The sequence below is a fragment of the Trujillonella humicola genome, assembly GCF_046233715.1.
Classification (GTDB): Bacteria; Actinomycetota; Actinomycetes; order Mycobacteriales; family Geodermatophilaceae; genus Trujillonella; species Trujillonella humicola.
The window spans coordinates 1-56,643 of the sequence record NZ_JBJNRJ010000026.1 but is presented as its reverse complement, the minus strand read 5'-3'; the positions used below and the strand labels follow the sequence as shown (position 1 = coordinate 56,643).

At 74.2% G+C, this 56,643-nt stretch carries 53 protein-coding genes, 3 tRNA genes and 1 pseudogene (1 of these 57 only partly in view); 18 read left to right on the top strand and 39 right to left on the bottom strand.

The features are described from left to right. The 6 genes from ACK586_RS14460 to ACK586_RS14435 all read right to left on the bottom strand — a co-directional run. Positions 1-345: the 5' portion of a glycosyltransferase gene (locus ACK586_RS14460; protein WP_409331189.1), read on the bottom strand. Its footprint begins 879 nt before the window's first position; only the first 345 of its 1,224 coding nucleotides appear in the window; it begins with the start codon at positions 343-345; the stop codon falls past the left edge of the window. Positions 346-397: 52 nt separating this feature from the next. Beyond that, on the bottom strand, positions 398-1,390 hold the full coding sequence (locus ACK586_RS14455) for a glycosyltransferase (RefSeq protein WP_409331188.1): 993 nt from the start codon (positions 1,388-1,390) through the stop codon (positions 398-400). Next, positions 1,387-2,430, bottom strand: coding sequence for a glycosyltransferase family 9 protein (locus ACK586_RS14450; RefSeq protein WP_409331187.1), 1,044 nt, complete (start codon positions 2,428-2,430; stop codon positions 1,387-1,389). The genes ACK586_RS14455 and ACK586_RS14450 overlap by 4 nt, the downstream gene beginning before the upstream one ends. After that, positions 2,427-3,899 carry an HAD-IIIA family hydrolase gene (locus ACK586_RS14445; protein ID WP_409331186.1) on the bottom strand — a complete coding sequence of 491 codons (1,473 nt, stop codon included), beginning with the start codon at positions 3,897-3,899 and terminating at the stop codon, positions 2,427-2,429. Before ACK586_RS14445 ends, ACK586_RS14450 begins: the two co-directional genes overlap by 4 nt. A 249-nt stretch (positions 3,900-4,148) precedes the next feature. Further along, positions 4,149-4,643 carry a MarR family winged helix-turn-helix transcriptional regulator gene (locus tag ACK586_RS14440; protein ID WP_409331185.1) on the bottom strand — a complete coding sequence of 165 codons (495 nt, stop codon included), beginning with the start codon at positions 4,641-4,643 and terminating at the stop codon, positions 4,149-4,151. 25 nt (positions 4,644-4,668) lie between these two features. Beyond that, positions 4,669-5,580: a hypothetical protein gene (locus ACK586_RS14435; RefSeq protein ID WP_409331184.1), complete on the bottom strand. Its 912-nt coding sequence runs from the start codon at positions 5,578-5,580 to the stop codon at positions 4,669-4,671. A 194-nt stretch (positions 5,581-5,774) separates the two neighbouring features. Here ACK586_RS14435 and ACK586_RS14430 point away from each other — a divergent pair, with 194 nt between their 5' ends. Beyond that, positions 5,775-7,085 carry an alpha-hydroxy-acid oxidizing protein gene (locus ACK586_RS14430; protein WP_409331183.1) on the top strand — a complete coding sequence of 437 codons (1,311 nt, stop codon included), beginning with the start codon at positions 5,775-5,777 and terminating at the stop codon, positions 7,083-7,085. Between the two features lie 194 nt (positions 7,086-7,279). Here the strand turns inward: ACK586_RS14430 and ACK586_RS14425 are convergent, their stop codons facing one another. Continuing rightward, positions 7,280-9,853, bottom strand: a complete 2,574-nt coding sequence (locus tag ACK586_RS14425) for a penicillin-binding protein (RefSeq protein WP_409331182.1) — start codon at positions 9,851-9,853, stop codon at positions 7,280-7,282. A gap of 166 nt (positions 9,854-10,019) precedes the next feature. Here ACK586_RS14425 and ACK586_RS14420 point away from each other — a divergent pair, with 166 nt between their 5' ends. From ACK586_RS14420 to ACK586_RS14405, 4 genes are all read left to right on the top strand, one after another. Beyond that, the gene (locus ACK586_RS14420) at positions 10,020-11,489 is read left to right on the top strand and encodes an NAD-dependent succinate-semialdehyde dehydrogenase (RefSeq protein WP_409331181.1); all 1,470 of its coding nucleotides are present in this window, start codon (positions 10,020-10,022) and stop codon (positions 11,487-11,489) included. Positions 11,490-11,635: 146 nt separating this feature from the next. Further along, positions 11,636-12,154 carry a hypothetical protein gene (locus tag ACK586_RS14415; protein ID WP_409331180.1) on the top strand — a complete coding sequence of 173 codons (519 nt, stop codon included), beginning with the start codon at positions 11,636-11,638 and terminating at the stop codon, positions 12,152-12,154. A 125-nt stretch (positions 12,155-12,279) separates the two neighbouring features. Next, positions 12,280-12,750, top strand: coding sequence for a hypothetical protein (locus ACK586_RS14410; protein ID WP_409331179.1), 471 nt, complete (start codon positions 12,280-12,282; stop codon positions 12,748-12,750). 270 nt (positions 12,751-13,020) lie between these two features. Then, positions 13,021-13,890 (top strand): DUF559 domain-containing protein, encoded by an 870-nt coding sequence (locus tag ACK586_RS14405; protein WP_409331178.1) that lies wholly within the window; start codon positions 13,021-13,023, stop codon positions 13,888-13,890. A gap of 163 nt (positions 13,891-14,053) precedes the next feature. Here the strand turns inward: ACK586_RS14405 and ACK586_RS14400 are convergent, their stop codons facing one another. Both ACK586_RS14400 and ACK586_RS14395 read right to left on the bottom strand, forming a co-directional pair. Next, positions 14,054-15,238: a glycosyltransferase gene (locus tag ACK586_RS14400; protein WP_409331177.1), complete on the bottom strand. Its 1,185-nt coding sequence runs from the start codon at positions 15,236-15,238 to the stop codon at positions 14,054-14,056. A 143-nt stretch (positions 15,239-15,381) separates the two neighbouring features. After that, positions 15,382-16,617 carry a benzoate/H(+) symporter BenE family transporter gene (locus ACK586_RS14395; RefSeq protein WP_409331176.1) on the bottom strand — a complete coding sequence of 412 codons (1,236 nt, stop codon included), beginning with the start codon at positions 16,615-16,617 and terminating at the stop codon, positions 15,382-15,384. A 173-nt stretch (positions 16,618-16,790) separates the two neighbouring features. On the opposite strand from ACK586_RS14395, the gene ACK586_RS14390 reads away from it, so the two are divergent. Continuing rightward, a complete protein-coding gene (locus tag ACK586_RS14390; RefSeq protein ID WP_409331175.1) occupies positions 16,791-17,357 on the top strand; it encodes a MarR family winged helix-turn-helix transcriptional regulator in 567 nt (188 codons plus the stop codon). A 94-nt stretch (positions 17,358-17,451) separates the two neighbouring features. Here the strand turns inward: ACK586_RS14390 and ACK586_RS14385 are convergent, their stop codons facing one another. The 21 genes from ACK586_RS14385 to ACK586_RS14285 form a co-directional block, all read right to left on the bottom strand. Further along, entirely contained in the window at positions 17,452-17,847 is a 396-nt protein-coding gene (locus tag ACK586_RS14385; protein WP_409331174.1) for a RidA family protein, read from the bottom strand. Then, positions 17,844-18,155 carry a hypothetical protein gene (locus ACK586_RS14380; protein ID WP_409331173.1) on the bottom strand — a complete coding sequence of 104 codons (312 nt, stop codon included), beginning with the start codon at positions 18,153-18,155 and terminating at the stop codon, positions 17,844-17,846. Before ACK586_RS14380 ends, ACK586_RS14385 begins: the two co-directional genes overlap by 4 nt. Positions 18,156-18,216: 61 nt before the next feature. Further along, complete coding sequence (locus ACK586_RS14375; protein WP_409331172.1) at positions 18,217-19,326, bottom strand: Rieske 2Fe-2S domain-containing protein; 1,110 nt, start codon at positions 19,324-19,326, stop codon at positions 18,217-18,219. A 1-nt stretch (position 19,327) separates the two neighbouring features. After that, a complete protein-coding gene (locus ACK586_RS14370; RefSeq protein WP_409331171.1) occupies positions 19,328-19,546 on the bottom strand; it encodes a recombinase-like helix-turn-helix domain-containing protein in 219 nt (72 codons plus the stop codon). Then, on the bottom strand, positions 19,539-20,099 hold the full coding sequence (locus ACK586_RS14365) for an alpha/beta fold hydrolase (RefSeq protein ID WP_409331170.1): 561 nt from the start codon (positions 20,097-20,099) through the stop codon (positions 19,539-19,541). Before ACK586_RS14365 ends, ACK586_RS14370 begins: the two co-directional genes overlap by 8 nt. A gap of 1 nt (position 20,100) precedes the next feature. Continuing rightward, positions 20,101-21,774, bottom strand: coding sequence for a thiamine pyrophosphate-binding protein (locus ACK586_RS14360; RefSeq protein WP_409331169.1), 1,674 nt, complete (start codon positions 21,772-21,774; stop codon positions 20,101-20,103). Positions 21,775-21,782: 8 nt separating this feature from the next. Next, the gene (locus ACK586_RS14355; RefSeq protein WP_409331168.1) at positions 21,783-22,565 is read right to left on the bottom strand and encodes an SDR family oxidoreductase; all 783 of its coding nucleotides are present in this window, start codon (positions 22,563-22,565) and stop codon (positions 21,783-21,785) included. 75 nt (positions 22,566-22,640) lie between these two features. Then, positions 22,641-23,384, bottom strand: coding sequence for an SDR family oxidoreductase (locus ACK586_RS14350; protein WP_409331167.1), 744 nt, complete (start codon positions 23,382-23,384; stop codon positions 22,641-22,643). After that, entirely contained in the window at positions 23,381-24,169 is a 789-nt protein-coding gene (locus ACK586_RS14345; protein WP_409331166.1) for an alpha/beta fold hydrolase, read from the bottom strand. The genes ACK586_RS14350 and ACK586_RS14345 overlap by 4 nt, the downstream gene beginning before the upstream one ends. 1 nt (position 24,170) lies before the next feature. Continuing rightward, a complete protein-coding gene (locus ACK586_RS14340) occupies positions 24,171-25,190 on the bottom strand; it encodes a VOC family protein (protein WP_409331165.1) in 1,020 nt (339 codons plus the stop codon). Positions 25,191-25,314: 124 nt separating this feature from the next. Next, a complete protein-coding gene (locus tag ACK586_RS14335; protein ID WP_409331164.1) occupies positions 25,315-26,286 on the bottom strand; it encodes a PDR/VanB family oxidoreductase in 972 nt (323 codons plus the stop codon). A gap of 37 nt (positions 26,287-26,323) precedes the next feature. After that, positions 26,324-26,869, bottom strand: a complete 546-nt coding sequence (locus ACK586_RS14330) for a cupin domain-containing protein (RefSeq protein ID WP_409331163.1) — start codon at positions 26,867-26,869, stop codon at positions 26,324-26,326. 38 nt (positions 26,870-26,907) lie between these two features. Then, positions 26,908-27,279, bottom strand: a complete 372-nt coding sequence (locus ACK586_RS14325; RefSeq protein WP_409331162.1) for a RidA family protein — start codon at positions 27,277-27,279, stop codon at positions 26,908-26,910. Continuing rightward, on the bottom strand, positions 27,276-28,838 hold the full coding sequence (locus ACK586_RS14320) for an aldehyde dehydrogenase (RefSeq protein WP_409331161.1): 1,563 nt from the start codon (positions 28,836-28,838) through the stop codon (positions 27,276-27,278). Before ACK586_RS14320 ends, ACK586_RS14325 begins: the two co-directional genes overlap by 4 nt. 193 nt (positions 28,839-29,031) lie before the next feature. Continuing rightward, positions 29,032-29,880, bottom strand: coding sequence for an aspartate dehydrogenase domain-containing protein (locus ACK586_RS14315; RefSeq protein ID WP_409331160.1), 849 nt, complete (start codon positions 29,878-29,880; stop codon positions 29,032-29,034). Positions 29,881-29,887: 7 nt separating this feature from the next. Beyond that, the gene (locus ACK586_RS14310; RefSeq protein ID WP_409331159.1) at positions 29,888-30,889 is read right to left on the bottom strand and encodes an ABC transporter substrate-binding protein; all 1,002 of its coding nucleotides are present in this window, start codon (positions 30,887-30,889) and stop codon (positions 29,888-29,890) included. A 114-nt stretch (positions 30,890-31,003) separates the two neighbouring features. Then, entirely contained in the window at positions 31,004-31,807 is an 804-nt protein-coding gene (locus ACK586_RS14305; RefSeq protein WP_409331158.1) for an ABC transporter ATP-binding protein, read from the bottom strand. Then, complete coding sequence (locus ACK586_RS14300) at positions 31,800-32,711, bottom strand: ABC transporter permease (RefSeq protein ID WP_409331157.1); 912 nt, start codon at positions 32,709-32,711, stop codon at positions 31,800-31,802. Before ACK586_RS14300 ends, ACK586_RS14305 begins: the two co-directional genes overlap by 8 nt. Continuing rightward, positions 32,708-33,499 carry an ABC transporter permease gene (locus ACK586_RS14295; protein WP_409331156.1) on the bottom strand — a complete coding sequence of 264 codons (792 nt, stop codon included), beginning with the start codon at positions 33,497-33,499 and terminating at the stop codon, positions 32,708-32,710. The genes ACK586_RS14300 and ACK586_RS14295 overlap by 4 nt, the downstream gene beginning before the upstream one ends. A 152-nt stretch (positions 33,500-33,651) precedes the next feature. Continuing rightward, positions 33,652-34,878, bottom strand: coding sequence for a purine-cytosine permease family protein (locus ACK586_RS14290; RefSeq protein WP_409331155.1), 1,227 nt, complete (start codon positions 34,876-34,878; stop codon positions 33,652-33,654). A 238-nt stretch (positions 34,879-35,116) separates the two neighbouring features. Continuing rightward, positions 35,117-36,256, bottom strand: a complete 1,140-nt coding sequence (locus ACK586_RS14285) for an FAD-dependent monooxygenase (protein WP_409331154.1) — start codon at positions 36,254-36,256, stop codon at positions 35,117-35,119. Positions 36,257-36,361: 105 nt separating this feature from the next. On the opposite strand from ACK586_RS14285, the gene ACK586_RS14280 reads away from it, so the two are divergent. After that, positions 36,362-36,868: a MarR family winged helix-turn-helix transcriptional regulator gene (locus ACK586_RS14280; RefSeq protein ID WP_409331153.1), complete on the top strand. Its 507-nt coding sequence runs from the start codon at positions 36,362-36,364 to the stop codon at positions 36,866-36,868. Positions 36,869-36,990: 122 nt separating this feature from the next. Further along, positions 36,991-37,407, top strand: a complete 417-nt coding sequence (locus ACK586_RS14275) for a PaaI family thioesterase (protein ID WP_409331152.1) — start codon at positions 36,991-36,993, stop codon at positions 37,405-37,407. A 77-nt stretch (positions 37,408-37,484) separates the two neighbouring features. On the opposite strand, the gene ACK586_RS14270 is transcribed toward ACK586_RS14275, so the two are convergent. Further along, positions 37,485-39,725 carry an MMPL family transporter gene (locus ACK586_RS14270; protein WP_409331151.1) on the bottom strand — a complete coding sequence of 747 codons (2,241 nt, stop codon included), beginning with the start codon at positions 39,723-39,725 and terminating at the stop codon, positions 37,485-37,487. A 271-nt stretch (positions 39,726-39,996) separates the two neighbouring features. On the opposite strand from ACK586_RS14270, the gene ACK586_RS14265 reads away from it, so the two are divergent. After that, positions 39,997-40,440 (top strand): MarR family winged helix-turn-helix transcriptional regulator, encoded by a 444-nt coding sequence (locus ACK586_RS14265; RefSeq protein ID WP_409331150.1) that lies wholly within the window; start codon positions 39,997-39,999, stop codon positions 40,438-40,440. Between the two features lie 68 nt (positions 40,441-40,508). Here the strand turns inward: ACK586_RS14265 and ACK586_RS14260 are convergent. Together ACK586_RS14260 and ACK586_RS14255 are read right to left on the bottom strand one after the other, a co-directional pair. Then, positions 40,509-40,577, bottom strand: a tRNA-Arg gene (locus ACK586_RS14260). A gap of 215 nt (positions 40,578-40,792) precedes the next feature. Continuing rightward, complete coding sequence (locus tag ACK586_RS14255) at positions 40,793-42,313, bottom strand: AAA family ATPase (RefSeq protein ID WP_409331149.1); 1,521 nt, start codon at positions 42,311-42,313, stop codon at positions 40,793-40,795. 458 nt (positions 42,314-42,771) lie between these two features. Between ACK586_RS14255 and ACK586_RS14250 the strand changes: the two genes are divergently transcribed. The 5 genes from ACK586_RS14250 to ACK586_RS14230 all read left to right on the top strand — a co-directional run bounded on the left by ACK586_RS14250 (position 42,772) and on the right by ACK586_RS14230 (position 47,403). Beyond that, positions 42,772-43,737: an HNH endonuclease gene (locus tag ACK586_RS14250; RefSeq protein ID WP_409331148.1), complete on the top strand. Its 966-nt coding sequence runs from the start codon at positions 42,772-42,774 to the stop codon at positions 43,735-43,737. 139 nt (positions 43,738-43,876) lie between these two features. Next, positions 43,877-44,233: a hypothetical protein gene (locus tag ACK586_RS14245; protein WP_409331147.1), complete on the top strand. Its 357-nt coding sequence runs from the start codon at positions 43,877-43,879 to the stop codon at positions 44,231-44,233. Positions 44,234-44,451: 218 nt separating this feature from the next. Then, entirely contained in the window at positions 44,452-45,768 is a 1,317-nt protein-coding gene (locus ACK586_RS14240) for a DNA cytosine methyltransferase (RefSeq protein ID WP_409331146.1), read from the top strand. Positions 45,769-45,778: 10 nt separating this feature from the next. Then, positions 45,779-46,930, top strand: coding sequence for a hypothetical protein (locus ACK586_RS14235; protein WP_409331145.1), 1,152 nt, complete (start codon positions 45,779-45,781; stop codon positions 46,928-46,930). Next, positions 46,903-47,403 carry a very short patch repair endonuclease gene (locus ACK586_RS14230; RefSeq protein ID WP_409331144.1) on the top strand — a complete coding sequence of 167 codons (501 nt, stop codon included), beginning with the start codon at positions 46,903-46,905 and terminating at the stop codon, positions 47,401-47,403. Before ACK586_RS14235 ends, ACK586_RS14230 begins: the two co-directional genes overlap by 28 nt. A gap of 124 nt (positions 47,404-47,527) precedes the next feature. On the opposite strand, the gene ACK586_RS14225 is transcribed toward ACK586_RS14230, so the two are convergent. The 3 genes from ACK586_RS14225 to ACK586_RS14215 form a co-directional block, all read right to left on the bottom strand. Next, positions 47,528-48,121 (bottom strand): endonuclease VII domain-containing protein, encoded by a 594-nt coding sequence (locus ACK586_RS14225; RefSeq protein ID WP_409331143.1) that lies wholly within the window; start codon positions 48,119-48,121, stop codon positions 47,528-47,530. A 516-nt stretch (positions 48,122-48,637) separates the two neighbouring features. Beyond that, entirely contained in the window at positions 48,638-49,876 is a 1,239-nt protein-coding gene (locus ACK586_RS14220) for a hypothetical protein (RefSeq protein ID WP_409331142.1), read from the bottom strand. A gap of 440 nt (positions 49,877-50,316) precedes the next feature. After that, positions 50,317-50,586: a helix-turn-helix domain-containing protein gene (locus tag ACK586_RS14215; RefSeq protein WP_409331141.1), complete on the bottom strand. Its 270-nt coding sequence runs from the start codon at positions 50,584-50,586 to the stop codon at positions 50,317-50,319. Positions 50,587-50,768: 182 nt separating this feature from the next. Here ACK586_RS14215 and ACK586_RS14210 point away from each other — a divergent pair, with 182 nt between their 5' ends. Continuing rightward, positions 50,769-51,479 carry a hypothetical protein gene (locus ACK586_RS14210; protein WP_409331140.1) on the top strand — a complete coding sequence of 237 codons (711 nt, stop codon included), beginning with the start codon at positions 50,769-50,771 and terminating at the stop codon, positions 51,477-51,479. Beyond that, positions 51,476-52,549: pseudogene (locus ACK586_RS14205) on the top strand (tyrosine-type recombinase/integrase); the annotation flags it as partial. The gene ACK586_RS14210 and the pseudogene ACK586_RS14205, both read left to right, overlap by 4 nt. Before the next feature lie 224 nt (positions 52,550-52,773). On the opposite strand, the gene ACK586_RS14200 reads toward ACK586_RS14205, so the two are convergent. Together ACK586_RS14200 and ACK586_RS14195 are read right to left on the bottom strand one after the other, a co-directional pair. After that, positions 52,774-52,846 (bottom strand) — tRNA-Arg (locus tag ACK586_RS14200). A 20-nt stretch (positions 52,847-52,866) separates the two neighbouring features. Next, positions 52,867-52,955, bottom strand: a tRNA-Ser gene (locus ACK586_RS14195). Between the two features lie 178 nt (positions 52,956-53,133). Between ACK586_RS14195 and ACK586_RS14190 the strand changes: the two genes are divergently transcribed. Further along, complete coding sequence (locus ACK586_RS14190) at positions 53,134-54,414, top strand: outer membrane protein assembly factor BamB family protein (RefSeq protein ID WP_409331139.1); 1,281 nt, start codon at positions 53,134-53,136, stop codon at positions 54,412-54,414. Here ACK586_RS14190 and ACK586_RS14185 read toward each other — a convergent pair. Further along, positions 54,393-55,592: an MFS transporter gene (locus ACK586_RS14185; RefSeq protein WP_409331138.1), complete on the bottom strand. Its 1,200-nt coding sequence runs from the start codon at positions 55,590-55,592 to the stop codon at positions 54,393-54,395. The two genes, ACK586_RS14190 and ACK586_RS14185, sit on opposite strands and share 22 nt — an antisense overlap. A gap of 96 nt (positions 55,593-55,688) precedes the next feature. Between ACK586_RS14185 and ACK586_RS14180 the strand changes: the two genes are divergently transcribed. Beyond that, on the top strand, positions 55,689-56,219 hold the full coding sequence (locus ACK586_RS14180) for a CGNR zinc finger domain-containing protein (protein ID WP_409331137.1): 531 nt from the start codon (positions 55,689-55,691) through the stop codon (positions 56,217-56,219). The last annotated feature ends 424 nt before the right edge of the window (positions 56,220-56,643 follow it).

The window sequence follows — 56,643 nt, the reverse complement described above, 5'->3', positions numbered from 1 at the left end:
CGACGCCAGCCCGCTCATCCAGAAGTGCGCGTGCACCAGGTCGGGGCGCTCGGCGGCCCACTCGCGGCGCAGCTCCCGGGCGAACTCGGGCATGTGCCGCAGCAGGTCGTCCTTGGGCAGGTTCCCCGGCGGGCCGGCGGTGACGTGCCGGACCCGGTAGCCGTCCTGCACGACGACCTCGTCGGGCAGGGCGACGTCGTCGCGGCGGGTGTGCACGGTGACGTCGTGGCCGCGCGCGGCCAGACCGGCCGCCAGCGCGGCGACGTGCACGTTCTGTCCGCCGGCGTCCACGCCGCCGATGGCGGCCAGGGGCGAGGCGTGCTCGCTGACCAGCGCGATCCTCATCGATCCACCTCCGGTGCCGGAGCCGAGCGGCTCGGCCGTGCTGATCCGCACCTCACCTGGTGACCTCCTCCAGGAGCGCATCCCAGTCCGCGAGGAAGCGGGCCAGGCCGTACCGCTCGAGTGCCGCCGCGCGGGCGGCCTCGCCCGCGAGCCGGGCGGCGTCCGGGTCGTCGAGGAACCGGCGCGCCCCCTCCCAGAGACGCTCCGGCCGGGTCGAGATGACGCCCGCCGCGGCCGGCACCGCCTCGACCACCTCGGTCGTCGCCAGCGCGACCACGGGCATGCCCAGGTGCATCGCCTCCAGCAGCGACAGGCCCAGCGAGGTCCACCGCACCGGGTGCACGTACACCCGGCGCCGCGCCAGCTCGGCGTGCATGGCCGCCTGCGGCGGGTCGTCGAACAGCGCGACGCGGTCGGGGTCGAGGCCGTAGCGCTCGTGCAACCCGGCCAGGCGTATGCCGAAGACGTCGACCGGGGCGACGGCGGCCAGCCCCGGCAGCAGGTCGGCGCCGACCGTGCGGCCGCGGCGGACCGGCTCGTTGCTCACCACCGCGGCGCGGGCCAGCTCGCCGGTCCACCGCTCCCCCGGGTCGACGATGCCGTGCTCGATCACCGTGGTGGGGGCGCGGCCGTTGTCGTAGACGAGCCGGTTGAAGTGGGTGACGTGCGCGATCGGGATGTCGTCGCGGTCGGCCAGGGGATGGCGGGTGTGCGGTACCGGACCGTCACCCGGCTCCAGCCCGGGGGCGTTGTGCTCGAGAAAGACGGCGGGCAGGTCGCGGCCGGGCTCGCGACCCAGCCACTCCCGGCACAGCTCGAGGTCGCGGGTGCGCTGGAGCACCACCACGTCGACGTCGGCGTCGCGCAGCTCCTGCGGCGTCACCTCGCGCGCCGACGCCGGCCAGTCCCAGGTCCGTGCCCGGCCGAGCCCGTCGGGACTCCGGCTCCCCCCGGGACCGTCCACGACGGGGATCAGGTACTCGTGGTCGCCCGCCACGAACGCCGTCGTCCACGAGCCGTGCACGTGCCAGAGCAGGACCTTCACGAGCTCACCAGCTTCTCCACCGCGGCGACGACGTCGAGAGGGCTCACCGACGTCAGGCAGGGGTGGCCGGGCACCGGGCACACGCGGGCCCGGGTGTCGCGGCAGGGGGCGTCCTGGTCGCCGAGCAGCAGGGACGGCACCCCGTAGGGCGCCCAGCGCGCGGCCGGCACGACCGGGGCGAAGAGCGAGACGACGGGGGTGCCGACGGCGGCGGCGAGGTGCGCCGGGCCGGTGTTGCCGACGACGACGGCCGCGGCGCCGTCGAGCAGCGCGGCCATCCCGGCGAGCGTCGTGGCGCCGCCGAGGTCCTCGCCGCGGGTGCCGGCGACCGCGGCGGTCAGCGCCCGCTCCCCCGGCCCCCCGGTGACCAGCACGCGGTGCCCGGCGTCGGCCAGGGCCTCGACCGCCTCGGCGCACCGGTCGGCCGGCCAGGCGCGGGCGGGCACCGAGGCGCCCGGGTGCAGGACCACGTACCCGGGCTCGCGGCCGGTCGGCGGCAGCGGGCGGCGGACGGCGAGGCGGCCGTCGTCGCCGTCGGGCAGGTCGAAGCCCGCCGCACGGGCCAGCGACAGCGCGCGCTCGGGCTCGGGCAGGTCGTCGTCGCACCGGTGCCGCACGTCGAGCAGCGAACCGGGGTAGTCGACGCTGATCGCCGAGATGCGCGGCACGCCGGCGGCGCGCAGCAGCAGCGCCAGCGGCAGCGGCGACTGGTGGAACGACGTCGGGACCACCGCCTCGGCCGGCGCGAGCGCGGCGACCCGCTGGGTGAGCGCGGCGAGGTCGGCGGCGTCGGCCGGCGGCGGGTCGCCGAGGATCCACGGGCAGGCCCAGGTCCACACCTCGTCCACGCCCGGGAGCAGCTCGGCGGCCGCGGCCCCGGCGGGCCCGGCCAGGAACACCACCCGGTCGGCGCCGTGCGCCACCGCCCGGACCAGCGGCCCCTGCAGGAGGACGTCGCCGGCGTTGTCGAGCCGGGCCACGAGGACGGTGCCCCGCCGGCCGCCAGGAGCGGGCGCGGGAGCAGGGGCGGGCGCGCTCACCACAGCCCCGCCAGGACGTCGTCGACCGCCTCGCCCAGCGTTGCGGTGACGTGCCGGGCGGCCGCGACCTCCGAGCGCCGGGTGACCGGCGTGGGGACCATGATCCCCACCGCGCCGGCGGCCTCGGCGGCGTCGACGTCGGCGGCGATGTCCCCGATCACGACGCAACGGGCCGGGTCCACGCCGAGCTCGGCGCAGGCGGCCTTCACCATGCCCGGCGCCGGCTTGCGGCAGGAACAGCCGTCGTCCGGGCCGTGCGGGCAGTACTGGAGGCTGTCGAAGGGCCCGAGCAGCTCCCCGAGCCGGGCCATGCACGCGTCGACCTGCCCTCGGGTGATCAGCCCCCGGGCCACGCCGGACTGGTTGCTCACCACGCCCACCCGCACGCCGCGGGCGCGCAGCGCGTCGAGCGCGTCGCGGGCTCCCGGCACGGGCGTCACCAGGGCCGGGTCGCCGTTGTAGGGGTAGTCGCGGACCAGGGTGCCGTCGCGGTCGAACAGCACCAGGTCGGGCAGGCCCCGCCAGCGGGTCACCCGCCGGTGCCGCACGATCCCGCGGAGCACGTGCCAGGCGGCCAGCGGCGGGATGACCGCGCTGGTGGCGAGCATGGTGGTCACCTCGGCGCGGTCCCGCGGGCCGGGTGCGATCCGCGCCCACGCGAACTCGGCGGTGCCGGCGAGCCAGGCCGCTGCCGCCAGGGCGGCGGCGCGCGGACGGCGGGCGGCGGCCAGCCCCGCCGCGGTGAGGGCGGCAGCGGTGACGGCGAGGTGCCGCGGGCGGCGGCCCAGCGGGGCGTCCGCGCGGTGCGGGGCCCGCCAGCCGGGCCCGTGCAGCCGGCGCATGAGGACGTCGTCGGCGTTGCCGGCCTGCACCCGGACGCTGACCCACCGGTCGGTGGGGCGCACCGGGTGGGTGATCCACCGCTGCCCGCGGACCAGCCGGGCCCCGGTGTCCATCACGCGCAGGGCGAGGTCGGAGTCCTCCCGGAACGCGCGGGGGAAGCGTTCGTCGAAACCGCCGACGGCGGCCAGCGCGCTGCGCCGGTAGGCGAGGTCGGCGGTGATCCAGGCGCTGCTGGCCAGGCCGGCGGTGCCGCGCTCCCAGTCGGTGGGCCGGCGGTCCTCCGGCAGCGGCACCCGGACCCGGCCCTGGCTGCCGGCCACGTCGGCCGGCAGGTCCTCGAGGTCGGCGGCCAGCCGCTCGTACCAGTCGGGGTCGGGGACGACGTCGTCGTCGAGGAAGGCGATCCACTCGGTGCGGGCCACCCGCCAGCCGAGGTTGCGCGCCCGGGCGGGGCCGCCGCCTCCGGTGCGGACGACGCGGACCGGGGGCAGGCCGGGACGGTCGGGGCGCAGCGGCGGGCCCGCCGGCCGGTCGTCGACCAGCACGATCTCCGCCGGGCGGTTCCCGGGGGCCTGCGCCAGGGCGTCGAGCAGCGCGTCGAGCGACGGCCGGCCGATGGTCGGCACGACGACCGTGACGCGCCCGAGTACCCCATGCACGATCGCGTCGTGCCCGGCCGATCCGGTTCGGAAACACTACGGGCTTGAAGCTTTCCCGGGCGCGCACACCCGCGCAGAAGTGCAGTTCTGCCCCCGTGCAGAAGTGCAGTTCTGCCCCCGCGCAGAAGTGCAGTTCTGCCCCCGCGCAGAAGTGCAGTTCTGCCCCCGCGCAGAAGTGCAGTTCTGCCCCCGTGCAGAAGTGCGGTTCTGCCCGGGTCAGCGGCGGGCGCGGGCGGCAGCGGAGACCCGCGCCAGCGCGTCGGTCACCACGGCGGCGTCGTCCCCCAGCCGGGCGAGCAGGTGCGCCACCAGGTCGTCGTGCGTGGGCGCGGCCTCGCGCAGCCGGGTCCGGCCGGCGTCGGTCAGCCGGGCGTGGAGCAGGCGGCGGTCGTCGGCCGCGCGCTCCCGGACGACCAGACCCTCGCTCACCAGCCGGGTGACGGTGCTGGTGACCCCGGCCCGCGACAGGCCGAGCGCCTCGGCGACCTCGCCCATGCTGGCCCGCTCCCCCGGTGCCTCGGCGATCCGCCGCAGCGCCTCGAAGCCGGTCAGCGAGAGCCCGTGCCGGCGGTGCAGGGCGGAGTCGACCCGGCGGGTGATCCGGTCGTGCACCTGGACGATGCGCAGCCAGGTCTCCTCCGGCCGCGGCCCGGCGCCGGGGACGTGCGCCACGTCGGGGACGGCGGACGCCAGCGCGTTCTCCGGGGGCACGCCTCCATGGTCGCCGACATCGGCCTCACGCGCCCCCGGACGCGGCGCGCCGGGCCCGGCGGCGCAGCTGGGTCACGGCCAGGGCACCGGCGGCGAGGGCGAGCGTGGTCGCGCCGAGGACGAGCGGCCACGCCGTCCCGCCGTCGTCGACCGGGGTGCGGCTCGAGGCGATCTGCAGGTCCACCGCGACGGTCGTGCGGGTGACCGCACCGACCACCTCGAGGGTGGTCGCGCCGGCGGGCACCCCGGCCGGGATGCGCACCTCGACGGCGACCATCCCGTGGATGTCGGCCGACGCCGTGCCGAGGTCGGTGCCGTCGGCCATGCGCACGCAGACCTCCTCGCCGGCGGCGAAGCCCGTCGCCGTCAGGGTCACGACCTCCCCCGCGGCCACCGGGGAGCCGGCCCCCTCGGCGGCGTCCACCGAGCCGGCGGGGCTCGGCGGCCCGGCGTCCTCCCCGGCGACGGGCGGGCCGTCCATCGGCGGCACGGTGGCCTCGCCGGGCTGCGGGGCGATGGCGGCGCAGTCCTCCTCGGCCGGCCGGGTGAACTCGAAGCCCGGCAGCTCGTCGACGTAGCCGACGCCGGAGCCGTCGAGGGCGGTGAGCAGCAGCCGCGGGTCGATCCGCTCGCCCCAGTCGACGTCGCCGGTGGCCAGCCGCACGACCTGGCCGGGGTCGACCCGCGCGCGGTCCTCCCCGGCGGGCTGCCGGGTGGTCGCCAGGACGACGTCGTAGGGCACCGTCCCACCCGTCACCTCGACCGCGACGCCGCCGGGGCGGCAGCTGGGGCCGTGCGTGACCCGGGCGTCGGGTCGGGAGGGGTCGTCGATGGCGAGAGCCGGACCCGCCGCGACACCCAGAGCGATCAGGCCGGCCGCGAGGCCGCCGAGGACGGCGGAGCTGCGGACGACCCTCGGCGACGCACCGGACGGCACGCAGTTCCCCCTCGAGCAGTCGTACTGCCGGCGGCGGTCGCAGCACGACCGGCCGGCCCCCACATGATGGACGCCGTGACGGCCCCTGGACGGTCCGTCACCGACGCTTCTGGCGTGTCGGTGCGGCGTGTCGCCAGAAAGTGGGCCGGGGCCTCGGTCGGCCGGTCCGGCGGCGGCGTCCTAGCGTGACGTGCGTGACCTCCGCAGCCGGGACCGGACGCCAGCGCCAGAACGACATCTACCGGGCCGGGGTGTACGGCCGCACCCCGCGGGTGCCCACCGTGGCCCGGGCGCTGCAGCGGGCCGCGCGCCGCCGGCTGGGCGCCCGCGCGTACGCCTACGTGGCCGGGGGCGCCGGGGACGAGGCCACCCAGCGGGCCAACCGCGACGCCTTCGACCGGTGGGCCGTGGTGCCCCGGGTGCTGCGGGACGTCAGCGTCCGCGACACCTCGGTGGAGCTGCTCGGCCGCCGGCTGCCCGCGCCGCTGCTGCTCGGCCCGGTCGGCGCCCTGGAGCTCGTGCACGCCGACGCCGACCTGGCGGTGGCCCGTGCCGCAGCCGACCTCGGCGTGCCGATGGTGTTCTCCAACCAGGCGTCGGTGCCGATGGAGACCTGCGCCGCGGCCATGGCCGACGCGCCGCGGTGGTTCCAGATGTACTGGTCGACGTCCGACGAGCTGGTCGAGAGCCTGGTCGCCCGCGCGGAGGCCTGCGGCTGCGAGGCGCTGGTGGTCACCCTGGACACCACGATGCTCGGCTGGCGGCCGCGCGACCTGGACCTCGGGCACCTGCCGTTCGCGCTCGGCAAGGGCATCGCGCAGTACACCTCCGACCCGGTGTTCCGGCGGCTGGTCGCCGAGCACGCCGCGGCGACACCGGCCCCGGCGCAGCCGGGCGCCTCCGCCGAGCGGGACCGGCAGCCGCGCCCGACGCCGGCCGCCGTCCGCGCCCTGGTCGGCATGGCGCGGGCCTGGCCGGGCCCGCTGCTGGAGAACCTGCGCTCGCCCCTGCCGCGCGCCGCCGTCGAGACCTTCCTGGCCATCTACTCGCGGCCCTCCATCACCTGGGCCGACCTGGCGTGGCTGCGGGAGCGGACCCGGCTGCCGATCGTGCTCAAGGGGGTGCTGCACCCCGACGACGCCCGCCGCGCGCTCGACGAGGGCGTCGACGGCCTCGTCGTGAGCACCCACGGCGGGCGGCAGGTGGACCGCTCGATCGCCGCTCTCGACGCGCTGCCCGACGTCGTGGCGGCCGTCGGCGACCGGGCGCCGGTGCTGCTCGACAGCGGGGTCCGCAGCGGCGCCGACGCGCTCGTGGCCCTGGCGCTCGGCGCGCGGGCGGTGCTGCTGGGCCGGCCCTACGCGTGGGGGCTCGGGCTGGCCGGGGAGGAGGGCGTGCGGCAGGTGGTCGCCGACGTCCTCGGCGAGTTCGACCTGACCCTCGGCCTGGCCGGGCTGACCTCCGTCGACCAGCTCGGCCCGGACGTGCTGCGGCGCGTCGGCTGAGACCACCGGGCCGCTCACCTGCGCGGACCGGACGACACGCCGTCGGGGGTTGACCCCTGCATGTGGCGCGGGTCACAGTTGTGTCGGGCGGGGGAAGCCGGGAAACCACTGGCCATCCACTGCTGGATGGACCGACCAACGCGGCCAGACCGCCAGAGCCGGCCCCCCGCCCCACATCCCCTCCCCGGAACGGCTCAGCCCGTCGCCGCGTCCGTGGGCTCCGGCTCCGGCGCGGGCTCCGGCGTGGGGGTCGGGGACGGCGCGGGCGGCGTCGTGGGCTCGGGCTCCGGCGCGGCCGTCGGCTCCGGTGCGGGGGTCGGGGACGGCGCGGGCTCGGGCTCCGGCGCGGGCGACGTCTCCGGCGCAGGATCGGGCTCGGGCTCGGGCGCAGGGGCGGGCTCGGGCGACGTCTCCGGCGCGGGTGGCGGCTCGGGGGTCGGCGTGGGCGTCGGCGTGGGCGTGGGGGTCGGCGAGGGCGCCGGCGGCGGGGTCCACCGGGAGCCGTTGCTGACCAGCACGGTCACCGGGTCGTCGACCTGCACGACCGTCCCGGGCGCCGGATCGAGGCCCACCACGACCCCGGACCGGCGAGCGCTGTCCACCGCCACCGTGGTGACCTGCAGACCGGCCTGGTCGAGCAGGACCCGGCACCGGTCCGCGGTCGCCCCCACGCACCCCGCGGGCAGGGTCTGCAGCGACCCCTGCACGTGGCGCGGGTCGGCCGGCGGGAAGGGCACCGGCTCCCGGCCGGACAGCACCGGCGCCAGCGCGTCGTGCCAGATCGTCGCGGCCGTGCCGCCGCCGAAGCCGCCGACGTCCCGGTTGGCCACCGGGTCGTAGACCATCACCGAGGCGGAGATCTGCGGCGTGTAGCCGACGAAGGCGATCGAGAAGTTGTCCTGGGTGGTCCCGGTCTTGCCGGCGATCTGGTGCCCGGGCACGTACGCCCGGGCACCGGTCTGGCCGGGGTGACCTGGCTCGACGTCCTTGCGCAGGGCCTCGGTCACCGTGTGCGCGATGCCGGGCGCGACCGCCTCGGGGGTGCAGCGGTCGGCGGGCAGCAGCGGGCCGCCGTCGGCCGCCGTCAACGGCTGCCCGTCCCGGTCGAGCACCTCGTCCACCGGCGTGGGGGTGCACCGGGTGCCGCTCGCGGCGAGCGTCGAGTAGGCGGCGGCCAGCGCCAGGGGACTGGTCGGCTCCGGACCGAAGGTGAACGAGCCGCGGTCCTCCGCCACCACCCGCTCCGCGATCGGCTCGAGCGAGGACAGGCCCATCCGCAGCGCGGCGTCCACCGGCCCCGCGACGCTGCCCAGCTGGTCCTGCAGGGCCAGGAAGTAGGTGTTCGAGGACAGGTAGAGCGCGCGCTCCATGTCCAGCCGGGCCGGATAACTGCCGGCGTTGCCGACGGCGTAGGGCTCACCGCCGTCCAGGTACACGTCGGAGACGTGGCGGTCCGCCGTCGTGATCTCGTGCTCCAGACCGAACCCCTGCTCCAGGGCGGCCACGGCGGTGAAGACCTTGTACGTCGACCCGGCCCCCTGCCCGGCGGCGGTGGCCAGGTTCACCGTGGTCTGCGCGGGGTCGCCCTCGTCGAGCCCGTACTCCCGGTTGACCGACGTCGCCAGGATCCGGCCGGTGCCCGGCTCGACCGCCACGAAGACGCCGGCGCGCGGGTCGGTCGCGTCGAGGGCCTGCAGCACCGCGGCGTCGCCGGCCGACTGGAGCGCGGGGTCCAGCGTCGTCCGGATGGTCAGCCCGCCGGTCTCCAGCTGGGCGCTGCTCAGCCCGAGCGTGCCGGTCAGGTACGCCAGCAGGTGGTCGCAGAAGAAGGCGCCGATCTGCGCCTCGGTGCATCCCCGCGGGGGCGCCCCGCCGGGTTGCACGGCGACCGGCTCGGCGCGGGCGGCGTCGGCCGCCGGCCGGTCCACCATGCCCAGCTCGAGCATCCGGCCGATCACGACGTCCCGGCGCGCCGTCGCCGCCTCCGGGTCGACGAGCGGGTCGAAGCGGGCCGGGCTCTGCACCAGACCGGCCAGGGTCGCCGCCTGCGCCAGGGTCAGCGCCTCCGGCCCGACGTCGAAGTAGGTCCGCGCGGCGGCGGCGACGCCGTAGGCACCGGCGCCGAAGTACACCCGGTTGAGGTAGCGGGTGATGATCTCGTCCTTGGTGTAGCGCTCCTCCATCGCCAGCGCGAGCTGCGCCTCGCTGAGCTTGCGGCCCAGGTCCTGGGCGGTGGCGGCGGCGCGCTGGTCGGCGTCCCCGGCGGACTGCAGGCGGATCTGCTTGACCAGCTGCTGGGTGAGCGTCGAACCGCCCTGCACCACCCCGCCGGCCGCCAGGTTGCTGACGGCGGCGCGCAGCAGGCCCTCGGCGTCCACTCCGCCGTGCTCGTAGAAGCGGGAGTCCTCGATGGCGACGAGGGCCTCCTTCATCACCGGCGCGATCGCCTCGCTCGGCACCACGGTGCGGTTGCGCCGGTACAGCTCGGTGATCAGGGAGCCGTCGGCCGCCAGCACCCGGGTGTTCCCCGCCGGGGTGCGGTCCAGCAGGTCCTCGGCGCCGGTCGCCGGGGTCACGACCGACCCGACCGCGTCCGTGGCCAGCACCGCCCCGCCGACCACCGGCAGGGTGAACCCCGCCGCCAGCGCACCGGCGAGCACCAGGGCCAGCGGGAGCCGGGCGAGAGCCCTGAGCCGGCGCCGGCGCGCGGCCCGCGGCACCTCCTCCACGCCGGGGAGGGGCAGGCCGGTCGGGTCGGGACGGGGCACGCGGGGGATCTCCTCGGGGCAGACGGCGGCAGCGGCCGCGCAGCAACGGCCGTCGTCTGCCTTGCCCGCCCGCGCCGGTCCCCTGCGCTGGACGGCCCACATGTCACGCAACCGCAAAGGGCGGGCGCGACGCGCGGCACCGGCCCGGCGGGCGCACGATGGGCTCGTGACCAGCACCGTGACCATCTCCGGGCTCAGCCGCCCCGTACCCACGCAGCTCTTCGTCGGCGGCCGGTGGCAGGGCGCCGCCGGCGGCGCCGAGTTCGACGTCCACGACCCCGCCGACGGCTCCGTGCTCGCCCGCGTCGCCGACGCCACCGCCGACGACGCCCGCGCGGCCATGGACGCCGCGCAGGCCGCCGCCGCGGGCTGGGCGGCCACGCCGCCACGGCAGCGGGGCGAGATCCTGCGCCGCGCGTTCGAGGCCATGACCGGCCCGCGGGCCGACGACCTCGCGCTGCTCATGGTCCGCGAGAACGGCAAGACGCTCACCGACGCCCGCGGCGAGCTGACCTACGCCGCCGAGTTCTTCCGCTGGTTCAGCGAGGAGGCGGTGCGCATCGACGGCGACTACCGGGTCGCCCCGGCCGGCGGCACCCGCACCGTCGTCCTCCGGCAGCCGGTCGGCATCTGCCTGGCCATCACCCCGTGGAACTTCCCGGCGGCCATGCTCACCCGCAAGCTCGGCCCGGCCTTCGCCGCGGGCTGCCCCGTGGTGGTCAAGCCGGCCGCGGAGACGCCGCTGACCGCCCTGGTCCTGGCCGAGGTGCTCGCCGAGGCGGGGCTGCCCGACGGCGTCCTCAGCGTGCTGCCGACCACCAGCGCCCGGGACGTCGCCGGCGCCGCGATGGCCGATCCGCGGCTGCGCAAGATCAGCTTCACCGGCTCCACCGAGGTCGGTCGCGGGCTGCTCAAGCAGGCCGCCGACCAGGTGCTGGTCAGCTCGATGGAGCTGGGCGGGAACGCCCCGTTCGTCGTCTGCGCCGACGCCGACCTCGACGCCGCGGTCGAGGGTGCGATGGTGGCCAAGCTGCGCAACGGCGGCGAGGCCTGCACCGCGGCCAACCGCTTCTACGTCGAGGACGCCGTCGCCGACGAGTTCGGCCGTCGGCTCGCCGAACGGATGGGCGCGCTCACCCTGGGCCGGGGCGACGACGACGGCGTGGGCATCGGCCCGCTGGTCAACGAGGAGACCGTCGGCAAGGTGGAGCGGATCGTGCGGGAGACCGTCGACGCCGGCGCGCGCGTGGTCGTCGGCGGCGAGCGGCCCGAGGGGCCCGGCTACTTCTACCCGCCCACCGTCCTGCTCGACGTCCCGGCCGGGTCACCGGCCACCGAGGAGGAGATCTTCGGGCCGGTCGCCCCGATCGTCCGGTTCACCTCCGACGAGGAGGTGCTCGCGCTGGCCAACGGCACCGAGTACGGGCTGGTGTCCTACGTCTTCACCGGCGATCTGGCCCGCGGGCTGCGGCTGGCCGAGGCGATGGAGTCGGGGATGGTCGGGCTCAACCGCGGGGTGGTCAGCGACCCGGCGGCCCCGTTCGGCGGGGTGAAGCAGAGCGGCATCGGCCGCGAGGGCGGCCACGAGGGCCTGGCCGAGTACCTGCAGACGAAGTACATCTCCTTCCCCCTCTGAGCCCGCCGGGGTCTCCGAGCTCCTCCCCCGGTGCCCGGCCGGACGTCGGTCACCGGCAAGCGGGTGGCAAGTCGCCCGGGCGACCGTCCGGATGCCCACCGAGCGGTGGGCATCCGGACAGGCCGACCGGCCGGGGAGCAGGGGACATGACCAGGAACGCCGCACACCGCGCCCTCGCGGCGCCACTTCCCGTGGCCGCCGCCGCACTGCTGGCCATGACCGGCTGCGGGGCCGACCCGGCGCCGCATGGGGCGGCGGCCGGCACGTCGGGCACCGCCGTCGAGTCGCCGGTGCAGCAGTCCACCGCGCCCGGCCCCGAGGACGAGGACGGCTCCGCGCTCCCGCCGGGCACCGGCGGTGACGAGGCGACCTGCCGGGGCGTGCTCTCCCTCGGCGCCGTCCTCCCCCTCTACGCGCTGGGCGAGCAGGAGGCCGATCCGGACGAGCTCGTCGAGCTCCTCGACCTGATCGCGGCCGAGGGCTCGTGGTACGACGCGGAGACGCCGGAGGTGCACAACGCCGCGGTCGACGTGCAGACCGCCGCGGAGGAGGCCTCCGACGCCATCGCCGGCGGGGGCGACGTGGTCGAGGCCCTCGGTCCCGTGGTGGACGCCCTGGCGCCGCTGGGCGAGGCCTGCACGGCGGCCGGCGTCCCGCTCGGATGACCTCCGATCCGGCCGGAAGCCGGTCGCAAGAGGCACGCAAGCAGGCGGTCCGAAGCTGCTCGCCGACACCGGTGCACGGCCGTCCGGCCGTCCCGCCGACACCCGATCGAGGAGCTCGAACCGCCATGCGCAGCACCGCCCGTACCGGCACCGCCCTGCTCGCCCTGGGCGCCGCCGCGCTCGTCCTGACCGCCTGCGGCGGCGACGACGAGCCCTCCGCAGCCGACGTCGCTGCCGCCGCCGGAGCGGCCGGCACCGTGGAGGAGGGCTCGGCAGCCCCCGGGGACGCCGACGTGTGCGCGCTCTACGCGAGCGACGGGCAGGCCTTCCTCGACGCCTACGACCACGTCGGCAGCGGCGCCACCGACGACGTCTCGGAGATCGTGGCCGCCGCCGAGGCCCTGGCCGCCGACCTCGACGCCGTCCCCGCCGATGCCGTCTCCGACGCGGTCCTCGGGACCGCCGAGGAGATCAGCGCCGCCGCCGCGGAGGTCGGGCCCGCCCTCGCGGCCGGTGGAGGGGTCGAGGAGATCGACGCGACCCTCGGTGGCCTGGACACCCTCGCCGACACCTGCGCCGAGCTGGGCCTCGCCTGACTGCTCTCCCCGCCGGAACGGCCATTCCGGCGGGGAGCCGGTCTCGGGGGGGGGGGGTGCGCGCGTCGGGCCGCGGCCGCCCCGCGCGCCCCCCCCCCCCGCCCCCCCCCCCCCCCCCCGCGCGCCCCCCCCCCCCCCCCCCCCCCCCCCCCCGCCCCCCCGGGCTCCCCGCCGAAGTGGCCACTTCGGCGGTTTTCCCCAGCCGGCGTGTCCGTCCACCGTCGTCCGTCTCCCCTCCGGCCGGAGCAGCCGAGTGGTCACGCTCGCCCGGTGCCGAGCCACCGCCGCCTCCTCCCGGGCGTCTTCATCGGGAGCCACGCCGTCTCCGACGGTCTCCTGACGCGCAACCAGCTGCGCACCCGCAGCTACCGACGACTCGTCCAGGGCGTCTACGCCGACCCCGGGCTCCCCGCCGACCACCGGTTGCGCTGCCGTGGCGCTGCCCTCGTGTTCCCTCCGGGCGTGGTCCTGGGCGGACTGTCCGCCGCGGCGTGGTACGGCGCCGATCACGCCCGGTTCACCGACCCCGTCACGGCTCTGCGACCCGAGGGCGTGGCGTGGAGGGGGCCGCGGGGCATCCGGGTCCACCGGACGACGGTGCTGCCGGAGGAGGTGGTGGTCCGCGACGACGTCCCGATGACGACGTCGCTGCGCACCGCCTGGGACCTGGCTGCGCTCGAGTCGCTGTTCACCGCCGTCGCCGCACTCGATGCCATGGTGCGCACCAGGCACCTCGACGTCGCACTGCTCGCGGCCATGACCGAACGGCACCGAGGGGAGTTCGGTGTCGCCCGCGTGCGCACCGCGCTCCCCCTGGTCGACGGGCGGGCGGCCTCGGTACCGGAGTCCACGCTCAGGGTGGCCCTGGTGCTCGCGGGCCTGGCTCCCGAGCCCCAGCACGAGGTCGTGATCGACGGTTCCACCTACTACCTCGACCTGGCCTGGCCGGCCCTGGGGGTGGCGGTGGAGTACGACGGCGAGTACCACTTCGCGACGCAGGAGCAGATCGACGACGACGACGAACGGCACGCCCGGCTCGCGGCCGCCGGGTGGCTCGTCCTCCGCCTCACCGCCGCCGACCTGCGTGACCTCGCGGCCGTCGTGGCGCGGATCCGCGACCTCCTGGCCCAGCGGGCCTGACGCACCGGAGTGTCCACTTCGGCGGGGGAGCTCCCGACCCCACCCCCACCGAAGTGGCCACTTCGGTGGAACGGTGCCGCGCCACCGGTCCGCCGTAAGAGCGACTTCGGCGGGAAGCGGGGCCGGGGCGAGGCCGGGGGGCGGGGCCGGGGCGAGGCCGGGGTCAGGGCCGGGGCGGGCGCTCGTCGTCGGCCGCGGAGACCCCCTGCAGCGGGGCGATCGACATGACGTGGACCTCGCGCTGCACCTCGCCGAGGACCTCGGCCGGGGTCCGCCGCGGCCGGTACACGACGGTGGAGACGAACAGGAACCGGGCCAGGAAGGCCACGGCCAGGGTGATCCCCTGCGCGAGGACCGACGGGAACGCCAGCACCTCCACGAGGAAGGCGAGCGCGGGCAGCCGGGCCAGGGTGTCGACGTTGTTGTAGAGCACCGAGTGCAGCAGCCGGGTCCACCAGGGGTGCCGGTTGTCCCGGAGGTCGTTGAAGACGAAGCGCTCCTGCAGCACGAAGTTGTGCAGGATCGCGACCTCGGTGGCGATGACGGCGGCCGGCAGGTAGTGCAGGCCGGTCTCCCGCAGCAGCAGCCACATGAGCAGCAGGTTGAGGACCGTGCCCAGCGCACCGACGGCGGCGAACCGCGACATCCGCCCCATCCGCAGAGCGGCCATCTGCCACAGGAACTGGGCACCGTTGCGCCACGAGGCCTTGCTCTCGCCGTCGTGGCGCTCGCCGAAGGCGAACGGCACCTCGGCGACGGAGAGGTCGTGCCGGGCCAGGATCTCCAGCAGGATCTTGAAACCGCGCGGGCGCAGCCGGTCCAGCTGCACGGCCTCGCGCCGGACGCAGAAGAACCCGGTCATCGGGTCGGTGCAGACCCGCCCCACCCGGCGCGGGAAGCAGGAGCGCGCGAGCAGCGTGGAGCCGCTGGACACCGCGCGGCGCCAGGACGACGACAGCCCCGAGGAGTCCCCGGCGCCGACGTAGCGGCTGGCCACGACCATGTCGACGTCGTCACCGACGGTGTCGCGCAGCAGCGGCACCAGCTCGGGCGGGTGCTGCAGGTCGCCGTCCATGACGACCACGTGGTCGCCGCGCGCGGCGGCGAGCCCGGCCGCCACCGCACCGGCCAGGCCGCCGTCGCGGGCGCCGCGCTCGCGGTGCAGCAGCCGCACCGGCAGGGTGCTGCTGCCGGCGACGCGGTGGACCACGTCGGCGGTGTCGTCGTCGGAGTCGTCGACGAAGAGGATTTCCGCGTCGCGCCCCTGCAGCGCCTCGTCCAGCCGGCGGACGAGCTCCGCGACGTTGCCGCGCTCGTTGAACGTCGGCACCACGACGGTCGTGTCCACGCTCGGCGTCTCCAGGGTCAGGTCTGCTCGCCGACACCCGGGCCGACGTCCTTGCGAGGGTGCCATGCCCCGCGGGCCCGGCGGGCACCCGCCGTCGCGGCCGCGCGTCCCTCCCGCCCCGTGCGCGCCACCCGCCGCCGCCGTCACCCGGCCCGGGCCGGGCGCTCGAGCAGCCAGGACACGGCGAGCCCGGCGACCAGGCCCCAGAACGCCGATCCGACGTTGAGCACGGTCACGTCGGCGACGGTCACCACGAAGGTGACCAGCGCGCCGAACGGCCGGGCACCTCCGAAGGCCGTGACGAACGACGTCTGCAGCACCCGCAGCATCGCCAGCCCGCCGAGGGCGGCCACGAACGCCGTCGGGGTACCCAGCATCAGGCCGGTGAACAGCGGCGCGAACAGGCCGAAGACGATCGCGAGCAGCCCGCACAGGACGCCGGCCGTGTACTGCCGCGAGCGCTCCCCGGAGGCGGCGAGCAGCGCGTTGGTCGGGCCGGTCAGGCAGGTGGAGACGGTCCCCACGGCCGCGGTCAGGACCGACCACGCCCCGCAGGCGACCGTGACCGCGGTGACCGGCGGCGTGTGCCCCGCCGCCCGCAGGACCGCGACGCCCTGCCCGTTCTGGACGACGATCACGGTGATCGCCAGCGGGACGACGAGCTCCAGCAGCGCCTGCGGCGACCAGGCCGGGGCGGTGAACACCGGCGCGGCGAGCACGCCGTCGGCCGTGCCTGGGTCGAACCGCCCGGACAGCGCGACGGCGACCGCCCCCACGACCAGCGCACCGAGGACCGGCGGCACCCGGGCGCCGAGCGCCGGCAGCGCGCTGAGCGCCAGGAAGGCGACGACCATCGGCGCGGCGATCGCGGCGTCGTCCTGCAGCGCGCGGACCAGGTCGATCCCGAAGCGCAGGAACACCCCGGCGACCATCGCCATGACGATGGGCATCGGGACGACGTCCATGACCCGGCGGACCAGCCCGGACAGGCCCAGGGCGGCCACGAGCAGCCCGGTGACGACGAAGGCGCCGATGACCTCCGGCCAGCTCAGGTGCCCCAGCGCCGGGCCGACGAGCACCGTGCCCGGGATGGTCCAGAAGAAGGCCAGCGGCTGCCGGTACAGCCAGCAGGCGAGCACCGTGAGGACGCCGTTGAGGAAGAAGGCGCCGAAGACCCAGCTGGCGATCTGCGCCTGCGAGAGCCCGCCCTGGTCGCCGACGGCGAGGATCACCGCGACCGGACCGGTGGCGGCGAAGACGAACCCGACGAGCGCGTTGCCCGCGTACAGCGGCCCGGCGTCGCGGACGAGCCGGCCGGCCCCGGGCAGCGGGCGCACCGGCCGCTCGACCAGCCGGCCCCCGACGACGTCCTCGCTCATGGTCCTCCCCCGCCCAGCGGCACCCGCGCATCCTCACCCGAGGCGGCGCCGGCGCCAACGGCAGGGGCACGGACCATCCGGACCGAATGAGGCCCGGATCACAGAACAAGGAAAGATTCTCAGTGCCAAGATGTTACTGCGCACACACCAGCCGGCCCGGCCCGAGGAGGACCATGACCGCGACCGACGCCGTCGGCACCCGCGCGCGGGACGCCGTCGAGGAGATCATCGGCCAGTGGGGTCGGGTCCGCCCGGGCCTGGACGTCTCGGCGATGCAGGTGTTCGGGCGCCTGCACCGCAGCTTCCTGCTGTACCGCTCGGCCATCGGCGACCGCTTCGCCGAGGCCGGCGCGACCGAGCCCGGCTTCGACGTCCTCGCCGCGCTGCGCCGGTCCGGTCCCGAGCAGCGGCTGTCGGCCGGTGAGCTGGCCCGGCAGACCCTCGTCACCACCGGCGGGCTCACCCTGCGGGTGAAGCGGCTGGAGAAGGACGGCCTCGTGCGCCGCGAGCGCGACCCCGAGGACCACCGCATGGTCTACGTCTCGCTGACCGACGCCGGCCGGGAGCTGGTCGACCGCACCGCCGACCTGCACTTCCAGAACATGTCCCGGATGCTCGAGGGGCTGACCACCGAGGAGCGCGAGGACCTGGCGCGGCTGCTGGGCCGGCTGTTCGACTGCCTGCAGGAGGCCACGCCGGGCCTGGACCTGACCGAGGCCGCGGCCGCCGCCGAGCGCTGACCCGGACCCCCGACCGCCGGCGAGATCTGCACAGTCGTCACCATCAGGCGCCGATGGCGACGAGTGTGCAGATCTCGTCGAGGGGGGACGGCGGTCAGGAGGACGAGGCGCTGCCCCTGATGCCCTGCGCCTCGACCTCGACCTTGAGGCCCGGGTCGACCAGCGCGGCGACGCCGATCAGCGTCGAGCACGGGAAGTCGCCGGAGAACACCTCCGACCGGGCCCGCCCGACGGCGACCTTGTCGTCGACGTCGGTGAGGTAGACCCGCAGCACGAGGATGTCGTCGACCGACGCGCCGCAGGCCTCGGTCAGCGCGCGCACCCGGCGGAAGGTCTCCACCGCCTGCAGGTAGGCGTCGTCGCCGCCGACCGGCCCGTCCGGCCCGCCGGCGTGCATGCCGGAGAGGAAGAAGTGGTCGCCGTGCACCCGGGCGTTGCTGAACATGCCCGGCCGCGGCGGCTCCGGCACGCCGTCGGCGCCGACCCTCATGGCCGTCCCGTCCTCTCGTTGGCCTCGCGGACGAGGCGCTCGCGCGTCTGCAGGAAGTCGTAGGTGGGGTAGAAGTCGGTCCGGAAGACACCCCACGCGCGGCGCTCCAGCTCGACGTTCACCACCTGCAGCAGCCTCGGCGGGAGCCGCAGGGTGACGATCTGCCCCACGCCCATGGCGACCACCCAGGAGACGACCTCGCAGCCCTCGGGCGGGAAGCCGTTCCACCAGTCGACGGCGTCGAGCTTGTCCCGCTGCTGCACCAGGTCCTGCGACTGGTCGTGCCGCAGGAAGACCGTCAGCAGCATGGTCTCCTCGGCGGGGGCCCCGTCCGTCGACGGGGCCCCCGCCGGGGCAGGGGGTCCTCCGTCAGCCATTCGCCGCGGCGACCAGCTGCGCGGCCTGCGCCTGGGCGTCGGCGCGGTACATCCGGCGGATCCGGGAGACGCCGAGGTCGTGCTGGTAGAGGTGCTCGTCGACGTCGGCGTCGGAGGCGAGGGCCTCGAGCACGATCCGGTCCTGCTCGAGCACCTGCCAGTGCTTGGCCTCCAGCCGGGTCCGGTACAGGAAGCGCCACACCTCCCGCTCCCAGCCCTCCACCCGGCGGGTGCGCCAGTGGAAGATCGCCGAGTTGTGCTCGTCGATCGGGGTGGCCATGCCGACGATGCCGAAGGTCCCGCCCGGGCCGGCGTTCTGCGCGTAGGGGATCTCCAGGTCGACGTAGTCCATCGCCCCCCGGGCGAACTCGACCCAGTCGAAGTTCACGCCGCGCTGGTCGGTCTTCTCGAAGAAGAAGCCGCGGTCGGTCTCCCGGATGCGGAACCGGGCGGAGGTGTCGCCCCCGAACATCGAGTGCGAGTCGCGGTGCAGGAAGGCGCCGTGCATCGGGTCGAGCACGTTGTCCATGTAGAACCGCCACGGCCCGGCCCACTCGGCGTAGTTGGGGAACCAGGAGACGGCGTCGTCGGCCAGCCGGTCGGGCAGGGCGAACTCGGTCGGCTGCGAGTCCTCGGTCAGCGGCACGAAGGCGAAGATCGTGTCCGCGGCCTCGACCACGGCCAGCGAGACGGTGGCCTTCTTGCCCTCCAGGGCGCAGCCGGGCATGCCCGGCACGCTGACCACGGTGCCGGAGCCGTCGACCTGGACGCCGTGGTAGCGGCAGGCCACCCGGTCCCCGAGGTGCTGGCCGACCGACAGCGGGGCGCTGCGGTGCGGGCAGCGGTCCTCGAGCATCGAGATCCGGCCATGGGCGTTGCGGAACAGCAGCCAGTCGACCCCGAGGCGGGTCACCTTCTTCATCTCGCCGGCGCCGATGAAGCGCGACGGGAGGATGGGGTACCAGCGGTCGCGCAGGCCGGTGGCCGCGAGCTCCTCCGCCGACAGGGTGCGGCGGGTGCCGACGACCTTCGGGGTCTTCGCCACCCGCGGGCGGGCGGGAGCGGCGGTCCCGGCGGTGGGCGGGGTCGTGACGTCGGTCATCTCAGTCTCCCAGTCGGCGCATCTCGGCGCGGAGCGAGTCCGCGGTCCAGGGACCCCCGTCGGGGGCGTTGAGGCCGAGGCCGTTCAGGCCGTCGACCAGGCCGGGCAGGTCGTGCACGCCGCGCCCGAAGACCTCCATGATCGCGCCGGAGAGCTTGAGCTCGTACGGGCTGATCGGGTGCGGGTGCGTCTGGTGCTCTTCCAGGTACTGCTCAGGCATGCGCTTCCTCCCTGGCCTGGGGCTCGAGGGACGACAGCCCCTCGGCGATGGACATGAACGCGGTGACCCACTCGGCGAAGGAGCGGGGGTTGCTGCGGTGCACCGGGGCCGCGGTGCCGTCGACGATCACCATCACGCCGTTGGACACGCCGCCGGCCACGGTCTGCGCCTGCGAGGTGTCGGTGTCGGGCTCGGGCGCCGCGACCACCACCAGGGTGGGGGTCTGCACCTGGCGGAGCAGCTCCCAGTAGGCCGGGTCGGCCTCGTCCACCTCCGGGTCGGCGGCCAGCACGCTCACCACCAGGTCGGGACGGCGGGCGGCCAGCAGCAGCGCCCGGGGCACCGCCGTCCCGGCGGCGAGCAGGTGCACCGGTCCGCCGCCGGCGTCGCGCGCCACCGCCTCGCCGGCCTGGGCCACCCAGGCGACGTCGTCGGGGTCGCCCTCGGGCGACCACTCCACGGCGCCGAGGGCGTGCACCTGGTCGAGGAACCAGTCGGCGGGCTCACCGCCCGAGCGCAGGCACAGGACTGCGGCGGCCAGCTCGTCGGTCACGTCAGTGGCTCCCTTCCGGGGACGGGATGTGCACCGGCGGGGTGAAGGCGCCGGGCACCGGGTCGAGCGCGGTCACGTCGACCTCCACGACCACCGGCCCGCGGGCGGCGACCGCCTCGCGGAGCACGGCCTCGAACCGGCCGGGCCCCTGCACCAGCCAGTACGGCATCGACATGGCGTGGGCCAGCTTCTCGAAGTCGGGGGTGAACAGGTCCACGCCGGTGACGTCGAAGCCGTTCGCCTTCTGCATGTTGCGCAGGACGCCGTACCCGCCGTCGTTGAAGACCAGGACGACGACCCACGCGCCCGTGCCGGCCAGCGAGGCGAGCTCGCCCAGGTGGACGGCGAGGCCGCCGTCGCCGGCCATGACGACCGTGGGCGCCTCCGGCCGGCCCAGCGCCGCGCCGATGCCCATCGCCAGGCCCTGGCCGATGCCGCCGCCGAGCGGGAAGACGTTCGAGCGCCGGTCGTAGAACTCCAGCAGCCGGTTGCCCCACTGGCTCGACGGGATGGTCACGTCGCGGGCGACGACGGACTCCCGCGGCAGCACCGCGCGCAGCCCGGCGCAGATCTCGGCGTAGCCGCCGATGTAGCCGAACAGGTCGGCGCGCACCTGCTCGCGCACCGCCGTCACCCGCCCGGTCCAGCCAGGCTCGGTGGCGACCGCGGGCAGCCGCTCCAGCAGGGCGGCCAGCACCGCGCGGGCGTCGCCGACCAGGCCGACCTCGGCGGGGTACACCCGGCCGACGGCGGCGGGGTCGACGTCGATCTGCACGTGCCGCTTGGGCAGCTCGAGCGCGTAGCTCCTCGTCTCGTTGGAGCGGAAGTGGCTGCCGACGGTGAGCAGCAGGTCGGCCTCGGCGATGAGCGGGGCGACGGCCGGGGTGCTGGCGAAGTTGCCGATGACCAGCGGGTCGTCCTCGGGCACGATCGCCCGGCCGGAGTTGCTGGTCAGCACGCCGGCGCCGAGCCGGTGCACGAGCTCGGCGAGCTCCTGCGGCGCCCCGGCCGCGCCGCCGCCGACCCACAGCAGCGGGCGGTGCGCGGCGGCCAGCAGCGCGGCCGCGGCGTCGAGGGCCTCGGCGTCGGGCTCCGGGGCGGGCACCGGCGCGGCGGTGACCGGCTGCTGGGTGGCCGGGTCGGCGAGGTACTGCAGGTCCGAGGGCCACTCCACGCTGGCCGGGCCGCCGGGCGTGCCCAGGATCGCCGCGATCGCCTCCTCCAGCGTGGCCTCGGCGCGGTCGGCCGAGGGCACGGTGGCGGCGAAGGCGGAGATCGCCTCGAGCATCTGCCGCTGGCCGGGGAACTCGTGGATGACCCCGCGCGCGGACCCCGGCGCCGCCGGGTCGTAGTGCGGGCTGTCGATCTGCCCCGTTACGTGCAGGACGCGGCTGCCGGCGGTGAGCGCCTCGATCATCGAGCCCGCCGCGTTGCCGGCACCCGTGCCGGTGCTGGTGATCGCGACGCCGATGCCGCCGGTGGCGCGGGCGTAGCCGTCGGCGGCGTTGACCACCGCGGCCTCGTGGCGCATCTCGACGAAGCGCAGCTCGCGGGCCACCGCCTCGACCAGCGGCAGGTTGTGCACGCTGATGACGCCGAACGCGGTGTCGATGCCGTGCCGCTTCATCACGGCGACGAGGACGTCGCCGCCGGTCGGGTGTCGTTCGCTGGTCATGAGGCCTCTCACAGGTAGCGGGCGACGCCGCCGCCGACGTCGACGGTGGTGCCGGTGCAGTACGACGACAGCGGGGAGAGCAGGGTGACGATCGGGAAGGCGACCTCCTCGGCGCGGCCGAAGCGGCCCAGCGCGATGCCGCGGTCGGCGGCGATCTCCGCGCTCCACTCCTCGTAGCTCTGCGCCGTCCCGGCGGCCTCGTAGCGCCGCCGCCACTGGCCGGTGTCGACCAGCCCGAGCGCGACCGAGTTGACCCGGATGCCCTCCGGGCCGAGCTCCGCCGACAGCGTCCGGGTCAGGTTGAGCAGCGCCGCGCGGGCCGCCGAGGTGATCGCCAGCCGCGACTCCGGCTGCTTGGCCAGGATCGCGTTGACGTTGACCACCGAGGCGGCGTCGGAGGCGGCCAGGTGCGGCCGGGCGGCGCGGATCACGTTCCAGGCGCCGAAGACCTTGAGGTCGAGCTCCTCGCGGATCTGCTCGTCGCTGGTGTCGGAGATCGGCGCCATCAGCGAGCGGCCGGCGTTGCAGACCACGCCGTCCACCCCGCCGAACACCTCGGCGCCCTCGGCGACCATCGCCTCCACCGCGGCGCGGTCGACGACGTCGCAGGCGACCGCGTGCACCTTGCCGGGGCCGGGCAGCGCACCGACGGCGGCCTGCAGGCGGTCGAGGTCGCGGGCGGAGGCCACGACCGCGGCGCCCTCGGCGACGAGCATGCGGGTGGTGGCCAGGCCGACGCCGGAGCTCGCCCCGGTCACGACGACCGTGCGCCCGCTCAGCTGGAGGTCCATCTCAGCCTCTCCCCTCGTGGGCAGAAGTGCACTTCTGCCCGGTGCAGAAGTGCACTTCTGCCCGGATGACGGCGGTCACTGCGGCATCACGAAGCCACCGTCGACCGCCACGACCTGGCCGGTGACGTACCCGGCCCGGTCGGACAGCAGGTAGGCGACGAGGTCGGCGACGTCCTGCGGGGTCTGCTCGCGCGGGAGCACCCGGTTCTCGGCGTAGAGCCGGAACCGGTGGTCGGGCACGGTCTCGGTCGCCTCCACGCGGATCAGCCCGGGGGCGACGGCGTTCACCCGGACGCCGTGCGGGCCGGCGTCGCGGGCCATGGTGCGGGTCATCGCCATGACCGCGCCCTTGGAGCCGACGTAGTGCACCAGCTTCGGCGAGCCGTAGATGGCGGTGTCGGAGGCGACGTGGACGATCGCGCCGGCGCCCTTGTCCAGCATCTGCGGGACCAGCCGCGCCGAGACCTGCCAGGTGCCCAGGGCGTTGACGGTCATGATGCGGCGGAAGGCCTCGACGTCGAGCTCCCAGAACGCGTCGCCGCCGACGCCGTCGGCCAGCGCGGCGTTGTTCACCAGCGCGTCGACGCCGCCGAGTGACTCGGTGCACGCGGCGAGCGCGGCCACCGAGTGGGGGTCGGCGATGTCGACGGTCAGCGCGGTCACCTCGGCGCCGCCGGACCGCAGCTCGGCGGCGGTCTGCTCCAGCAGCTCGCCGCGGATGTCGCAGAGCACGAGCCGGTCGCCCTCGGCGGCGAGGGTCTCGGCGATGACCCGGCCCAGCCCGCGGGCGGCGCCGGTGACGACGCTCAGGCGGCTCACGCCGTCTCCCACAGGTCGAGCACCGCGCGGGCCACCTCGGCGGGCCGCTCGGTGAGCGCGGCGTGGCCGGCCCCGGGGACGACGACCAGGCGGGCGCCGGGGATGCGCTGCGCCAGCAGCCGGGACTCCTCGACGCCGGTGACCACGTCGTGCTCGCCCACCAGCACCAGCGTCGGGACGGCGATGGACGGCAGCAGCGCGGCGGTGTCGGTGGCGGCCATGAACTCCGCGGCGCCGGCGTACCCCGGCAGCCGCACCCGCGCCATCTCGGCGCGCACGGCCTCGGCCACCTCCGGGTCGCAGCCGGGGGCCACCAGCCGCGGCGCACGCTGGGCGGCGAAGGCCTCGGCGCCGGCGTCGGCGAGGTCGGCGACCCGCAGCCGCATGGCCACCGCCCGCTCGGGGCTGGTGCCCGACCCGCGGGTGGAGTCGGCCAGCACCAGGGTGCGCACCCGCTCGGGGTGCCGGGCGGCCACGACGGTGGCGATGACGCCGCCCCAGGAGGTGCCGAAGAGGTCGACGCGGTCCAGGCCCAGCTCGTCGAGCAGCGCCACGACGCGGGCGGGCAGGTCGGCGTCGTCCGGTCCGGCCGGGTCGGCGGACTCCCCGTAGCCCGGGGCGTCCCAGGCGATGGCCCGGGCGCCGGCGGCGGCCAGCTCGGCGGACAGCCCGGCGCACGAGGCCGCGCTGCCGCCGATGCCGTGCAGGAGGAGGACCGGCCGGCCGCTCCCCTGGTCGGTGACGGCGATGCCCCCGGCCAGGCGGGTGCGGGCGGGTGCGGTCACGTCAGGCCTCGACCCCGACGCCCAGCCCGGCGCCGTTGTCGGCCGACACGGGCAGGAAGTACTCCGGCTTGGTGTCGACCAGCCCGCGCGCGCCGGCGTCGGGGACGCCGGCCATCGCCGAGCGCACCGAGGTGGTGGGCGGGCCGGCGGTGCGCCACTGGTCGGACAGCTCCGGGGTGCGCCGCCAGGTGCGGCACAGCCAGGAGTCCTCGTCGACCTGGATGACCTCGGAGGTGTACTCGCAGACCAGCTGCGCGGGGTCGGTGTAGTAGGAGAACGTGTTGTCGCCGGGACCGTGCCGGCCCGGGCCCCACTGCGGCGTCACGCCGGCGACCTTGAGGCTGCCGATGCCGCGCATGAAGTGGTCGACCGACGCCATCTCGTAGGCGACGTGGTTGATCGACGTCCACGGCGCCTGGTTGAAGGCGATGACGTGGTGCTCGGGGTTGCACCGCAGGAACGACATCTGGTGCTCCGACCAGTCGGAGATCCGCATGCCCAGCACCTGGCAGTAGAAGGCGGTGGCGCGGTCGATGTCGACGGTGTTGAGGACGACGTGGGCGAGCTTCTTCGGCAGTGCCGCGTAGCCGCCCTGGTCCCGGCGGACGACGGCGTGCACGTCGGCGGCCAGCTCGACGATCCGCCCCTCGGGGTCGACCAGCGCCAGGCCGTAGCCGCCGGCGGCGTCGTCGTAGGGGCCGGGCTCGCGCAGCAGCGGGATGCCCAGGTCGGTGAGCCGGCGGGCGGCGTCGTCGATCTCGCGGCGGGTGCCGACGGCGAAGCTGACCCCGCCGAGCGAGTTCTGCTCGGTCTTCTGCAGCTCGAGGACGTGGTGCTCCTCGCCGGTGCCGCGCAGCCAGAACCGGCCGGCGTCGTCGTCGGCGTCGCTGACCCCCAGGCCCCAGGCCTCGCTGTAGAAGTCCCGCGACGTCGCCGGGTCGGGCACCCCGAGGGTGACCGAGCGCAGGGCCATCAGCCGGACGACCGGCTCGTCGGCGTAGTGCACGCGGTGGTCGCTCATGACGTCGTCTCCTGGGGTGTGAGGTGCTGGCGGTGGTCCCTCTTCGCCGAAGTGGTCACTTCGGCGGGAGACCGGGGGCGGCCCCCTCGCCGAAGTGGCCAATTCGGCGGGAGGGGGCGGGGCGCTAGAGGTCGAGGACGAGCTCGCGGGAGCGGCAGCGGGAGACGCAGACCATCATCGTCCCGGCCGCCTCGTGCTCCTCGGCGCTCATGAGGAAGTCCCGGTGGTCGACGTCGCCGCTGACCACCGTCGTCTCGCAGGTGCCGCAGATGCCCTCGGTGCAGGAGGACTCGACCGGCACGCCGGCGTCCTCCAGCGCCTGCAGCACCGACACGTCCGCGCCGACCGGGATCCGCTCCCCGCTGGAGGCGAGGACGACGTCGAAGGCCTCGTCGGTCTCGTCCTCGGCGACGACCCGCTCGGGCGCCTTGAACCGCTCGAGCCGCAGCAGGGACGGGTCCTCCATCGCCTCGGCCACGGCGTCCATCAGCGGGGTCGGCCCGCAGCAGTAGACGAGGGTGCGCGGGTCCTGGCTGTGCAGGATCGCCTTGAGGTCGGGGTAGCGCCCGTTCTCCTCGTCGACGTGCACGTGCACCCGCTCGCGCGGCAGCGCCGAGACGGCGTCGAGGAACGCCATCGTCTGCCGGCTGCGGCCGGTGTAGAGCATCGCCCAGTCGGCGCCGCGGGACTGCAGCTCGCGGGCCATGGTGATGATCGGCGTGATCCCGATGCCACCGGCGATGAGGAAGTGCTTGGGCGCCTCCTCGAGGTGGAAGGCGTTGCGCGGGCCGTCGACCTGCACGTGCGCACCGACCGAGAGCGCGTCGTGCACGCAGGTGCTGCCGCCGCGCGAGTCCGGCGTCCGCAGCACCGCGACGGTCCAGCGCGAGGAGTCCGAGGGGTCCGAGCACAGCGAGTACTCGCGCAGCAGCCCGTTGGGCAGGTGCAGCGCCAGGTGGGCACCCGGCTTCCAGGTCGGCAGGGCGCCGCCCGCGGGGTCGACCAGCGTGACGCTCGTGATGCCGTCGGCCTCGTAGGTCTTCTGCTGGACGCGCAGGGTGTGCCGCCCGTCCTCGCCGGCGAGGTTCCTCTCCATGCCCGGACTCCTCAGCTCTGGTGGTTCGCGGTGGGGGTCAGCGCGTGACGCCGTACATCTCCGAGGACGGCGGGTAGGTCGGCAGCTGCGGCTTGGGGGTGCCGATGATCACGCAGATCAGGGCGTCCTCCTCGCTGACCGTCCGCAGCGAGCGGGGGACGCCGGCCGGCACCCGCAGGAGGTCGCGGTAGCCCAGGACGCGGGTGGCCTTCTTGGTGCCGTCCTCGACGTCGTGGACGGCGAACTCGACCTTCCCCTGGAGGACGTAGAAGACCTCCTCCACGTCGTGGTGGGTGTGCTCGGGGCCCACGCAGCCGGACGGCAGCAGCATGTTCGAGAAGGTGAAGTGCTCGGCCTGCAGGATGCGGTTGTCGGTCGTGTGGTCGCCGGTGGCGCCGGAGCCGATGTAGCGGATCTGGGCGCGCTTGAACTTGTCGCCGCCCTTGGCCGCCTGGAAGCCCAGGGTGTCCCAGTCCTCGTAGCGGCTCTCCGCGGTGGCCAGGCACGAGTCGATGAGCTGCTCGAGGTCCGCGCCCGCTGCCGGCGTGCCCTGCTCGGGGGTGGTGGTCTGCTCGGTGGTCACTGCGGTTCTCCTCCGGTTGAGTCGGGACGGATCTCGGGTCAGTGGGCGCGACCGCGGTGCGCGATCGCCTCGATCTCGACGGTCGCCCCGTAGGGCAGGCCCGCCACCTCGACGAAGCTGCGCGCCGGGCGGGGCTCGGCGAACACCTGCTGGTAGTGGGCGTTGGCCTCGGCGCGCAGGCTGAGGTCGGTCACGAAGTACGTCGTCTTCACGACGTCGGCCAGGCGCATGCCGACAGTCTCCAGCCGCTCGGTGAGCCGGGCGGTGGCGGCCTCGATGGCCTCCGTGCGGCCGGGGACGGCGACCCCGTCGGGGTCCACCGACAGCGCGCCGGACACGAAGGCCAGGTCGCCGACGGCGAACGCCGGGCTGTAGGGGTGCGCGCCGCTGATCTGCGTGCTCGTGCTCATCGCTCGAACCCTCCCGGGGCGCCCCACGGGAGCGGGCGTCCGCTGACGTCGACGTAGATGGACTTCTGGTGCATGTACGAGCGGATCCCGTCGCGGCCCTTCTCCAGGCCGATCCCGCTCTCCTTGAGCCCGGTGAACGGGGTGGAGATGCTGAACTGCTTGTACGTGTTCACCCAGACCGTGCCGGCCTTGACCGCGCGGGCCACCCGCCAGGCTCGGGGGAAGTCCCGGGTCCAGATGCCGGCCGCCAGGCCGAAGACGGTGTCGTTGGCCTGGGCGACCAGGTCGTCCTCGTCGTCGAAGGTCAGCAGCACCGCGACCGGGCCGAAGACCTCCTCCTGGCAGATCCGCGCGTCGTTGGCGACGCCGGTGAGGATCGTCGGGGGGTAGTAGGCGCCGGCGGCGAGCTCGTCGGTGTCGGGCACCCGCCCGCCGGTGAGCACGGTCGCGCCGGCGGCCACGGCGTCGTCGACCATGCGGGCCACGCCGTCCCGGTGCGAGTGGGTGATCATCGGCGCCACGTGGGTGCGCGGGTCGTCACCGGGGCCGACGACGAGCCCCTCGGTGGCCGCGACCAGGCGGGCGGTGAACTCGTCGGCGATCTCGCGGTGCAAGAAGACGCGCGAGCCGGCGATGCAGCTCTGGCCGGTGGAGCTGAAGATCCCGTAGACCACCCCGGCCACCGCCTGGTCGAGGTCGGCGTCGGGGAAGACCATCGTCGGGGACTTGCCGCCCAGCTCCAGGGTCACCGGCATGACCTTGCGGGCGGCGACCTCGCCGAGGTGCTTGCCGGTGGTGGTGCCCCCGGTGAAGGTGATCTTGGAGATCTGCGGGTGGGCGACCAGCGCCTCGCCCACGGTCCGGCCGGCGCCGGGGAGCACCGAGAGCAGGCCGGCGGGCAGCCCCGCCTCCTCGGCCAGCCGGGCGAGGTGGAGGGTGACCCACGGCGCCCACACCGGCGGCTTGGAGACGACGGCGTTGCCGGCGGCCAGCGCGGGGGCGATCTTCTGCGCGTCGCTGGCGATCGGGGAGTTCCACGGGGTGATGGCACCGACGACGCCCATGGGCTCCCACGTGGCGAAGGTGAGGTACTCGCCGCGGGAGGGGGTGATGTCCCCGACCATGGTCTCCAGCGTCGCGGCCATGTAGCGGAAGGTGTTGGCCGCGCTCAGGCACAGCGCCCGGGTCTCGCCGCGGGTCTTGCCGGTGTCGAGCGTCTGCAGCGCCGAGACGGTGTCGGCGTCGCGCTCGAGGGCCTCGCCGATGCGGTACAGGACGCGGGCGCGCTCGTGCGGCAGCATCGCCGTCCAGCCGGACTCCTCGGCCGCCCGCAGGCCGCCGCGGACCGCGCGGTCGACGTCGTCGACGGTGGCTGCGTGCAGCGTGGCGAAGACCTTGCCGGTGGCCGGGTCGACCGACTCGATGAGCTCACCGCTCCCCCGCTGCCAGCGGCCGGCGACCGGGATCTCGTCGCGCAGCGACGCCTGGAGGGCGTCGACGGCCGGCGACCGCTCCGCGGGGACGCGCGGCACGGCCCGCTCGAGGTCGAGGTCGGTCATGGTGCTCCTCCGGGATGTGGCCCCTCTGAGGGCTCATCTTCTTAGCGCTCAGAGATCTATGGACGAGAGTAGGAGTGGCCCCGGCCACGGTCAAGAGGGGCGGGGCGGGGACCTGTCCGGAGTCCGGCGACGTCCGGCCTCCCCGAGGGAGCCCGCCGGGGGACGGCGGGCTGCCGGGCGGGGAGGTCCTCCATCAGGCGATCAGCGGGGGTCGGGCGGTGAGCCCGCTGAGGGTGCGCAGGATCGAGTACGGCACGACCGCGCTCGTGCGCGGGTTGTCCGGGCTCGGGCGGTTCTGCACCTCGAACGCGTAGGAACCCTGCGGCCCCGACGCCTCGATGCGGTGCGTGGTGAGGTCGGCCGCCGGATCGGCGTGCAGCTCGACGGTCACGACCCCGGGGTCGCCGACCGCCAGCGCCAGGGCCGCGGCCACGTTGAGCGACTGCGGGAACAGCCGCGCGGCCTCGGCCGGGGTGCCGGCGAAGACGAGCACGTCGGCCGTGGCATCGGCCACGCGGCGGGCCTCGGCCTCGTCCATCCAGGGCTGCACGAGGGCGTGCGGCTTCTTGGTGGTGCGCAGCACGGCACGTTCCAGCCCGCCCACGGCGGCGGCCGAGGCCAGCAGGTCCAGCCCGCCCAGCGCGCCGTGGGTGCACCGCAGCCGGCCGGGACCGAGCTCGCCCAGCCGGCCGGCGAGGCGGGGGTCGAGCAGGCCGGCCACCGAGCTGACGACGAGGTCGCGGCCGGCGGCCAGCACCGGCTCGACCACCTCGACCAGGGCGGCCGGGCCGGCGCACTCCACCACGACGTCGGCGACGGCGACCGCCTCGGTCAGCGACAGCTGCGGGACCGGGAGCTCCCCGGCCGGCGAGCGGGTGACGACGCACGCCAGGGTGGCGCCGTCCACCGCGCCGGCGAGGAGCTCCCGGGCGACCACCCGGCCGATGGCGCCGTGGCCCAGCAGGGCCACCCGGAGCCCGGGGTCGCCGGACGGGCCGGCGGCCCCGCGAGCCGGGGAGGCGTCAGCGGCACGGGTGGTCATCGGCGGCTCAGCCCTCGGCGACGAAGGTGTCGTCGGCCGGGTCGTAGCCGTCCTCGAGCAGCCCCTGCTCGACCAGGATGTCGGTGACCTCGCGGATGCGCTCGACGTCGGTCTCGGTCAGGAACTCCGGCATCGCGATCCCCGCCGCGACCTCCGGGGAGACCTGGGCGATCGTCGGCAGCCACTCCCGCCACGCGGCCTCGTTGGCCATGATGTCCTCGCCGGCGGCGTACATCGCGCGGGCGAAGGCGGCGACCGTGTTCGGGTTGGACTCGATGAACTGGTCGCTGGCGATGAAGTTCGACACCGCCAGGCCGTCGTTCGGACCGTCGGGGGCGGTCAGGTCGACGATCTCGCGCATGCCCGCCTCGAGGGCGGCCGAGGAGAACGGCTCGGGCGAGTAGCCGACGTCGATCGACCCGGCCTGGACACCGGAGAGCATCTCGGGGAAGGGCACCTCGACGAACGTCGGCTCGACGTCGTCCAGGCCCTCCTCGCTGAGCAGGTTGCGCAGCGTCACGTCACCGATGTTGTTGGTGGCGTTGATGCCGATCGTGGCGCCGTCGAGGTCCTCGAGCGACTGGATGTCGGAGTCGGGGGTGACGTAGACCGACAGGCCGCCGGCGCCCAGGGCGCTGGTGAGGACGACGGTCTGGATCGGCAGCCCGCTCTGCGCGGCGATCGAGGTCGAGATCGTGTTGGAGAAGCTCATGTCGAGCTCGCCGGTGGCCACGTTCTGCGCGGCCTGCGGGCCGCCCTGGACCGGCTCGAGGGTGACCGTCAGGCCCTCCTCCTCGAAGAAGCCGTTCTCCTGCGCCCAGTAGAGGGCGGAGTAGTCGGCCAGCGGGAGCGCGCCCACGGTGACCTCGGTGGTCTCCAGCTCGCCGTCGGCCGAGCCGCCGCCACCGGCGGCGCCGTTGCCGTTGCCGCCGTCGTCGTCCCCACCGCACGCGGCGAGGCCCAGCATGGCGAAGGCGGTCGCGCCTGCGATCGCACCACGGAACTTCATGTCGATACCTCCGGACTCAGAATCTGAGCGCTAAATGGTCTTTACGAGCCTGGTCGGGGCGACCGGGGCGTGTCAATCAGGTGGCCGGAACGTGACCGAGCCGCGACCTGGCGGTCAGGCGGCGCCGTGCGCCGCCGCCTCCTTGCCGCGCAGCAGCCGGGTCACGTGCCCGCGGATCTCGACGAACCGCGGGTCGGTCTTGGTGGTGATGTGGTCGCGCGGCCGGGGCAGGTCGACGTCGATCACCTCGGCGACGACGCTCGGCGGCGCGGACAGCACGATGATCCGGTCGGCGAGGTAGACGCTCTCGTCGATGTCGTGGGTGACCACGAGCACCGTGATGCCGAGTTCCGCCTGGATCCGCATGAGCAGGTCCTCGAGGTCGGCGCGGGTCTGCGCGTCGACCGAGGCGTAGGGCTCGTCCATCAGCAGCAGCTTCGGGTGGCTGGCCAGGGCGCGGGCGATGGCCACGCGCTGCTGCATGCCGCCCGACATCTGCCAGGGGTAGAGCTTCTCCTTGCCCGACAGTCCGACCTCCTCGATGGCGAAGCGCACGCGCTCGGCCCGCTCCTTGGCCGGCAGGTGCTTGATCGGGAAGGCGACGTTCTTGTCCACCCGCATCCAGGGGAACAGCGAGCGCGAGTAGTCCTGGAAGACCATCGCCAGGCCCTCGGGGACGCCCTTCACGGGCGTGCCCTCGAACTCGACGCGGCCGGCGGTGGGCTCGTCGAGGCCGGAGATGATGCGCAGCAGCGTCGACTTGCCGCAGCCCGACGGGCCGACGATCACGCTGATCTTCGAGGCGGGGACCTCGGCGCTGATGCTGCGGACGGCGAGGTTGTCGCCGTAGCTGCGGGAGACGCCGTCGAGCAGGAGCTCGGCGCTGGAGGCGGTGGGGGTCACGCTGGTCTCAGTCATTCTGCTGGGTCGCTCCTCGGTGCCAGGCGAGCACGCGTCGCTCGATTGCCAGGAAGATGAAGTTGAAGACCACGCCGAGGATCACCAGGACGATGAGGACCGACCAGAAGCCGGCGTAGTCGAAGGTCCGCTGGGACTGGATGAGCTGGTAGCCCAGCCCGTTCTCGGACCGCATCAGCTCCGAGATGATCATCAGGATCAGGGAGAACGACAGCGAGGTCCGGATACCCGCGAAGATCTTGGGAGCGGCCCCGGGCAGGACGATGTGCAGCAGCACGTCGCGGCCGGGGATGCGGAAGATCTGCGCCGCCTGAGCCCGGGTCTGCCCGATCGAGCTGACCCCGTCGATGGTGTTGAGCAGGATCGGCCAGACGACGCTGAAGGCGATCAGGAAGATCTTCGGCGAGTCGCCGGTGCCGAACAGGAAGAAGAAGACCCCGATCAGGGCCGGGCTCGGCAGGGAGCGGCCGAGGTGCACCAGCGGCTGGAACAGCGCGGTGAGCACCGGCGAGAGGCCCAGCACGACGCCGATGGTCACGCCGACGACGATGGCGAGCGCCAGACCCGTCAGCGCCCGCCCCACGCTCGGGAACAGGTGGTCGAAGGTGGCGTCACCCAGGAAGAACCGGGAGGCGTCACCGGAGAGGAAGTCGTCGGCGAACCGCTGGAAGGAGGTCAGCGGGTCCCTGACGAACAGGCCGGACCGCTCCCCCTGCGAGATCAGGTACCAGACGCCGAGGATGGCCGCCGGGACGACCAGCCGCAGCAGCACCTTGACCGCCCACGGGATGCCGCCGCGGCTCCTGGCGCGCGGGGGTGCGGGGACGGCGGCGCGCACCTCGACGGCCTCCGACTCCGGCGCGCCGAGCGGAGCGTGGATCTTGTCGCCCTGCTGAACGGTCACTGCGCCAGCCCCTTCTTCCAGCCGAAGACGACGTCGTCGAGCTTGGCCATGACCAGGTTGACCACGACGCCGAGGAGACCGGCGACGAGCGTCGCGGCGTAGACGAGGTCCAGGTTGGTGGCGTTGGCCGTGTTGGCGAGGATGTACCCGCCGATGCCCACCCCGCTGCCGATGAGCAGCTCGGCGCTCACGGCCACGATCAGGCCGATGGAGGCGGCGATGCGGACGCCGGTGAAGGCGAACGGCAGGGTGCTGGGGATCTTCACCGTGCGCAGGACGGCGAGGTCGCTGCTGCCGAAGCTCTTCGCCGTCATCACCGCGGTGGTGTCGGTGCTCCGGACGCCGTACATGGTGTTGAGCAGGATCGGCCAGACGCAGGAGAGCGCCACGGTCAGCGCCAGCGGCAGCATCCCCTGGCCGATGAGCAGCACGAGGATGGGCCCGACGGCCACCGAGGGCAGCACGCGGAATGCCTCGACCGGCCACTCGAAGGCGATGAAGACGCTGCGGAAGGCGCCCATCAGCCCGCCGACGAGGACCCCGGCCACGGTGGCGATCGCCAGGCCGAGCATCCACTCGCCGAGGGTGAACAGGACGGCGTCCCAGAAGGTCTCGTCCGGCAGCAGGTCGCCCACGCCGCCGATGACGCCGCTGGGTAGCGGCAGCCCGGCCACGTCGAGCAGGCCCGAGCGGATCAGGACCTCCCACACCACGCCGACGCCGATGACACCCACGACGCCGAGGACGACCTGCGACCGGCCGCTGAGCGGCTCGTGCAGCAGCTTCACCCGGATCTCCCCTCCTGCGGCCGCGGACCCCGAGTGGGCCGGACCACATCCGTCGACAGATGGTCGCCGGGATTTCCGCGAGCCGTCAATAGCTGAGCGCAAAGAGTCTTGGTAATTAACCGACATGCAACGCGCCGCGCCGGAGGAGTGACTCAGCGCACCGCCGGAGGCGCCCACTGCCCTTCCGGGGCGGACGCCGGCGCGCGGCCGGTGAGCCCCCAGCCGCCGGCGAGGAGCAGGGCCGCGGCCAGGGCGACCACCGGGGCGCCGGGCACCCCGGCGGCCATGAGCAGGCCGCCGGCGAGCGCCGGCGGCAGCCAGACGAGCACGGGGATCCGGCGGGGGGCGCGGCCACGCCGGCGGCGCGCCGCCTCGACCCAGAAGGGGACGGCGATCGGCGGCGCGACGCCGGCCAGCAGCGACAGCCAGTCCACCAGCCCGCGGTGGAAGCCCAGGACGCCGAGCACCAGGCCCAGCACGGTGATGACCGCGGTCGCCACCCGGGGCCGGGCGCCGGTGAAGGTCTTGAGCGCCAGCCCGCCGGAGTACGCCGCGGCGATGGCCGGCGCCACGACGGCGGTGACCACGAGCAGGTCGCCGATCGGCACCCCGCCCAGCCGCATGGCGGCGACCGCGGCGAGGGTGGCGTCGCCGGTGCCGTCCCCGGACAGGTGCAGCGCCGCGCCGACGAGCACCAGGCCCACGGCGGGCAGCACCAGCGCGGCGACGCAGGCGAGCAGGCCGGCGCGGTGCGCCAGCCCGGCGGTGAAGTCCGGGGAGCGCAGCATGAAGACGGCGACGTAGCCGACGAACGCGCCGAGCAGCACGACGGCCGACGAGCCCGGCCCCGCGGCGGAGGTGACCGGCGCCGGCACGCGGTCGACGCCGAGCAGCAGCAGCGGGGCCGCGACGAGGGTCAGCAGCGTCGTCCCCACGGCGACCCGGTTCCAGTACCGGACGTCGCTGAGGGCCAGCGCCCCGACCGCGACGCCGAGCCCGAGCACGCACGCCGCGGCGGGGACGTCGAGCACCCGGCCCAGCGACTCCCCGCCGATGCCGAGACCGAAGCCGACCCACCCCACCATGCCGGCCGCGACGAGCAGGCCCACCGCCGCCCGCGCCGGCGGGGCCAGGTAGCCCCGGCTGAGCTCGGCGAACGTCTGCCCCGAGCCGATCGGCGGCCGCAGGCCGAGCCGGCCGTGCAGCACCAGCAGCACGGCCATGAGGACGACGCCGGGCACCACCCACGGCAGCGGCAGCGGCCCGCCCCCGCCGGCCAGCTGGGCGCCGAGCACGAGCGCGCCGGGCGAGCTGCCGATGGCCAGCCACGCGCCGACGTAGCGCGTCCAGCGGACCGGCGCGGCGCTCTCGGTGACCACGCACACAACTTAGCGCTCAAGGGCTTTGCGGCAAGAAGATCTGCGACTCATCCGCAGCGTCGAAGATCCGTACTTCTCCGCTCGTTGCGGCCCGGGCCGGGGCGGCGGGCGGACGATCGGCGGAGCATTGACCTTCCGCCGGCCACTCTCCCGGGCGGGATGGCCGCCCGAGGGCCGATGCCTGGAGCGCCTACCGGCGCCACCGCCCCCAGCGCCCGCCCCGGCTCCGGGAGCGGGGTCAGCCCAGCGGGACGGTCCAGGCGTCGTAGCCGTAGACCCAGTCGGCGTTGCCGGCCACCCGCAGCCAGTCGTTGCCGCGCGAGCCGATCTGCACGTCGGCGGTGCGGGGACGGCGGGCGGCCTCGTAGACCAGCAGCGCCGCGGCGGCGTCGGCCGGCTCGTGCCCGGCCAGCGCCCGGGAGAGGACGACGGCGTCCTCGATCGCCATGCCGGCACCCTGGGCCATGAACGGCATCATCGGGTGGCAGGCGTCGCCGAGCAGGGTGCGCGTCCCGGCCGACCAGCGCGGCAGCGGGTCGCGGACGTAGAGCGCGGACTTCAGCACCGAGTCGCAGGCGTCGAGCAGCGCCCGGGCCTCGGGGTGGAAGGCGGCATAGGCGCGGCGGAGCTCCTCGACGTCACCGGGCGCGGTCCAGGACTCCTCCCGCCAGGAGTCCTGCGGGCGGGTGGCGAAGACGAACACGTCCCGGCCGCGGTTGAGCGGGAAGGTGACGATCTGGGTCGCCGGGTCCGCACCCCACCACTTCGTGAAGGCGCCAAGGTTGGGGACGCCGGCGAGCCGATCGGCGGGGACGACGGCGCGGTAGGCGACCACCCCGGTGAACTCCGGCTGCTCCGGGCCGAGCAGCGCCGTGCGGACGACGGAGTGGATCCCGTCGGCGCCGACCAGGACGTCGACCTCCGCGGAGCCGCCGCCGGCGAACTCGAGCACCGTCCGGTCGCCGTCCTGCCGGATCGCCGACAGCGTGCAGCCCAGTCGCAGCACGCCGTCGGGCAGGGCGGGCACGAGCGCGTCGAGCAGGTCGGCGCGGTGGATGGTCAGCTGCGGTGAGCCGTAGCGCTGCTCGGCGACGGCGCCCATCTCCAGCCGGGAGGTCTCCTCGCCGGTGTCCCAGGTGCGGCTGATCCGGTGCGAGGGCCGGGCGGCGGTCTCGCGCAGCCGCTCCCCCACACCCTCGCCGAGGCCGTCGAGCGCCGCCACGGCGTTGGGGGTCAGGTTGATGTCGGCGCCGACCCGGCCCAGGCGGGCGGCCTGCTCGAAGACGACGACCTCGCGGCCGAGCCGCCGCAGCGCGATGGCCGCGACTATGCCGCCCACGCCGCCGCCGACGATCCCGACCAGCTGCTGCCCGCTCATGGCCTCTCCCCTGGTTTCCTCGCGCACCGACCCGCGACAAGATGTGTAAGTACCTACATTGTTAGCGCTTAGATGTCTTTGCGGCAAGGGACCGGAGGAGGCGGCGTGACGGAGCCGGACGAGGTCGACGCAGTGGTGGCGAGCTGGGCGGCGGCCCGGCCGGACGTCGACGCGTCCGGCATCGGCGTCTTCGGCCGGATCGCCCGGCTGGACCTGATGCGCCGCGCGGCCGTCCGACGCCTGCACGAGCGGCACGGGCTCACCTCGGCCGCCTTCGACCTGCTCTCCCAGCTCCGCCGTGCCGATCCGCCGCACCGGCGCACCACCGGGGAGCTGGCCGGCGCCACGCTGCTCACCTCGGCGGCCACCACGCTGCGGATCGACCGGCTGGAGGCCGAGGGCCTCGTGCGCCGGGTGCGGTCGGCCGAGGACCGCCGGGTCGTCTACGCCGAGCTCACCCCGGCCGGCCTGGCCCGGATCGACGCCGTCTTCGAGGAGCACATCGCCCTGGAGGACCGGCTGCTCGCCGGCCTGGACGCGACCGAGCGGGCGCGGCTGGCCGACCTCCTGCGCGCGCTCACCCACTCGGTCACCGGCGCCACCACCCCCTGACGGGACCCACCACCCCATGCCGAGATCTGCACAGTCGTCGCCATCAGGCCCTGATTGGGCCGCCTGTGCAGATGTCTCCGGGCTGTCAGGTCGGCTCGGGAGGCGGGTGGCAGGGTGGGGGGGTGCCCGACGACGACGTCCTCGCCGCGCGGGTCCGCGGGGTGCTCGAGGTTCCGCTGCACCGCTGGCTGGGCCTGGCGCTCACCGATCCGGCCGATCCCCGCGCGGGCGTCGTCCTCCCCGTGGGGCCGCAGGCGCTGAACAACGCGGCCGTCCTGCACGCCGGGCTGGTCTCGGCGCTGCTCGACGTCACCGCCTACCTGCGGCTGCTGCCCGACCTGGGCCCCGGGGAGAACGCGGTGACCCACGACGCGACGTCGTCCCTGCTGCGGCCGGTGGCCGAGGGCGCCCGGGTGCACCTGCACGCCGAGGTGGTGCGCCGCGGGCGCACGCTGGTCTTCCTGCGGTCGCAGGCCGAGGTCGACGGCCGCACCGTCGCCTTCGGTCAGGTCACCAAGTCCGTCGTCCCCGCTCCCTGACGCCCGCGAGATCTGCACAGTCGTCGCCATCAGCGCGCGATGGCGACGACTGTGCAGATCTCGTCGAGGGGTCGGGGTCAGTCGCGGGCCACCAGCACCGGCACCTCCTCGACCGCGGCCGGCCGCGGGGCCGGGACGGCGACCGGGGCCGCGACCGGGGCGGCCTCGGAGTGCCGCAGCTCCGGCAGCCAGCGCAGCCACCGCGGCAGGTACCAGTTGCGGTCGCCGAGCAGCTGCATGACCGCCGGGACCAGCACGGCCCGGACGACGGTGGCGTCCAGCAGCACCGCCAGCGCCAGCCCCAGCCCGATCTGCTTCATCGAGGTCATCGACAGCGTCACGAAGGTCAGGAAGACGAAGACCATGATCACCGCGGCGCTGGTGACCGTCCCGGCCGAGGACGTGATGCCCCGCGCGACCGCCGCCCGGGTGGGCAGGCCGCGGTCGTGGCCCTCGCGGATCCGCCCGAGGATGAACACGTGGTAGTCCATCGACAGGCCGAACAGGATCACGAACAGGAACAGCGGGATCCAGTTCACGATGCCGCCGGTGCGGTCCAGGCCGATGAGGCCGGCGCCCCAGCCCTCCTGGAAGACCAGCACCATCGCGCCGTACGCGGCGGCGACGCTGAGCAGGTTGAGCGCGATCGCGGTCAGCGCGACGGTCACCGAGCGGAACGAGACCAGCAGCAGCACGAAGGCCAGCACGAGGACGAAGGCGAACACCCACGGCGTGCGCTCGGCCATCAGCGCGTCGAACGCGACGGAGTCGGCGGTGGCGCCGCTGACCACGGCCGTGACGCCGTCGGCCGCGCCGAGCGTGGGGGCCACCAGGTCCTCGAGGGTGGCCAGCGCGTCGCGTGAGGCCTGCTCCTCGCCGTCCCCGACGAGCGGGACGCTGACCACGGCGACCGTGCCGGCCTCGTTGGCCGCGACGTCGATCGGGTCGTTCATCTGCCCGCTGGCCAGCGCCCGCTCGCGGAGGTCGGCGATGGCCGCCTGCACCTCGGGCGCCTCGACGTCCGGCGCCTCGATCACCACGTGGGCCGGCGACGGTCCGCCCGGGAACGCCTCGCTGATGCGGTTGTAGGTCTGGATGATCGGCATGTCCTGCGGCAGGTCGGTGACGCTCTCGTTGCGCAGGTCCATCGACAGCGCCGGGACGGCGAGGGCGACCAGGGCTCCCCCGGCGAGCAGCCCGGCCACGAGCGGACGGCGAAGCACCACGCCGAGGATCGCAGGCCAGAACCGGCCGGGCCGGGCCTCGCGGCGGCGGGCGAACGGCAGCCGGCCCTTCTCCACCCGGTCGCCGAGCCACGCCATCGTCGCCGGCAGCACGGTGAGCGAGCCGATGACCGAGACGGCGACGACGAGGATGGTCGCCGAGGCCACGCCGGTGAACACCGAGAACCCGGTGAGGAACATGCCCGCCATCGCCACGACCACGGTGATGCCGGAGATCAGCACCGACCGGCCGGAGGTGGCGGCGGCGATGTCGAGCGCGTCGACCGGGCCGGCGCCCTTGGCCCGCTCCTCCCGCTCGCGCTTGAGGTAGAAGAGCGAGTAGTCGACGCCGACGGCCAGGCCGATGAGCAGCATGACGATCTGCGCGCTCTGGTCGACGGGCCAGATCTGGCTGGTGAGGCCCAGCAGCCCGAGCGCGGCGATGAACGCCGACAGCGCGAACAGCAGCGGCAGCAGGGCCGCGACCAGCGCGCCGAAGGTGAACAGCAGGACGGCGAGGATGATCGGGATCGACAGCAGCTCGGCGCGCTGGAAGTCGGCGTCGAGGGTGTCGCCCAGCGCGAGCTCGGCGCTGGTGTCGCCGAACTGCTCGATGCGGACGTCGTCGTGGTCGGCCGCGACCGCCGCGACCGCCTGCTGGATGGGGGCGATCCGCTCGTCGGCGGTCTCGGGGTCACCGGCGATGTCGAGCGTGACCAGGGCCGAGCGGCCGTCGGCGGAGATCAGCGGCGCGCCGTCGAGCGGGCTGACGACGTTCGTCGCCTCCGGGGTGGCCCGCAGGGCGGCGGCGAGGTCGGCCAGGGCGGCGGTGACGGCGGCCTGGGGGACGCCGGCCTCGCGCTGGACCAGGACCATCTCCGCGGCGGGCTCCTCCCAGCCGTTGTCGTCGAGGATCCGCTGGGCCTCGGCGGGTGCGCCGACGCTCTGCTCGGCCGCCGTCAGCTGGCCCTGCGGCACGAGGGCGCCGACGGCGACCGCGGCCAGCACGAAGGCCAGCCACCCGAGGATCGCGGCCCGGCGGTGACGGGCGCTCCACCGCCCGACCCGCCCGGCGAGGTTGCCGCTTCTTCGCATGGCACGTCTCCTGTCGTGGGTGCGGATGTCCGCAGCCGAATCTGCTGGTCACGACGGCGCGAACCCATCCCGCCAGCTGGTGGAGGGGGTGTCGGGCCAGCCCGACGCCGGGCTCGTCCGCGCCGCCGGCCGAGCCTCTCGGCGCCGCGGCCCGCCGCCCATCGGGGAGCGCCCCCATCCGTCCCGGGTTCGGCGCGCGGGGGATCCCCGGGGTGCACGGCGGCTCCTCACGGGGTCCGGCCGGCGCCGGGCAGCGCCCTACGCTTCGGGCGTGACCACGCCCGCGCCCAGCACCCGGCTCGACGACCAGCTCTGCTTCTCGCTGTACGCCGCCTCGCGCGCGGTGGTGGCCCGCTACCGGCCGATGCTCGACTCGATGGGGATCACCTACACCCAGCTCCTGGTGCTCATGGCCCTGTGGGACCCGGAGGACCCCGGCCCGCTCACCGTGCGGGGCATCGCCGACCGGCTCGGCCTGGACACCGCAACCGTCTCCCCGCTTCTCAAGCGGATGGAGGCGCTGCAGCTGATCACCCGCCGCCGCGACACCGCCGACGAGCGCAGGGTCTACGTGGAGCTCACCGAGGCGGGCCGGGCGCTGGAGCGACCGACCTGCGACATGTCGGCGATGATGATCGACGTCCTGCAGATGAGCGCCGAGGAGGTCGCCGCGCTCAAGGAGCAGCTGGACACCATCACCGAGCGCACCCGCTGAGCCCGGAAGACACGACGGCGCGCCGCCCCCGTCGGGGCGGCGCGCCGTCGTGCTGTCTCAACCAGACGTGCACCCGAAGGGACTCGAACCCCTAACCTTCTGATCCGTAGTCAGGACAGCGGTGTGCCGGACGGTGCCCCGGAGTGACGTGGACTGCCGAAGACGCAGGTCAGCGGGGCCCCGAGGTGTTTGAGCGGGCCTTCGTGGCCTCCTCACTCCTCGCGCGTTCGCGCCCACAGCGCGCCCACAGCGCGCCCACAGCGCGCCCACAGCGCGCCCACGGGCGCCCACCGGCGTGCCATGCCGGCGGCCGGCCCTGAGACCGGAACGCCGGGACTCGGAGCAATCGGGTCTACCTGTACGGCAGCTCCATCGCCCCCGGGCCGGGCGGCACCGGCCCCGCGGACTGAGGTAGGGACGACGACACCGCGGGACGCGAGGGGCCACCTCCGTCGATGCCCTCGAGAGCATCACGAACAGTTCGAGCGATGCCCTCGGCCTCCAACTTCGGCAGAAGCCGGGTGGCCCATTCGGCGCACATGGCCTGCCAGAGGTTGTCTCCGGACACCGTGAGCGGCGACGCAGCCGCAACGACCCAGTCATGATGGTCCGGCTGCGTCATCGCGCGACTACAGGCGTCCGCGATCTCGGCGTACGGGCGACCGAGCCGCTGAGCCAGACCGGGCCAGTCCGCATCGGCGAGGGCCTCGAACACGACGCGCTCCGGGGCGTCGTCACCTGGTAGCACCTCACAGCCGGGGGCCCCACCAGCGTCTCCATCGAGAAAGACGCAGGTCGGACGCGGGAACCGACGCTGCTCCACCATCTGCCCCAACGACTTCCCGACCTGCACCGCGCCGAAGGGGATGACCTGGCACCTGGGGACCAAGTCGCGGTCCACGGCCGTCAGCGCCTCGACGAGCATCTGGCGCGCTCGAGCGTCTTCGACGTAGAGATCGATCTCGTGCCATGGCTGATCGTCGATTTTCGACATGGCGAAAGCCGGGCTGACCCCGTAGACGATCTCGCGCGCGCCGCCGGTCTGGAGGATGCATGCCCGTGCGGCCGCCGGCAGCTCCTCGAGGATGTAGGGCGAGTGCGTCGTCAAGATGATCTGCAACTCGCGCTCGCGGCACTTCTCCGCCAAGTCTCGGATGAGCCGCCGCTGCGCCCGGGGATGGAGTGACGACTCGGCCTCGTCGATGAGAACCAGGCTGTACCTCGGCAGGTCTCTGCCGAGCAACTCCGCGATCGTGGTCTCCCCGGCCCCCTGGTGGAAGCCCGAGTAGGGGGAGCCGTTCTGCGCGATGACGGGCACCTGGCGATGCTGATCCGCATCGAGGGTGGCCATCCTGGCCAACTCGTACTTGCGCCCGAGGATTGTGCTGAGCGCACCGAGCCGCTCCTGGTCGAAGTCGACCGCATCAACCTCGGTGAGCGTCGGGTTGGCCAACCTGGAGTACCCGACCCGCGCGGGAACCGGCTGGATCCGGCTCAAATCGATGTATCGCACCGGCCGTTGCCTGCGCTCCGGGTTTCCCCTCCACCGGTCGGTCGGCTTCCGAACCGAGGCAACGATGGGCTCTCCGCCCTCACGGACGGCGTAGCGGATCTCGACACCGCTGACCTGGTCCCACGTTGTCGTGGGGAAGAAGTCCGATGCGAAGCGCTCCTTGTCACCTGGTTCCGACGACGAGTAGACCGAGGCCGACGCCTGCAGAACGGTGCTCTTGCCGACACCGTTCTCCCCCACAACAGCCATGATCGGGAAGGGCATGTCGAAGCGCTGACCTGTCCACCCGCGCACCCCCCGGATCTCGATCCAGTCGAGGCGCTTCGGCCAGCCGGTGTTGGTGCCCCACTTGCGCTCCAAGCGGCGGACCTCTCGACTCACGGGCATGTAGATCGGCTCCTCAGCACCACGGCGACCGGCCTTCGGCGGCAACAACAACGCGACCCTACCGGCTCGTGTCCTACTTAGGCGCTACTTTCTTGCTACTACTGCCCAGATGGCCCGGGTCTACTGCCTACCGTTGACCGCGGAGGTTGGCCGCAACGCGACTCCCGCTACCGCGACGCGCAGTAGGTCGACGGACACGTCCATCCCAACATGGCGTCGTCGCCACCGTTCACCGGAGAGGCACCTCAAGCGCGAGTGTTCCGAACGCCCGCCGGCTGATTGCGTATCAGAGGACACCGCCCTGACCTGGGCCGATGAGGGTTGTGGGCGCCACGTGGGCGCGTGCGGGAGCCCCCTCCCGGCCCCCGGCGCCCCGGGGGCGCCCGGCGTGCCTCCACCGCCGGATGCGGGGATCTCCGCACAGTGACCCCATGGCCGACGTCCCGCCCCTGCCTCTCGACCAGCTCCCCGAGGCCCACCGCCGCCGCCTGGCCTGGTTCGCCGAGCGCGCCGGGGAGGTCACCGGCTTCCCCGGGCGGCTGGAGGACGGCAGCTTCCTCGTCTCCGCGCCGAAGGGCATCTACAAGCCCGCCGACCTCGAGTACGCGCTCAGCATCCGGATCAACCTCGACAGCCCCTACCCCGACGGCGAGGTTAGGGAGAGGGCCGACGGCAGCTGGTTCTTCGCCTACCACCAGGAGGGGGCAGACCCGCAGCAGCGGGACCGCGAGTACACCAACCGCGGCCTGCTGGCCTGCATGCGCGATGGGGTGCCCGTGGGCGTCCTGCAGGAGCAGCCTCCCCTCGGCCGGCGTCCCCAGTACCGAGTGCTCGGGCTGGGCCGGCCCGTCGCGTGGCAGGACGGCTACTTCTTCTTCGAGAGCGTGGCGGGCTCCGACCCCAGCCGCGGCGACACCATCGGCGACGTGCTCCTCCGGGACGCGGAGGCAGAGGTCGAGGCTCCGACGGAGCCGCCCGCGGACGACTACGACGCCCGGCGGCGCACGTACCGCGAGGTCGTCACCCGCCGCGGCCAGCCGGCGTTCCGGCGCGACCTGCTGGGGGCGTACCGGCGTATGTGCGCCATCACCGGGTGCACCGCCGAGGCCGTGCTCGAGGCCGCACACCTCCGCCCCTACCGCGGGCCGGCCTCGAACACCGTCACCAACGGCCTGCTGCTGCGCGCCGACATCCACACGCTGCTCGACCTCGCCCTGCTCGCCATCCATCCCACGGCGCGGACCGTCACGGTCTCCCGACAGCTCGCCGGAACCGAGTACGCGGCCCTGGCCGGGCGCCGGATCACTGAGCCGGCCGGCCCTGCCCAGCGACCGGCTGACGAAGCGCTGGGCGGCCTCTGGCGCGACTTCGAGCAGGCCGAGAGCCTGCGGCAGTGACCGGCCAGCCGGGGCGTTCCAGGGGCTCGGGGCGCCCCCTCAGCGCCGCTCCGAGCACGAGGAATGACAGGCATGTCCCGTCTGGGCGGGCACTCCTGCTCCGCTGCGCCCTGTCGGCGGGGTGACGTACCGTCCGGCCATGGAGCGTCGCATGCTCACCTTCGACGAGACGATGGCCCTGGGCCAGGCGGAGTACCAGGACGTGCTGGACGCCCTCGCCGCGGCCGGGCTCCGAGCGTCGTTCACCCAGACCGGCGGGATGAACGCCGCTCTCGAGGTGCTGCTCGACGGCGGCTACTCGCTGCTCATCACCGACGCCGAGGACAGCCTCTCGTGGTCGAGGGCCGAGCACGACGGCTGGACCGTCGGCCTCTACCGGCCCGAGAACCAGTACGACGGCGACTGCACCACCTACGGGACGACCGAGGACTCGAGCACCGAGGGACTCCTCACACTGGTGCAGGACGTCCTGCGGGCCACACCCGCGCAGAGGTAAACGAGGGGAGCGCCGGGTGACCCAGGGCCCACGGCCGGCCGCCACCGCGCGGCAGAGCAAGACTGTCGCAGGCACCTGGTAGACGTTCTGACGTGCTCCCCCCCGCAACGACCTCGGCATCAGAAGCACCCGCGCCGCTGCCCACCGGCCGCCAAGGGCGGGAGGACCCGCGCGACGGCGATGCGGAGGGGCCGGCGACCAGTCAGCAACCCCTGACGGTGGTCGACCTCTTCGCGGGGGCCGGGGGCCTCTCGCAGGGGTTCCGGCAGGCCGGCTTCCGGGTTCTCGCCGGCAGCGACCACGACCCCGACGCCGTGGCCACCTACCACGCGAACTTCCCCGGGGCCGAGGCACTGTGCGGCGACATCCGAGACCCGCAGATCCGAGAGCGGCTCGACGAGCTCGAGGCCGGCGCCGACGTCCTCGTCGGGGGCCCGCCATGCCAGGCGTTCTCCCAGGTGCGGAACCACAGTCGGCTGATCGACGACCCGCGCAACTCGCTCTACCGGGAGTTCGTGCGGTCGGTGGCCACCGCGCACCCCGCGGCGTTCCTCATGGAGAACGTCCCGGGGATGGACCAGATGGGCGTCAAGAGCCAGGTGCTGGCCGACCTGTCCATCGACGGCGAGTACCGCGTGACTGCTCAGCTCGTGGACGCAGCCGACTTCGGAGTCCCGCAGACGCGGAAGAGGCTGCTCTTCCTCGGCGTCCGCGCCGACCTCGAGCTCGACCCTCCGAAGCTCAGCGGCACGGGCGCCACCACCGCCGTACAACTGCTCCGCTCGGCCAGCGTCGGCGCGTCCGGCGAGGCGGAGATCAGCTACGCCGTGACCCCGCGAGGCGACCTCGACGGCCGGGCGCTGGCCGCTCGTCTGGCCGACCCCAGCGACCTCGGGCTCACCACGGTCGCGCAGGCCATCGGCGACCTCGCTGCCCTCGAGGCCGGCCGCCGCGCGGAGGCGCTCCCGGCCCAGGAACTTCCCCCGGCAGCCTCGGCCTACCAGCAGCTCATGCGGGCGGGCACCGCCGGGGCCATGAACGTCAGCGTCCCGAGGTGCCGGCCAGACACCGTCCTCCGCCTCGAGGGAATCCCCGCAGGCGGCAACCACCGCGACCTCGCCGAGCACCTCCGCGCGCGGTACCTGACCGGCGACAAGTGGGGACCGAGCAACGGCACTGGCCAGCTGGGCCGTGCCCACTACTACGCCTACCGGCGCCTCCACCCCGACATCTGGGCCTGGACCCTCAACACCAAGGGTGACAGCGCCTACCACTACTCCGCCGCCCGCCCGCTCAGCGTGCGCGAGTTCGCCCGGCTGCAGAGCTTCCCCGACCGCTTCGTGGTCACGACCGACCCCCGGCGCGGCCCGCTCACCGGCCGCATCGACGGCGGCGCCGCCCACTCGCGCTACCGCCAGATCGGGAACGCCGTACCACCCCTGTTGGCGCAGGTAGCCGCCGAGGCGCTGCGCGACACGGTCCACCGGGCCCGTGCCGCCCGCCGTCGCGAGTCCGCCCGTGCCGCTGCAGCCTGACCCCGCCAGGATGACGAACCCCGCCAACGACGCAGACGCCCAGACCGCCCTCCCGCTCGACGACGCTGCGCCCGCCACAGAGGCGTCGGCCACGCGCGCCGTGGCGCGGGCCTTCGGGGAGGAGAACCGCGCTCGGCTGCTGAGCGAGTACTTCGACCGGGCTGGCGACGTCACGGCCCAGAACGCGTGGGTGCACACGTACCGGCTCCTGCTCTGGACCGACCGGACCACGGGCCTGGCCCACTGCTACGAGAGCGACAAGTCGCAGCCTGGACGCCCCTGGTACGCCCGGAGCCTGGCGTTCCACGCCTGGCTCTCCGATGCGCTCGGCGTCCCGGCCGCATCGCTCGGGGATCACATCGACGAGCTCTTCCGGCGCGCGACCGCAGACCTCGCCGCCGCGGCCGCCGCGCGACGGCAACGAGCAGCCGAGCGGACGGCGAGCCAGCGGGAGCCGTACGGGGACCGGTCCATGCCCCTGCCGGGGGAGGACCCGGAGCTGGAGGCCATCCTCCTGGACGAACTGCGGCCGTACCTGACCTCAGCTCCTCCCCCGGAGGCGCTGCGACGCCTTACCGAGCGGATCCAGCAGCACATCGGGCAGGAGAACAAGCGCAAGAACCTCGTCGGGGAGGGGTTCGAGGACACGATCGCGGGTCTGCTCCGCCGCATCCCCGCGGCGAGCGGCCTCTACGAGATCCGGGTCCGCCCGTGGCTGCACGACCTTCCTGGCTTCCGCCCGCCTCGCCAGGGGAGCAAGCCGCGGCAGGTCGACCTCGCGCTCATCGACCGCGCCACCCACCGCAGGAAGCTGGTCTCGTGCAAGTGGAGCGTGCGCAGTGACCGGGAGGAGCAGTTCTTCAGCGACTTCCGCGACTACGCCGAGCTCGAGGACGCCGGGGAAGACTTCGACTACGTGCTCGTCACGAACGAGTTCGACCCAGCTCGCCTTGCCGCCGCCTGCTCGGTCCGGAGTGCCAACGCCCCACTGTTCACCGACGTCGTCCACGTGAACACGGAGGGCCCCGGCGCTGTCTACGCTGCCGACACGGGCCGGGTGCAGCGCAAGGAGAGCGGCGGCATCGCTCGGACGCTCTCCCACATCCAGACCGGCCGGCTGGTTTCCTTGGAGGGGTGGATCACCAAGCTCTGCGCCGAGTGACCCGGCCGGCGGCCACCGGGAGGCCGAACAGCGCCGCCCGGACCCGGCGCGAGAGCAGCGCGACCTCATCCACGGCCAGCAGCCCAGGCGTCCGCTCCCGCATGCAGCTCCAGCGCACCCGAGACACCGCGCCAGAGCTGGCGGTGCGCCGCGCCCTCCACGCGGCGGGCCTCCGGTACCGCGTGGACCTCCCTCCGCTGCCGGGCCTCCGCCGACGTGCCGACCTGGTCTTCACCCGGGCCCGCGTCGCCGTCTACATCGACGGCTGCTTCTGGCACGGCTGCCCGGACCACGGCAACCGCCCGCGGGCCAACGCCGAGTGGTGGTTGGAGAAGATCGGGAGGACCAGGGCCAGGGACGCGGACACGGACGCCCGACTCGCGGCCGCAGGCTGGCGGGTGGTGCGGATCTGGGAGCACGAGGAGACGGGCGCGGCGGTCGACCGGGTCAAGGACGCGCTCTGCCGAGCATGAGGGGCCCGACCGCCTCTTCCGCTCGTCCTGCTCACGCTGGAGGCGCGACCTCGGACATCAACATCGTGTTGATGCCCCCCCGTCGGCTGCACGATCCCGCCGCCCAGCCCCAATCAATCAGCGGCTACGCCGGGAAGCCGAGGGCTCCGCTGCGAGTGGCCTCCTGGTCCTGCAGGTACGCGACAGCAGCCTCCAGTCGCGCGCGGTCGTCCCGGAAGCTGCCCAGGCCCGAGTTGCATCCGTGGCACAACAACCCCCGGATGCATGCGCCACAGGATCGCGAACCGGAGCAGCACGCGTGATCGTGGTCCACGTGGAGGGAGTACCTCTCCCCCGGGGGACCGCCGCAAATCGCGCAGCCCCCACCCTGCTTCGCCAGCAGCGCGTCGTACTCCTGCCAGGTGATGCCGTACGTCCGGACGAGGTAGGCCCGCCGCTCGGCCAGTCTCGCGCCAGCGTTCCGGCACTCCGGTGAGCAGTATTTCGCGTGCCCCCGGGCGTTCTCGGGGAGGTCGTCGCCGCAGATCACGCAGGAGTCGTGGTCGCGCGGCGAGGGGGGCGGCGTCCCACCGGCGCGCCTGATCCGGTTGTACTCGTTGAAGCAGGGCGGGCACCACGAGGCCTTCCGCGACCACGTCCTGCGCTTCGCGTCCCAGTAGCGCCGGGCCGTGAACTTCGCCCCGCACCGCCGGCACCGCGCTTCCTCCTCCTGCGGCATGGCGCAGACCGTAGAGCCCCAGACCGACATCTCCGAGATGGCCGAGTTGGCACACCCCACTCGAAGACGGGTATGGGTCGGCTACTCCCCGCCGAATGACCGGACAGCTCGCTGACCTGCGCATGCGTCCGCCGGATCGTCGAGACCAGCACCCACATCATCCCGCCGCGCCCGGTTGCGCCCCCCTCTCTCGTTGCTCTTCCCCGACTCCCCCGCGGTCCGCGGAGCGCGCCAGGGTCGCCACTCGGGGCGCCTGGGGTTGGGCGACCCCGTTCCGTCGCCGCCAGGCCGTCCTCTCGCGCTCCGTCCGCCTTCTCCGGCGCTCGGTGTCCCCCGCAGTGCCCAGGGACCGCGCCAGCGTGTCGAGTGCGCCTTCCGTGGTGGGGCGCCGACGCCACAGCCCCACCGGGCGCCGTTGGACGGCATCCACCAACCCCGCGGAGTGGAGGGCGCTGAGGTGGTGGCGCACGGCGGCCGGGGTGACCCCCGGGAGCCTCTGCACGAGGGCGACCACGGTCAAGGTCTCGCCCACCCGCATGGCGCGGAGAGTCCGGGCAGCGGGGACAGGCAGGCCGCCGCGGAAGGCGTCATGCACCGCACCCGCGAGGCCCGTGTCCATCCATTCGGACCAGTTACTCCCCTCTTGCCCCCCACCCCAGGGGTAACTGGGTCGGTTACGTGCAAGCGCGGGCACAACTTGTAGGTCCTGGCACCGGTCCGGGTGCTTCGCCGGACCACCTGGAGGAGACCGCGCTCCTCAAGCCGGGAGAGGGACGCGCTGACCGTCGCCCGACGGCGGCCAACCGCGTCGGCGATGGAGCGGGTCGAGTGCCTGACCACCGGGTTCTCGATCCCGTCCGCGATCGAGAGCAAGAACTCGTAGACCGCGCGGTCCGTACTGCTCGCCTTGCCCTTCGGCCAGGGGTAGGTCTCGGCGGTGCGGTGCAGGAGGGCGAGTTCCTCCCGCCGCCGTCGACGGTCGTGCCCGAAGGCGGGATCATCCCTGGCCCGTACCCGCTGCTCCTCGTACCAGTTCCTCAGTGTCTTGCGTGTCTCCGGCAGGCCGCGGGTCTTCTCCATCTCCTGCGCCTTCTCGCCGCCCCGGTTCCGGGGGTCGAGCATGTCGTGCATGTAGTCCTCGACGCCGAGACCGGCGTTCACGTAGCGCAGTGCGAGAGACCGCGCCATAACCGACCTGCTACGGCTGTGCCCGTAGGTGAACTTCCCCTGGGGGTCCCCGTGGCGCAGGATGCGCCGGCTCTCAGGCGTCAGGGGAATGGCACCGGGACGCCCGGTCAGGGCCGCGAGCGTCTGCGCGTAGTCCGGGGGGCTCACCAGGACGCCGGCCCCTCCGAGGCGATGGGGGCTCAGCGGTGGGCGGATGCCGTTGGCTGCTCGCAGCGCGCCTCCCGGGATGTCGGCCTCCTGCCGAAACCGCTCCGCCAGGTCGGCCGTGGACCAGCCCGGCGGGCCCACCACGTAGACGTGGAAATGCCCTGGCCTCCCCGAGCCGACGATGACGCAGCGGGCGTTCATTTCCGCCGTCACGCGCTCGACGGTCGTCACCCACGGCGGCATGCCCTCGGTGCCCTCGTCCGGGTCGGCGTCCCAGGCGATCACCCCGTCCCGCAGCGGCACCATGAAGGCCGTCCCCCGGGCAACGGCCTCCTCCACGGTGACGTACTCACCGGTGAGAACGTTCGCCTCGTTGATCGGGCGGGCTCGTTCGCCGGTCACCATGACGGCCCTGGCCATGGCCAGCACCCTGAGGTCGGTCGGGATCGCATCGCCTGGCCTCATGCCGAGCAGAGCCTCTCGCTGGTGGTCCTGGTGGTCGGGATCTCGTGCGTGGGATGGGGCTCCCCGCCGCCAGCCGCCGCTGGATCAGTCAGGGACAGGCCGGAACCGCGCATGCGCGCACCGCGGCCCCGCCGCGCTGCCAGACGGGACTCCCGTGGTCATCGCGAGACGGGGCTATTCGGCCTGCACACCGAGGAGTTGCCGCAAGTGCGCGGTCACCACCCGGTACCGATGGCCGACTCGCAAGACAGGGACGGGGAAGGTCCCGCGACGCACGGCCTCATACGTGGCTGCCCTGCCCATGCCGAGGGCTTGGCCCGCGGTGACGACGTCGACCACGACCGGGGAAGCCGCCACCTGCTCGGCGGTCCAGCGCAGCCTCTCGCCACGCGGCGTCACGCCTGATCCAGCTGGCGCTGCAGCCGCAGGAGCAGCTCGGCGTAGTCGCCGGCTGCCCGGGTCCGAGGGATGCGCTCGCCGCGCTCCCACCGCTGAACCGCGGACACGCTCACCCCGATGTCCGACGCAATCTGCCCGGCGCTCACCCCCGCGGCGAGCCGGATGCGGCGGGCCTCGCCAGAGGCGAGAAGTGCCCGCGCCTGGAGGAGGCGCTCGACTGACGTTGGCAAGGAGGGGGACGACACGACAGCCTTGGTATCAGACATGTCGACGACATGCCTGTACCTAGTTCTGGTAGAGCAAGTGGCTCTCGACCGTGGCGATGCCAGCGCCAGTAAGCCTGTGTAGCTACACATCTAGCTGCGTAGTTCGCCAAGAAGGACCATGACAGGCCAGTCCTCCGCTACCGCGGAGCTGTCCAGGGGATGCCGAGTATTAGGGGCTGTGAGTGACAGGAAACGAGGACAAACCCCGCATGGATCCAGAGCGGGTCTACCGTGGCGTCTTCCCCGTCGTGACCGAGGTCCGCGGCGTCCGGATCTATGTCGGGGTGCACCTCGCCACGGTTGGCCGACGGCTGAGGTGCGTAGGCCTCGACCTGCGCTCCCTCAACGTCGAGGACGTCCTGCTCCCTGGCCCGATGGACCTGGGAAACGGTGATTGGGTCGAGATCGGCAGCCCCGTGCTGCGGGGCCTCCCCCTGACCGACGTTCTCGAGCGGGCCCTCGGCACCTACCGGACGTACCTCGACACCGTCCGCAGCGGCATGGACGAATTCGAGGACGAGGTAGGCAGCAGCGACCGGGCGAGCTCGACGCGGAAGCGCCGCGGCCCGCGCCCCCAGCTGGACGAAGGGGCGCTCGAGCGGCTGGTGGCCCCGGCGTACCTCATGGGGGGCCGGCGGCCCGTCCAGGCCGTACGTGACGAGCTCGAGCGGTCTGGGGCCCTCCAGCCCCCGGTGACCCTCGACCAGGCGCGCAAGGCCGTCGCGAGGGCGCGCGACCTGGGCCTGATCCCGCCCGCGCGCAAGCCGGGGGCGAAGCACACGCGCGAGATGCCCGCGACCGACTCGACGGAGCAGAGCGAGATGCCCACAAGCAACACGATGGAGATCAGCGAGATGTCGGAGAAGCACACCATCGAGAGGGGCGAGCAGTGAAGGGCTCGGTGTTCCGCCGGTGCGGTTGCCGGGACGCCTCCGGGCGCCCCCTCGCGAACTGTCCCCGCCTCGGCCGCGAGCGCGGCCACGGGTCCTGGTACTACCGCGCGGACATCGGCCGGGACCCGGGCACCGGGCGCCGCAGAGAACAGAAGAAGGGCGGGTTCGCGACCAAGACCGAGGCCGAGGCGGCCCTGGCCAAGGTCGTCGCGGCGGTGTCCACCGGGGAGCACCGGCATGACGGCCGCATCACCGTGGGAACCTTCCTGCAGGAGTGGCTCGCCGATCGGGTCGCTGACGGGCTGCGCCCGTCGACCGCGCTCTCCTACCGCCGCTACATCGAGATGGACCTGGCACCCGCGCTCGGACACCTCCGCCTCGGCGACCTCCGCCCAGGGCATGTCGAGAGGCTCCTCCGCGACCTGCGGGCGGCCGGCCGGGGAACGACGACGGTCCGGCGAATCCACGCCACGCTGCGGTCAGCCCTGACGTCGGCTCGGCGTGCCCGGCTGGTGGCCTACAACGCGGCGATAGACGTCGCCCTGCCCACCGAGCGACCCGCCAAGGTCCGCCCTTGGGAGCCGGACGAGCTCGCCGGGTTCCTCGACCACGCAGCGGGCCACCGGCTCGGCGCGCTGTTCGAAGTGCTCGCCTTCACCGGCCTCCGGCGCGGGGAAGCGTGCGCTCTGCGGTGGGATGACGTCGACCTCGAGCGCGGCGTCATCACCGTGCGCTCGCAGCTGGTGGAAGTCGGCGGCAGGGCGGTCGAGGGGAAGCCCAAGACCCGCTCGGGCGAGGACCGCCGCGTCGACATCGGCCCCCGCACGATCGGCGCTCTGCTCGCCCACCAACTGCACCAGCAAGCCGAGCGGGACGCCTGGGGTCCAGCCCACCGGGACTCGGGCCGAGTCTTCACGCGCGAGGACGGCGAGGACCTCACACCCTCGCAGGTGACCAAGGTCTTCGCGCGGCTCAGTTCGGCGGCCGGCCTGCGGCCTATCCGGCTGCACGACCTCCGGCACGGGGCCGCGTCGCTGATGCTCGCCGGAGGCGCCGACATCGCCGTCGTCTCGAAGCGGCTGGGCCACTCGTCAATCCGGGTGACCGCGGACACCTACCACCACTTGCTGGAGGGGGCGGGCCGGAAGGCGGCCGACGCAGCCGAGGGCCTGGTGCGCCCCCGTGCGGCCGGCCAGGAACCGGCCGCGCCCACATCGCGCCCACATGGCCCGAAAAACGAACCTGCGCGCCTCCCCCGTCGGGGAAACGCGCAGGTCGGTGTCTCAACCAGACGTGCACCCGAAGGGACTCGAACCCCTAACCTTCTGATCCGTAGTCAGATGCTCTATCCGTTGAGCTACGGGTGCGTGTGTGCAGTTGTCGTGCGCGGAGGCTCCGGGATTTGAACCCGGGATGGGGATTAACCCAAACCGCATTAGCAGTGCGGCGCCATAGACCGGACTAGGCGAAGCCTCCCGGGGTCCGAGTCCCCTCGGAACCACCGCGGAAGAGACTACCAGCGCCCCGGGCGCCGTCCGCAGCCCGGGTGGGGCGCTCCCCGGTCGCCCGGGTGTCGCCCGGGGCCGACGCCGTTCCGGTGATACGAAGGGCCGCCGCTTCCGCGGCGCCACACGAGTGCCACGGGGGTTCCACCATGCTTGTCCCACGCTCCGCCGGCCGCCGGGCTGCCCTGGGCCCCGCCGTCCTGGCGATGGGCCTGCTCGCGGGCTGCGGCTCGTCGGGTGACGACGACGCGGGCTCGGCCGGCGGGCCGGTGGACGCCGTCACCCCCTCGGCCGGCCCCGCTGTCGCGTTCGACGACCTGCGACCGGCCGGAGCCGGCGGCGCGGAGACCACCGACTTCCCCCTGGTGGCCGGCCCCGGGACGACGGTCCTCGTGCCGCAGTCCAGCGGCGTCTCGCTGGTCGTCTCGGCCGTCGACTACACCAGCGGGGAGACCGCGTGGCAGCGCGAGCTGCCGGGGACCGATCCGGCGGGATACCTCGGCTGCCGGACGACACCGGACGCGGCGACGGCCTTCTGCCTGGCGCACACCGCGGCCGACGAGAACCGACTGCTGACCCTCGACGCGGCGACCGGAGAGGTGAGGTCCGACGTCCCCGTCGCCGCGGGCCTGCTCGACGCGGTGACCGACTCCGGTGTCGTCGTCCGCGATCGGTCGATCGACCCGGACCGCGCGTCGTCGGTCGACCCGGCGACCGGCGAGATCCGCTGGTCCCTGGACCTCGACGACGCCGCCGGCATCCCCGTCGTGCAGCACGAGGACGTGCTCTTCTTCGGCGAGCTGCCGGAGGGGGAGGCGGACCAGTCGACCGTCATGGTCACCGCCGACACCGGCGCGACCATCGCGGAGTTCAGCGGGCGGGTCACGGTCCAGGGAGACACCGCCCTGCGTGCGGACGAGGCCGCCGGGCTGGTGGCCGCTGTGGGCCCGGACGGCAGTGACCGGTGGCAGCTCACCGGCGCGGCCGGGCCCGAGTGTCGGGTGGGCTCGGCACCGTCGGGCGTGGTGTTCCTGCAGCACGACGGCGGCCTCACGGCCGTGGATCCGGCGGACGGGACCATCCGCTGGAGCCGACCCGCCGCCGCGGCCGAGCAGGTCATCCCCTTGCTCGACTCGGTCCTCGCACCCGACGCCGAGGGAAACCTGTACCTCGTCGACCCCGGCACGGGGGAGACGCTCGGCGCGGTGTACCTCGACGGCGACGTGGTGGCGACGCCGCCGTGCGGGTCGCCGCACCTGCTGGTCGCGTCGCGCAGCGGCGTCACCGCGCACTCGGGCACCGGCGGCTGGCCGGCCTGGGAGGTGACCCATCCCCCGGGCTGGTCTGCCGAGGAGGCGGAGTTCCTGCTCACCGACGGCGCCACCGTCGTCCGGTCGGAGAGCGGCTTCTACGCCCTGATCAGCGACTGAGCGGTCGGGACGACGACGCGACGACCGGGCACCAACGTCACCAGGACGGCGACCGCGGCGCCGGCGACGGCCAGCAGCAGCGCCCCCGGCACGCCCGAGGCGTCGATCAGCGCACCGCCCAGTGCCGCGCCGACCGCGGAGGCGCCCACGGTGACCGTCGACAGCCAGGTGAAGGCCTCGGTCGTCGCCTGGACCGGGGCGATCGAGCCGACCAGCGAGTTCTGCACGGTGAGCGTCGGCGCGATCACCGAGCCGCCGAGGAACAGCAGGACGCCGAGCACCCACGGGCTCGACACCGCGGCCAGCGGCGCCAGGCCGATCGTCGTCCCCAGCAGCAGCCACCGGTACTGGCGCGGCAGCGACGCGCTCACCACGCGGGCGCCGAACCACAGCCCGCCCAGCACCGACCCCAGCGACCACACGGCCAGCAGGACGCCGGACATCCCCGGTGAGCCGGCCTGGTCGGCGAACGCGGGGACGGCGATCTCGATCGCACCGAAGCCGATCATGAGCGCGGCCCCGCTGAGCAGGACCCGCGGCATGCCGGGGGCACGCACCGTGGAGAAGACGCCGGCCTGCACGTGCCGGGCGGGCTGCCAGGCCCGCAGCGCCCGGGACATGCCGATGGCCCCGGCTCCGGCCACGGCCAGGACGCCGGCCGTCCCCACGGCTACCGCCGGGGAGACGAGCACCGCCAGGGCGGCGACGAGCCCCGGCCCGACGACGAAGACGAGCTCGGTCGTCGTCGCGTCGAGCGCGAAGGCGGCCGGCCGCACCCGCGGGTCGACGCGCGACCACAGCGCCCGGACGGTGCCGCTGACCAGCGGCGTCGCGGCACCGGCCGCGGCCGACGCGACGAGGACGGCGACCGTGGGCGCCCCGGCGAGGACGACGGCGACCAGCGCGCCGAGCAGCAGCGGGTAGGCGACCGCCTGGGTGAGCAGCACCGGCCGCGGGGACCGCCGGTCGGCCAGCCGGCCGAGGACCGGTGCCATCACGGCCATGGCGATGCCGAGGGTGGCCGCGGCGAGGCCCGCCACCGCGTACGACCCGGTCTGCTGCTGCACCATGAGGAGCAGCGCCAGCGGCACCATGGCCGAGGGCAGCCGGCCGGCGAAACCGCCGAGGAGCAGGGTCGGAGCGGAGGGCAGCCGCCAGACGGAGAGGTACGCGCGCACGGTGGGACTCGTTTCAGCACTGCGGGGAATGTGTAGGCGGTCATCAGGGGTTTACCACCTACAGGCCACGGTATCGAGGCGGAGGTAGGGAGTCAAATGAACTACGACACCTACGCGTCGAACGCGGTCGAGCTGGCCATCGACCTGGCCAACGTCGACCGCGCGGCCGACGCCTGGGCGGCCGACTTCCTGCGCGTGCACGACGAGTGGTTCTCCGACGACTCCGCCCGCGACCTCACCGCCGAGGAGGCAGGCGCCGCCGCGGAGACCGCGGACCTGGTGCGCGCCGTCGCGCTGGCCGAGACCCAGGACGACGTCCTCCAGCGGCTCAACGCGCTGCTGTCCCGGGCCCATCCCCGGCCCTACGCCACCGACCACGACGGCGAGCTGCACCTGCACTACACGCCGCCGGACGCGCCGGTGCTCGACCAGCTGACGACGACCGTGGCCATGGGCCTGTCCCAGGTGGTGGCCCAGCACGGCTGGCAGCGGCTCGGCGTCTGCTCGGCCGAGGGGTGCGACGACGTCTACGTCGACACCTCGCGCAACGCCAGCCGCCGCTACTGCTCCAACACCTGCGCCAGCCGCTCGACCGTCGCCGCCTACCGCGCCCGCCGCAAGGCCTGAGCGGAGTGCCTCCGCGCAGGAAACCTGCGCGGTCGCACTCCACTACCGTCGCCTCAGTGTCAGGGTGCTGAGCACCGCACCGGCTGGTTGCGGTGGTTGGGATCCTGGCCAGTGGTGATCTGGCTCCTACCGTCCGTGCCGCTCCCGATGGGCGCTGGCGTTCACGCGTTGTGCCGATCACCGCTGGTCAGGGCCGACCGGCGTGACTTGATAGGAGCGTGGCAGCGCCCCCACTGAGGTATGTCCGCCGGCCGGCCCAACCGTCCCTTCTCGGGTCAGAGAGGAGACCCCTTCATGGTGGTCACGGTTGGGATCGACGTCCACAAGCAGACCCACTGCGCGGTCGCCGTCGACGAGGGCGGCCGGCAGCTGGGCAAGCCGATGACGGTGCGGGCGACCGATGCCGGGCACCGGCAGCTGCTGC

Excerpts from the sequence above, each read along its gene's own strand:
- ACK586_RS14360 (WP_409331169.1), bottom strand. The coding sequence starts at position 21,774 with ATGACCAGCGAACGACACCCGACCGGCGGCGACGTCCTCGTCGCCGTG.
- ACK586_RS14220 (WP_409331142.1), bottom strand. The coding sequence starts at position 49,876 with ATGGCCAGGGCCGTCATGGTGACCGGCGAACGAGCCCGCCCGATCAAC.
- ACK586_RS14180 (WP_409331137.1), top strand. The coding sequence starts at position 55,689 with ATGAACTACGACACCTACGCGTCGAACGCGGTCGAGCTGGCCATCGAC.
- ACK586_RS14315 (WP_409331160.1), bottom strand. The coding sequence starts at position 29,880 with ATGACCACCCGTGCCGCTGACGCCTCCCCGGCTCGCGGGGCCGCCGGC.
- ACK586_RS14270 (WP_409331151.1), bottom strand. The coding sequence starts at position 39,725 with ATGCGAAGAAGCGGCAACCTCGCCGGGCGGGTCGGGCGGTGGAGCGCC.
- ACK586_RS14375 (WP_409331172.1), bottom strand. The coding sequence starts at position 19,326 with ATGACCGACGTCACGACCCCGCCCACCGCCGGGACCGCCGCTCCCGCC.
- ACK586_RS14395 (WP_409331176.1), bottom strand. The coding sequence starts at position 16,617 with ATGAGCGAGGACGTCGTCGGGGGCCGGCTGGTCGAGCGGCCGGTGCGC.
- ACK586_RS14390 (WP_409331175.1), top strand. The coding sequence starts at position 16,791 with ATGACCGCGACCGACGCCGTCGGCACCCGCGCGCGGGACGCCGTCGAG.
- ACK586_RS14380 (WP_409331173.1), bottom strand. The coding sequence starts at position 18,155 with ATGCTGCTGACGGTCTTCCTGCGGCACGACCAGTCGCAGGACCTGGTG.
- ACK586_RS14225 (WP_409331143.1), bottom strand. The coding sequence starts at position 48,121 with ATGCCGCAGGAGGAGGAAGCGCGGTGCCGGCGGTGCGGGGCGAAGTTC.
- ACK586_RS14310 (WP_409331159.1), bottom strand. The coding sequence starts at position 30,889 with ATGAAGTTCCGTGGTGCGATCGCAGGCGCGACCGCCTTCGCCATGCTG.
- ACK586_RS14250 (WP_409331148.1), top strand. The coding sequence starts at position 42,772 with ATGGCCGACGTCCCGCCCCTGCCTCTCGACCAGCTCCCCGAGGCCCAC.
- ACK586_RS14415 (WP_409331180.1), top strand. The coding sequence starts at position 11,636 with ATGACCAGGAACGCCGCACACCGCGCCCTCGCGGCGCCACTTCCCGTG.
- ACK586_RS14385 (WP_409331174.1), bottom strand. The coding sequence starts at position 17,847 with ATGAGGGTCGGCGCCGACGGCGTGCCGGAGCCGCCGCGGCCGGGCATG.
- ACK586_RS14320 (WP_409331161.1), bottom strand. The coding sequence starts at position 28,838 with ATGACCGACCTCGACCTCGAGCGGGCCGTGCCGCGCGTCCCCGCGGAG.
- ACK586_RS14355 (WP_409331168.1), bottom strand. The coding sequence starts at position 22,565 with ATGGACCTCCAGCTGAGCGGGCGCACGGTCGTCGTGACCGGGGCGAGC.
- ACK586_RS14340 (WP_409331165.1), bottom strand. The coding sequence starts at position 25,190 with ATGAGCGACCACCGCGTGCACTACGCCGACGAGCCGGTCGTCCGGCTG.
- ACK586_RS14410 (WP_409331179.1), top strand. The coding sequence starts at position 12,280 with ATGCGCAGCACCGCCCGTACCGGCACCGCCCTGCTCGCCCTGGGCGCC.
- ACK586_RS14335 (WP_409331164.1), bottom strand. The coding sequence starts at position 26,286 with ATGGAGAGGAACCTCGCCGGCGAGGACGGGCGGCACACCCTGCGCGTC.
- ACK586_RS14285 (WP_409331154.1), bottom strand. The coding sequence starts at position 36,256 with ATGAGCGGGCAGCAGCTGGTCGGGATCGTCGGCGGCGGCGTGGGCGGC.
- ACK586_RS14190 (WP_409331139.1), top strand. The coding sequence starts at position 53,134 with ATGCTTGTCCCACGCTCCGCCGGCCGCCGGGCTGCCCTGGGCCCCGCC.
- ACK586_RS14325 (WP_409331162.1), bottom strand. The coding sequence starts at position 27,279 with ATGAGCACGAGCACGCAGATCAGCGGCGCGCACCCCTACAGCCCGGCG.
- ACK586_RS14215 (WP_409331141.1), bottom strand. The coding sequence starts at position 50,586 with ATGTCTGATACCAAGGCTGTCGTGTCGTCCCCCTCCTTGCCAACGTCA.
- ACK586_RS14245 (WP_409331147.1), top strand. The coding sequence starts at position 43,877 with ATGGAGCGTCGCATGCTCACCTTCGACGAGACGATGGCCCTGGGCCAG.
- ACK586_RS14235 (WP_409331145.1), top strand. The coding sequence starts at position 45,779 with ATGACGAACCCCGCCAACGACGCAGACGCCCAGACCGCCCTCCCGCTC.
- ACK586_RS14370 (WP_409331171.1), bottom strand. The coding sequence starts at position 19,546 with ATGCCTGAGCAGTACCTGGAAGAGCACCAGACGCACCCGCACCCGATC.
- ACK586_RS14305 (WP_409331158.1), bottom strand. The coding sequence starts at position 31,807 with ATGACTGAGACCAGCGTGACCCCCACCGCCTCCAGCGCCGAGCTCCTG.